Source organism: Rothia sp. P5766 (assembly GCF_048513555.1).
Taxonomy (GTDB): Bacteria; Actinomycetota; Actinomycetes; order Actinomycetales; family Micrococcaceae; genus Rothia.
The window spans coordinates 1-57,671 of the sequence record NZ_JBLXXS010000015.1; the positions used below are offsets into that span (position 1 = coordinate 1).

Consider the following 57,671-nt stretch of genomic DNA (forward strand, 5'->3'; position numbering starts at 1 on the left):
TGGGTGGGTTTTGGGCGGGTTGTCGTTGCCGAACTCTGCGGTGCTGGTCTTGCCCATAGCATCATCGGGGTTAGGTTCTTGAAGTCTTGCAGGTAGCTCTCTGTGACCAGGGCTCGCACACGGGTGCTTGGTTGCCTGCTGCTGCCGGGCTTTCACAGTAAACCCGGCAGCTCATCAGGCGCATTGTGATAGGAGGTAAAAATCCGTTCATCGAATATATACCCTGCAGATCGAGTATTACGCTAGCTTCCCTCTTGATCCCTCGCAATCTCTTCGCGCGCCCTCAGTACCCGGTGGAGGAAGTTCTGCACGGGTGCATCTACTCCGCTCGCTTCTGCGCGCCGGACGATCTCCCCCACCTGGTCATCCAGTTCGGAGGGTCGCCCCTCGGCCAAGTCGCGTTGCATGGACGATGTAGTGCCGGGAGCAAAAACATCGGTGTAAATCGCAAAAGTATCCTGCACGTCCTGTTCGGTGAAGGTAAGGCCGTGTGCACGGGCAACTCTCGCGGTTTCCTGGATAGCTTCGAGCACGAGGTTGCGGGTTGAGTCGTGGGAGCGAGTTTGGCCCACCGTCAGCTGCGATACGGCGCCGACACCGCCGTAGGAGGCAATCAGTGCCAGCTTCTTCCAGAGGGCACGGTGAATATCGCTGGTCGGAGTGATTTCAACCGGTGTCCTCTCAAACATGTCCTGTACACGGCTCAGGCCATCGGAGCTATTTCCGGCCTGGAACTCCCCCACCGTCAGTTGCGCCTCTCGGCCCAGTAGGTGAACGGTCTGCGGGCTTTTGCGCTCCACAATGACCACGCAGGTTGAAGCAAGCGTGGGGTTTTTCGGTAGAGTGCGGGCGCAGTGTTCCGGAGCGGTGATACCGTTTTGAACCGTCAACAGCAGGGCCGAGCTGGGAATTTTACCGTCAAGCTCCTCAACGGCTCCTGGCACTTGCCAGGCCTTAGTAGCAATCAGCACCGCATCAACATCAAACTGCTCAGTCACATCGGTGAATACGCTGGCAATACTGACCGACTCCTGACTACCGTCTGCCCGCTGGACGGTAATCTCTGGCTGGCTCCCCGTAGCAAGAGGCCAGGAGCTTCGTGCTTTCAGGTGGATATCGTGACCGGCTTGCGCCAAGGTTGCGGCGAAATAGAGCCCCATGGCTCCTGCACCGTAAATCATGATATTCATATTTACCTATAGTATTCTAAATCACCATGAAAACCCCTTTGCGTGAACCATCATTAACCGGCAATGAAAAAGAGCTTGTCCTGGGCTACCTCAGCTTTCAGCAACAAGTTTTTATACGTAAGTTACACAATGAGCACGGGGACCTACTGTCTGATGAAGTGCTTTCCAAGGCTCTTCCACCCAGCACTATGACCCTCAAAGGTATGATCGCCCACCTATGGTTTGTAGAAGACTACTGGCGTCAAGAAGTTCTCCTAGGCCAAAACCTACCCCAGCCCTGGCAATCAATGGACTGGGACGCTGACCCAGACGCAGACTGGCACATTAGACTCCCAACCCCTCAGTGTGTCACACACCTACAAGACTCTATGCAGGCAACCCACCGGCTCCTAGAAGCCAGCAACTGGGACCAACTAAGCACAGGTAAACTCAAGGACGGCACCCGCTTCTCCTACCGCTGGGTTGCCCTGAATCTGGTGGAAGAATGGGGCAGGCACCTGGGCCACGCTGATTTGCTCCGAGAAAACATTGACGGGACGGTGGGTGATTGAGAAACCAGCATTCTTGGGTTTCTCGCACCTCCATCGAGCAAGCTCTGCCCCTGGCGAGAGCTACCTGTCAGCATGGAGGCACCCCAAAAGTGCACCCCCACTTCCTTCTTGGTTTCTTCAAGCCTTTTGGGAGCTGCCTAGAGTGCTCAGCTAGGCTAGTAGCGCATTAAAAAGCTCAGAAGTTGAGGGGTGGGTGTAGATACCCTCTCCTAGAGCTTCAGCAGGAATCTTCTGGGTCATGGCCAGGGCTACCGTGTTAATCAGTTCTTGGGAGTCAATGCACCAGAGGGTAGCGCCAAGAATCTGATTGGTCGTCCGGTCTATTACAAACTGGGCGATACCCTCGGGCTGGCCCATTATTTTGGGGCGGGGAACAATCGCCAGGTCAGCGATTGCAGATTCACGCACCTCAATCTCATAGTCTCGGGCCGCTTCCTGGGCGGTAAGTCCTACTGTAGAGAGCGGTGGGTCAATGAAGGTAGTGGCCGGTAGTAGGCGGCCGGTGCGGGTACGGGAGCCATCGCCCCATCGGTGAGACAGCACGATGCGGTGATCATCATAGGAGGCGTAAGTGAACTGGGGTGCACCTGTGACGTCTCCGACCGCGTAAATTCCTTCTACGCTGGTGCGACAGTGCTGGTCGACCTTGATCCCCTTTTCGGTGTAGTCGACACCGGCTGCCTCAAGGTTAAGCCCGGCAACTGCGGGACGGCGTCCTGTGGCTACCAGAATAACCTCATCGCCCAGCTGTTCATTGGCCTGCTCTGCCGAAATACGCCGGTCAACAATGGCGATACCCTGAGCTTCTAGGTGCTCACGCACCGCCTGGGCAATGTTCCTGTCCAGGGCGGGTAGAAAGTCACCTTCACCCTTATAGATAGTCACCCTGCTACCGAAGCCAGAGAACATGGTGGCAAACTCAAGACCAATCGGTCCACCGCCAATAACAGCCAGGGTAGCCGGTGTATGCTCAAGCTGCTGGATGCTGGTGGAGTCGTGGAGTCGTCCACCCACCTCAACTCCAGAAGAAGCACCGGTGTTAATGATGATAGTGGATGCCCTGACCTGTACCTGCTCCCCCACCTGCACGGTTGAAGAATCAACGAACCGGGCCGGTCCATCGAGCAGGAGCACGCCCTTGCCCTCCACCATTTTCTGGTTAGCGGCCCTAAGACGGGCGATGAAGCTGTTACGGTCATCTCGTGCCGGCTTAAACTCCCTGCGCTTGTGAGACTGGTTCAGCAGGAACTTGGTCGGTACGCAACCAATATTGATGCAGGTACCGCCGTACATTGCGGGGTCTTCTTCCACCAGCGCTACCTTGTCCCCAGCAGCAGCTCGTTTCATGGCGATCGTTTTGCCGGCCTTGCCAAAGCCAAGTACCAGCACATCAACGGTTAACTCTTCCATCCTGCTCCTTACCTCATAGATTTTCTGTGGATTTTCCCTGCCCATCTTACTCCTCTTAACCTCCGCTCCGGTCACCCGGCTGAGGCTCCTAGAAGCCAGCGACTGGAGCCAACTAAGCACAGGTAGGCTCAAGGACGGAGCCCGCTTCTTCTGCCCCTGGATTGCTCTGCATCTGGTGGAAGAATGGGGCAGGCGCCTGGGCCAGGCTGATTTGCTCCGAGAAAAAATATTGATAGAGCATGGATGATTGGTTCACCTTTGGCAGTGTACAGTATGGTCAAATACAGTGCTTGAAAACACACTTCTAGCCGTCTAGCTATTGCTAGAGCCAGATCAGAAATAAGGTGCAACATGTCAAAAACAGAGTGGAATCTGGGACTTGCCCAACGCAAACCCCTGCCAGGCCTCAACAATCTTGAAGCCCTACGAGAGGACATTCGGGAAACCCTCCACAAGCACCCCCAGCTTGACTTGTTGGTCTACCCCGAAATGCACCTCCAAGATGTCTTTGCCTACCCACCAGATGAACACCGACAACACATGCTGAACTGGGCCACTCCTCTTGACGGGGATCTGGTCAGGGCGCTGGGGCAACTGGCTCATGAGTTCAGGATCTGGTTGATTCCCGGCAGTATCAACGAAAGCCACCAAGGAAAGCTCTACAACACTGAGCTCCTCATAGCACCCAGCGGTCACCTACAGGCGGCCTACCGTAAGATGTTCCCCTGGAGACCCCACGAACCTCATGACTACGGCAGGGAGTTTATTACCAGCACAATTATGCACCCCAGCCAAGTATCAGACTCGGTAGCAGCTGGACAAGATCAATCCAGCCTGACTCTAGGGCTCTCAAATTGCTATGACACCTGGTTCCCTGAGCACAGCAGACATCTAAGCTGGCTAGGGGCCCAGGCTATTATCAACATAGTCAAAACAACCAGTGATGACCGTCAACAAGAACTCATCCTTGCACAAGCCAACGCTATCAGTAACCAGATCTACTTCTTCAGCGTCAATTGCGCTGAGCCGCTAGGGCGAGGCGGTAGTATCGCCGTAGATCCAGAAGGAAAGATTCTAGCCCAGGCAGCAGGTGGAGAGGAAACGCTCCTTGTCCAATACTCGCAGGAGGTTTTAGACAGGGTAAGGCAAGAAGGCACCTGCGGAACCAACCGTATCTGGCATCAGTTCACCGCCCAAGACCCACCCATCGCACTACCCATGTACAGCGGACAAATTAACCCTGCAACCTGGGCACCTTCCGTACAAGGAGCGCACTCATGACAGAAAATAGCCAAGCACGGCTACCTCAAACCCTCAAATTACCCTCCCTAGTAATTTTTGGTTTGGCCTACCTTACCCCGCTCATCGTTCTCGGAATCTTTGGAGTTATCGCCTCCACTACCCAAGGGGCTAGCTCAGGGGCATACCTTATTGCTCTGCTAGCAATGCTCTTTACTGCCAACAGTTACAGTAGGTTAGCCGGTATCTACCCAGAAGCGGGCTCTGCCTACACCTACGTCCGTAAGATCTTAGGCAACCGCATAGGGTTTTTGGTCGGTTGGCTCACTCTCCTCGATTATCTTTTCCTGCCCATGGTGATCTGGCTAATTGGCGGGGCCTACCTCAACGCCCAATTCCCAGATATCCCAACCGCCCTGTGGATTGTCCTATTCGTCCTCATCACCACAGCTCTGAATATCATTGGGATTAAAGTAGCCGATAAGGTCAATCTAATTCTCATGGCCTTCCAGATCCTGGTGCTGGTCATATTCGTCGTGCTCACCTGCTTGACCCTGGCAGGGGCATCGCAGAACCTCTTAAGCCTGGCGCCTTTTACGGGTGGATCTAATTCAAACTTTGCGCTCATCACCGCAGGCGCCGCCATTGCAGCATATTCTTTCTTAGGCTTCGACGCGGTAACGACCCTAGCCGAAGAAACACATGAGGCTGAAAAAACCGTACCCAGAGCTATCTTCTTTGTTGCTCTAATTGGCGGTGCAATCTTTATCGTCGTTTCATACTTTGGCCAGCTGGTGCACCCCGGCGGTATCTTCGAAAATGTAGATTCTGCTGGGTTTGAAATTGCCAAGACCGTAGGAGGCAACCTCTTTGCCTCTATCTTCGTTGCGGCGCTCATTATTGCTCAGTTTACTTCAGGTATCGCAGCCCAGGCAGCAGGCAGCCGTCTGCTCTTCGCTATGGGGCGAGATAAAATGCTACCCTCCAAAATCTTTGGTTTTTTGAGCCGCCGCACACAGACCCCCGTCTACAGCATCATCACCATCGGCCTTGTCGGCGCTCTAGCCGTTTTCCTTGACCTTACTACCTCTACCTCTTTCATTAATTTCGGTGCCTTTGTCTCCTTCACCATGGTCAATATCTCCCTCATCCTTTTGTGGGCGCAGTCAAAGAAAAATGCAGGCCACCAAGGCAGGTTAGTCCGAGACCTGGTGGCACCTACCATCGGCGCCCTGGTTATCGTCTACCTGTTGCTACAGCTAGACGGCGCCGCTATCAGGCTGGGTCTTATCTGGTTGGGCTTAGGGCTCTTGCTCCTAGCCGTTAAGACTCGTTTCTTCACCCACAACCCACCGGAATTTTTAGCTGAATAGCCCACTAACCCCAGATACATGGAGCTACTTAGAGGAAAAGTCCCTTACCCCGCGCGCTCAGCGGGGTAAGGGACTTTTGGCTCAGAAAAGAAGCACAGCTGCTGGCAACAATTTAGATGTTGAAGCCCAGGGCTCTCATCTGGTCACGGCCGTCTTCGGTAATGCGCTCTGGGCCCCACGGGGGCATCCAGACCCAGTTAACATGCCACTCATCAATCATGGTTTCCAGGTTCTGAGCGACCTGTTCCTCGATGACGTCCTGTAGGGGGCAGGCTGCGGTGGTTAGGGTCATATCCAGCACCAGGGCGCCTTCATCGTTCCAGCGCATACCGTATAGTAAGCCCAAATCTACGATATTGATCCCTAGCTCGGGGTCAATCACGTTCATGAGGGCTTCCTCAATCTCTTCTTGGCTGGGGGCACCAGCGGGAGCCTCAGACATTGCAGTCACCTTTCGTAAGCGGTTTGGTGGGCTTACTTAGCGGCTAGGTAGCGCTCGTAGCCTTCTTCTTCCAGGCGGTCTGCCAGTTCGGAGCCGCCCTGGTCTACCATCTTGCCATCTACGAAAACGTGCACGAACTGCGGCTTGATGTAGCGCAAGATTCGGGTGTAGTGGGTAATGAGCATGACGCCCATATCGTTCTCGGCGTGAGCGCGGTTAACACCCTCAGAGACGACCTTGAGTGCATCAACATCCAGGCCGGAGTCGGTTTCGTCCAGGATGCCGAACTTGGGCTTGAGTAGTTCCAGTTGCAGAATCTCGTGGCGCTTCTTTTCGCCACCTGAGAAGCCTTCGTTGACGTTACGGCTAATGAAGTCCGGGTCAATGGAGAGGTTCTCCATAGCTGCCTTAACATCTTTGGTCCAGGTGCGCAGGGCAGGTGCTTCGCCGTCAACAGCGGTCTTAGCTGAGCGTAGGAAGTTGCTCATAGTGACACCGGGGATTTCAACGGGGTACTGCATAGCCAGGAAGAGGCCAGCACGTGCACGCTCATCGACCGACATTTCAGTGACGTCTTCGCCATCAAGCAGGATCTGACCGGAATCGATCTGGTATTTGGGGTGACCGGCGATAGTGGAAGCCAGGGTTGACTTGCCTGAGCCGTTGGGTCCCATAATGGCGTGGATTTCGCCAGAGTTGATGGTCAGGTTGACGCCCTTCAGGATGGGCTTGGTGTTGTCGTCATCGAGGATGACTGAAACGTGTAGGTCCTTGATTTCAAGGGTTGCCATGAGTTGTTTCTCCTAGAGAGGTAAAGCTTTAGTTATTGGATAGCGCGAGTTCGGCTTCAAGTGCCGCGAAGAGCTGTTCTTCGAGCTCGTCAATGCGAATCTGCTGGATAATCTCGTTGAGGAAGCCACGAACGACCAGGCGGCGGGCTTGATCTTCGGGGATACCTCGAGCCTGCAGGTACCAGAGGTGATCTTCATCGAGCTGGCCGGTGGTGGAAGCATGGCCGGCGCCCTCAATGAGGCCGGTTTCGATTTCCAGGTTGGGCACAGAGTCGGCGCGGGGGCCGTCTTCCAGAATCAGGTTTCGGTTGAGCTCGTAGGTGTCGGTGCCTTCGGCGTCCTTACCGATCAGAACGTCACCCACCCATACAGAGCGCGCGCCCTTGCCCTGCAGTGCACCCTTGTAGGTGACGCGGGACTTGCAGTTGGGCACGGTGTGCGCAACGAACAGGCGGTTTTCCATATGCTGGTTGGCATCGACAAAGTAGAGGCCGTACATCTCAGTTTCAGCGCCGGGGGCGGTGAACTTGGTGGAGGGGGTAACTCGGACCAGGTCGCCGCCCAGGCTGATGTTGATGTGCTTAAACTTGGCGTCGCGCCCCAGTGAAGCGTACTGGGCTGAGGCGTGGATTGCGTCCTTCTCCCACTGCTGGAGGGTGATGACGGTCAGGGAGGACGAGTCGCCTACCTTGAACTCCACGTTCTGTGAGAGCACAGCGCTACCGGTGTGGCGCAGAACCACAAGGGCCTTGGAGAAAGGCTTAGTTTCGATAAAGAGGTGCTGAGCGGACGGGTCCTTGTGGGTTCCCTCGATATTGACCTCGATGCGCTCGGTCAGCTCGGCTTCTGCGGGGACGGTAATAGCGGTTGCCTGGGCGAAAGCGCTCCACGCGTTTGCCGCTACACGGTCCTCGGGGATGCCGGCGGACCCGATACGGGCATCGGTGCGCTCGACGGTTTCTACCTGGACTTCGGCGGGAGCGGTGACCTGCGTAGCGGGTGCCTCACCGGTCAGCTGCTCGGTGTGCAGGCCCCCCAGCCGCTTAAGGGGGGTAAAACGCCAGTCTTCTTCACGGCCTGTTAGGGCGGGGAAGTCCTCTACCTTAAAGGAGGTCTTGCGCTCGGCGCGCGAAGCGTCGATTTCTACCTTGTCGGTGTTGTGCTGAGAGACGCGGATGGTGTCATCGGTGGCCAGCTCTGATGCCAGCTTTTCACCTTCCTGGTCCATACCGGGAATGAGGGGGTTGTTGTGCCCCTGGTTTGCTTCGTTAGCCATAATTTAGCCTACGGATCCTTCCATCTGGAGTTCGATCAGGCGGTTGAGTTCTAGGGCGTATTCCATGGGGAGCTCGCGGGCAATGGGCTCTACGAAGCCGCGAACAATCATAGCCATGGCTTCGTCCTCGGGCAGGCCACGCTGCTGGAGGTAGAAGAGCTGCTCTTCAGAAACACGGGAGACGGTCGCTTCGTGGCCCATGGTGACGTCGTCTTCGCGGATATCTACGTAAGGGTAGGTATCTGAGCGGGAGATGGTGTCCACCAGCAGGGCGTCACAGACCACGGAGCTCTTAGCTCGTGAGGCACCTTCACGGACCTGAACCAGGCCTCGGTAGGCCGCACGGCCGCCGTTACGAGCTACCGACTTGGAGACGATAGTTGATGAGGTATTGGGGGCGATGTGCACCATCTTGGAACCGGTGTCCTGGTGCTGGCCTTCACCGGCGAATGCGATGGATAGGGTCTCGCCTTTAGCCTGTTCACCGACCATGTATACGGCGGGGTACTTCTGGGTGACCTTTGAGCCGATATTGCCGTCAATCCATTCCATGGTTGCGCCCTCGTGAGCGATAGCGCGCTTGGTCACAAGGTTGTAGACGTTGTTGGACCAGTTCTGAATGGTGGTGTAACGAACGCGAGCGTTCTTCTTGACAACAATTTCAACCACAGCGGAGTGCAGTGAGTCGGTCTTGTAGATGGGGGCGGTGCAACCCTCAATGTAGTGAACGTAGGAGCCTTCATCGGCAATGATGAGGGTACGCTCGAACTGGCCCATGTTCTCGGTGTTAATACGGAAGTAGGCCTGCAGAGGGATTTCTACGTGGACTCCCGGGGGAACATAGACGAAGGAGCCACCGGACCATACAGCTGTGTTCAGCGCTGCGAACTTGTTATCGCCGGCGGGGATAACGGAGCCGAAGTATTCCTCGAAGAATTCGGGGTGCTCTTTGAGGGCGGTATCGGTATCCAAGAAGATGACGCCCTGGGCTTCAAGGTCTTCACGGATCTGGTGGTAGACAACCTCAGACTCGTACTGAGCGGCAACACCAGCGACGAGGCGGTTACGTTCTGCCTCGGGGATACCCAGCTTTTCGTAGGTGTTACGGATGTCTTCGGGCAGTTCTTCCCAGGTTTCTGCCTGTCGTTCGGTGGAGCGAACGAAGTACTTGATGTTGTCGAAGTCGATATCCGACAGATCAGCGCCCCAGCTGGGCATGGGTTTGCGGTCGAAGAACTTGAGAGCCTTTAGGCGGAGGTCAAGCATCCACTGGGGTTCGCTCTTCTTGCCTGAAATGTCGCGCACGACATCTTCGTCCAGACCACGCTTTGCAGCCTGGCCCGCTTCATCTGAGTCGGCCCAGCCGTACTCGTAGGTACCGATACCTTCGAGTTCGGGGTTTGCCTCCAGAATCTCTGAAATGACGGTGTTGTTGGCCTTGCGCTCAACCTGTTCAGTCATTACGGCCTTTCTTGGTGGGTTGGTTTTCGCTGGGTGGCCAGCGAAATCTTCTTCTCTCCGGGCTTGACCTCTTGTAGCGGGTAAGGCCCGGTGGGAAAGTCTATTGGTTTCTATCAGCGGTGGTAGCTCTTGCGTCTTGCTCGGTGAGCTGAGTGGCCGCTGCCCGCCCCAGCGGAATGTGGGTGGTGCAGACGTGGGCGCCATTGGCCATGGTTGAAAGCCTGCGCACGTCAACTCCCAGGAGGTCGGAAATAATCTCTGTTTCCTGGTCGCAGAAAACGCTGAAGTCCTCGGCGAGGTCCCTGACCGGGCAGTGCCCCTGGCAGAGCTGAATGGATGCAAGCAGGTGGTCGGGGAGCTTGGTGCGAGAGCCTGGGCGTGCCGGGCTCATCTCTTGGGCAGTGGCCACGAAGCCATCTCGAGTCATGGCTTCAGCCAGGGCTTCAGCTCGGGCTGATACATCGTCTCCCGCTGCTTCAACAACCGGGCGGTAGCGTTCTGCCATCTCGTGGGCCCGCGCGCTGGCGAATTGACGGAGCGCGCTCTCCCCTACGGCATCTTTGAGCATGGTGAGTGCATCGCGGGCAATGTCCAAGTAGTCGTTGCCCAGTTCGCTGTGGCCGCGGGGTGCTATGACATAGCGCCGGGCGGGACGGCCAGCGCCTGCCCCGTGTTGCCGGTGGCTGGCAACCTCAATGAGGTTATCTTTTTCAAGGACGTCAAGGTGACGGCGTACAGCTGCCGGGGTAAGGCTGAGTAGCTCACCCAGTTTGGCCGCAGAAACAGGGCCGTGAGTGAGAACTCCTTGCAGAACGCGATCGCGGGTGCGTTCCTCTGTTTCTGCAGGGCGCGTTGTCTTTACGGACACAGTGCTGCCTTTCTCTGCGGAATACACCAATAAAGTATGTCGTAATTGGCCGACATTAAGCTAGTAAGGTCACCCTATTTAACGGGGTACAGTTGGTCACATTTATTATGAGTTTCTCATATTAACCTCTTATTTGCCCGCTAAAGTAGGAGTCATCGACCGCGGGCGGTCAAAGTTAGCTGAGAAAGTTGTTTCAAACGCCCAGCTAGACCTCAACATCCTCTGGAAGCCACTAGAATGGACGGGTGATTACACACTCCCATAGCCCCGGCACCGCCTGCCCTCAAGAAAACCCAGCTCACCAGAGCTCACCTGCTCTCATGATTGACGGGCTGGTCAAGGACTTCTCCCCTTCAAAGACATACGCACGCCAACACCCAGATGCCCTCACTGACACTGGTCTTAAGCGCGCGGTCAATGGCCTTTCCCTAGAAATTCATAGGGGGCAGGTAACCGTCCTATTAGGTGCCAATGGTGCTGGCAAAACGACTACCCTTGCATGCGCCCAGGGCCTGCTCAATCCTGATGCTGGGACTATCTCCTTGCTGGGCCAGAACCCCTGGGGAGCTTCCCCCGACTTGCGTGCTAGGGTTGGCATCATGCTTCAGGACGGCGGCCTACCTCCGGCTGTTAGGCCTATCCCCCTTCTTAAGCATGTCGCCCGCATGTACTCCGACCCCTTGAACGTCGATGAAATAGCCAGACGATTGGGAATTGACGCTTTCAACGGAACCACTATTCGCAGATTATCCGGCGGCCAGAAACAAAGGGTTGCCCTGGCAGCAGCACTTATTGGACGTCCAGAGGTTCTTTTTCTCGATGAGCCAACCGCTGGCCTCGATCCGCAATCACGGGCCGTTGTCTTCGACATTATTCGTGAACAGCGCCAGGCCGGTGTCGCGGTTATCTTGACCACCCATCTGCTCGATGATGCCCAGCGAATTGCCGACTATGTGTACATGATTGAACGCGGTTCAGTGGTTCTCTCTGGGACTATGGACCGGGTGCTTATGGCTGGTAGCCAGGCAGAAAAGACCCTGACCTTCACTGCTCTGCCCGGCCTAACCAGCAGCCTTATCTTTACCCCGGCTCAGGCTCAGCAGATCACCCTACTTGAAGAATCGTCTGGCTTCTACCGGCTAGTCGGGGACATCACCCCCCAGCATCTGGCGGAGCTGACGGCTTACTGGGCTAAACACAAGATCATGCCCGGTGAATTTGAACTGGCTAACCGCTCCCTCGAAGACGTATTCCTTGAACTAGCAGGCAGAGAAATCCGATGAGCACTACAGCACCCAAAACCCAACAGGCCACAGCCGCTTCCTCCCCTGCGCGCATTCTTGCTCAGGGCCGTTTTGAAACCCTGGCTATGCTCAAAAATGGTGAACAGCTCATGCTCAATGTCGCTTTCCCAGTCATGGCGATTTTGGCCCTCAACTTCACTGGCTTCCTAGACCCCTGGGCACAGCGGTACGGGGTAGCCCGTATCGACGTTGCTATCCCCGGTGTGCTTGCCCTGTGTGTTCTCTCCACGGCGCTCTCAGGTCAGGGCATCGCCACAGGCTTCGACCGCCGCTACGGTGTTCTCCGATTTATTTCCACCACTCCGCTGGGGCGCGGCGGGCTGGTAGCCGGCAAGGTACTGGCCGTACTTTCGGTCCTCCTCATTCAGTACCTGCTGGTAGGCGCGCTCGGGCAGCTTCTTGGATGGACGGCAACTATCCCCGGTCTACTGCTCTCAGCCCCAACACTCCTACTGGGCGCGGCCTGCTTCACCTCCCTAGGACTCCTCATTGCTGGCACTGTCAGGGCTGAAGCCACCCTAGCAATTGTCAATATGGCCTGGGTCATCCTGGCAGGTGCAGGCGGCATCCTTATTCCCACCGACCGTTACCCGGCATGGCTCTCGCAGCTGATCGACCTCCTGCCCTCAGCGGCACTTGGTAATGCTCTACGCGGGGATTTTGTGGGCCACCAGTTCCTCCTGGTACCTCACATTATTTTGATTCTGAGCACCGTGCTCTTTGGCGCTCTGGCCGTCCGTTTCTTCAAATGGTCTGCCTAAGACCACCCTCCACCAGTGAAAGAAAAGTTCATGACTAGCAGGAACTCATCTAACCCCTCATCTGAGAGAGCTCAGCGGCTACCAGTAGCTAGCAAGGTCATACCCAGCAGCTATACCCCCTGGATTAAAAAAACAGCCTGGGCTTTAGCTATCGCCAATATCTTCTTGGTTATCTCCGGTGGCGTTGTTCGTCTCACGGGCTCAGGGCTGGGCTGTGACACCTGGCCTAAGTGCACCTCCGATGGATCCTGGACAACCACCCCCGAAATGGGCATCCACGGCTTGGTGGAGTTCGGCAACCGCCTCCTGACTTTTGTGCTGGTTATTATCACAATTGTCGCTTTTATCGCTATCCTGGGCATCGTTTTCCCTCAGCGGGTCAGCACCGGTTTCTTCGTCAAAAAGCTCATCTTTGGTGCCCGGGCCCACGAGTCCCGCTATGCGGACCTCTTCAATCTCACTTTGCTTCTGCTCTGGGGCATCCCCGTCCAAGCGGTTGTCGGTGGTATTTCTGTCTGGCAGAAACTCAACCCCTGGATGGTCACGGCCCATTACATCCTGTCGGCAATCATGATTGCACTTGCGGCTATCTATCTCAATCGTATTTACCGGTACTTTGGTGGTACTGCTCAGGCTGAGGGGTTGACGGCAGAGGCACCTCGTGAAGGCTCAGGCCTTATGCGGGTCCTCGGCTGGCTAGGCTTCGCTCTGGTTGCCGCACTCATCTTTATGGGTACCGTGACCACAGGTACCGGACCTCACGCTGGTGATGCTGAAACCCACCGCCATGCTTTTGACCCTGTGCTGATAACCCGACTCCACGGAACCCTAGTCTGGACCTACTGCGCCACGGTCTTGGCTTTCTTCGTATTGGTCCGTAAATACGCTCTAGCCCCGATCTTCACCAAGTCCCTTTTCTGGGTTCTGCTTGTTTTGGGCTACCAGGCAATTGTGGGCTACACCCAGTACTTCAACGGCCTACCTGCCTGGCTGGTTGAGTTCCACCTGATTGGGTCAGGTATCTTCTCTCTAGCCGCTGCGTCGCTTATTGAGCGTCAGCTGGTTCTATCCAGTGCAGCCTCCCGCAAGCGTGCACTGGAGCGTATCAGCTAGGCCACGACTGAATGCAAAAAATGGGGCCCAGCCTGCAGCGAGCAGGCCGGGCCCCAATTTTATTCTGTCTTGCGCTTATATTGACAGAACAGCTGAACCCACAAAAGGATCAATAGCCAGAGCAATGAAAAGTACAGTCAAGTAGGTAATGGAACCGTGGAAGACCACCATGGCAGTTCGGCTCGTAGCCTGTTCTTTGAGGGCCAGAGCGTGAAGCTTGTGGCAGTGGTAGAGAAACCAGGCACCAATCAGCAAGGCGGCAATCGTATACACCCAGCCTGCTCCCCCCAAGGGAATCAGCAGCAGGGAACAAATCACCATAGCCCATCCATAGAGAACGACTTGGACAGAGACACTCTTAGCAGAGTCTGTGGCTCCTAGCATGGGAATACCGGCGGCACGGTAGTCCTCGGCATATTTCATGGAGAGAGGCCAGTAGTGCGGGGGTGTCCAGAGGAAAATCACCATGAAGAGCACAAGAGCGGCCCAGGAAATGGTGTTTTCGACAGCGGCCCAGGCGATGAATACCGGCATGCACCCGGCAAGGCCGCCCCAAACGATATTTTGTTTGGTGCGTTTCTTGAGCCAGAGCGAGTAGAAGACGACATAGAGGAAAATTGCGACTAGGCCCAGAGCTGCGGCTAGCGGGTTCACCAAGAAGTAGAGGTAAATAATCGAAATAACCGATAGCACCCAAGCGAATACCAGGGCTTGGCGGTCAGTGAGCTCACCGGTGACCAAGGGGCGCTTCTCGGTACGCTTCATCAGTCGGTCGGCATCGCGGTCGATGTAGCAGTTAAAGGCACACGAGGCACCGGCAGCCAGGGATCCACCAATCATGGTGTTGAGAACGAGCCAGAGATTGGGGAAGCCCCCCGCAGCAAAGATCATGGTGGGTGCTGTTGTCACCAAAAGGAGTTCGATAATCTGAGGCTTAGTCAGATGAATGTACGCCTTCACCTTGCGCATCAGGGAAATCTGGCCGGGTACAACCGACTCAGGTGCTGTAGAACGCACCTTATCGCGGTCAATCACGGTGTTGATGCCATGGCCCTTCACGTATACTGACTTCCCTTACAGGTCGAGTGTCGTGCTCTTATAACTACCTACCGGTAGTGGTATTCACTATGTGAAATTCCCGGTGATTTCGTGGCGCATGCCCACTCAATCTTTTTATGGCCAGCTGTTACACCAAGTTACCCAGTTTTTAGTGTTTTGGGTCACTTATGAGGGGTGTAAAAATCGTTTGCAAGCAGGCCAAAAGAGCTTTTGTTCAAATTACATCGTATAACGACAGGGCAGGCTGTGCCTAATGTTGCCCGGGTGCCCTTTAGCACCTCCGTCCGCCCTCAGGCGAACCCGGCCAGTAGGTGCAGGTGTGAACTATCCTTAGAGAAGATACTTTTTGCCCATTTACCACGCACGGAAGACCAGTGCTGGCAGGGCAGATTGACAAATAATTGTCACTATATCTGGGCAACCAGAGCGAGAGAGGATGGCCTATGCCTAATCTGAACCAGAAACTTGAATGGACTGAAAAAGATCAGCGAGCTGTTGACACCGCCCGCGTACTTGCAGCGGATGCAGTTGAGAAGGTCGGTTCAGGCCACCCCGGTACCGCAATGAGCCTGGCCCCCGTTGCATACCTGCTCTTTCAGAAAGTAATGCGCCACGACCCTACCGATGATCGCTGGGCAGGCCGAGACCGTTTTATCCTCTCTCCTGGACACACCTCGCTGACTCTCTACAACCAGCTCTTCTTAGGCGGGTTTGGTCTGGAACTCGACGACATCAAGGCTTTGCGTACCGCTGGAGCCCTCACCCCCGGCCACCCCGAGTTCGGGCACACCAAGGGTGTAGAAATTACGACCGGCCCACTGGGCCAGGGCCTGGCCTCGGCAGTAGGTTTTGCCTATGCGCAGCGCCGCATGCGCGGTCTATTTGACCCCGAAGCAGCTCCCGGCACCTCGCCTTTTGACCACACCATCTTCACCATTGCTTCTGAAGGCGATGTTCAGGAAGGCGTTACCGCCGAAGCCAGCGCACTTGCCGGTCACCAGCAGCTCGGCAACCTGGTTGTCATCTACGACCGCAACCACATCTCAATTGAAGATGACACGGATGTTGCCTTCACCGAAGACGTAGCAGCCCGTTACGAGGCCTACGGCTGGGATGTCACCACAATCGATTGGACCGCAGGCGGAGAGTACCAGGAAGACGTTGAGGCGCTCTACGATGCTATCGTGGCGGCCACGAAGGTTACCGATAAGCCCTCCTTTATTGAACTGCGCACCATCATTGGCTACCCGGCACCTCATAAGCAGAACACCGGCGGCATTCACGGCTCCAAACTGGGTGCCGACGAGGTAGCCGCCACCAAGAAGATTCTAGGTTTTGACCCTGAACAGCACTTTGCTGTTGAGCCTGAGGTTCTTGAGCACACTCGCGGGCTGCTTGCTCGTAGTGCCGCTGAGCGCGCCGAATGGGACAAGAACTTTGAGACCTGGAAGCAGGCTCATCCCCAAGAAGCCGCCCTCTACGAGCGTCTTATTGCCGGTGAACTTCCCAAGGACCTAGACCAGGCTCTACCTGTCTTTGAGGCTGGTACCGCTGTGGCTACCCGTGCCGCCAGCGGTAAGGTCATCAACGCCCTGGCCCCCCACCTGCCAGAGCTGTGGGGTGGCTCCGCTGACCTGGCCGGTTCTAACAACACCACCATTGACACCGAGAAGAGCTTCAATCCTCAGGCCCGCTCCACCAAGGCTTGGACTGGCCACCCCTACGGTCGCGTTCTGCACTTCGGTATTCGTGAGCACGCAGCAGCGGCTATTACCAACGGTATCGCTCTGTCCTCACCAACCCGTCCCTTCTCCGGCACTTTCTTTGTCTTCACCGACTACCAGCGCCCTGCAGTTCGCTTGGCAGCACTCATGGGTGTACCCAACATCTTCGTATGGACCCACGACTCCATCGGGCTGGGTGAAGATGGCCCCACCCACCAGCCTGTAGAGCATCTGACAGCAATGCGCGCTATCCCCAACCTGGATGTCGTCCGCCCCGCAGACGGTAACGAAACCGCCGTTGCCTGGCGTAAGATTCTCGAGATCAAAGATCACCCGGCAGGCCTGGTGCTCTCACGCCAGAACCTGACCAACCTTGCTCGTGAAGACCTGCACCCCAAGGCTGAGGGTGAGAAGTTCGCTTCAGCCCAGGGCACCGCACGCGGTGGCTATGTGCTGGCTGATACCGAGGGAACCCCGGATGTCATTCTGATTGCTACCGGCTCCGAGGTTGAGCTTGCTCTGGCCGCGCGCACCCAGCTTGCAGAAGAAGGCATTGCGGCTCGTGTTGTCTCCATGCCTTGCCGCGAGTGGTTTGCCGCTGAGAGTGCGGAGTACCGCGAGTCGGTTATCCCTGCCGCTGTCAAGGCACGAGTTACTGTCGAAGCCGGCTTGGCTATGTCTTGGCAGGACCTCTTGGGCCATGCTGGTCGCGCTGTCTCTCTGGAACACTACGGTGCATCTGCCTCAGCCGAAGAGCTCTTCGCTGATTTCGGTTTCACCGCAGAGAAAGTAGCTGCAGCAGCACGCGAGTCCATCCAGGCCGCCCAATAACCACAGGGTTCCGTGCGCGGTACCCGTACAGAGAGCGGCGGCTGGCCTGCTTTCTGCTCTTGACCTATATGAGCCCTAGCCGGAGCGCATCAGCCCGGCTAGGGCAAGCAACTACAGAGGAAATATACCAATGACTACACCTACCCAGAAGCTTTCCGACGCCGGCGTCTCCATCTGGCTCGATGACCTTTCCCGTGAACGCCTGTCCAGCGGTAACCTGCAGACCCTGATTGATACCAAAAACGTTGTTGGCGTGACCACCAACCCCAGTATTTTTGCCGCAGCACTGAGCAACGGCGCGGCCTACGCTGAGCAGATGAAAAAACTCGCAGAGCAGGGCACAGAGGCAGAAGCCGCGGGCTTCGCCGCCATGATTGATGATGTACGCGATGCCTGCGACGTTTTTGCTCCCATTTACGAGGCAAGCCAGGGCTTTGACGGTCGCGTCTCCATTGAGGTCAGCCCCCTGCTGGCTCGCCAATCTGATGCAACTTTTGCTCAGGCAAAGCAGCTCTACACCGCTGTTGGCCGTGAAAACGTCATGATTAAGATTCCCGCCACCGAAGAGGGTCTTGCCCCCATTGCGCAGACCCTGGCCGAGGGTATCTCGGTCAACGTCACTCTGATCTTCTCGCTGGAGCGCTACCGCGCAGTCATCAACGCTTACATGCTGGGCCTAGAGAAAGCACTGGAGAACGGTAAGGATCTGTCAAAGATTCACTCCGTAGCTAGCTTCTTTGTCTCCCGTGTCGACACCGAAATTGATGCCCGTCTCGATGCCATTGCTACCGAGGAGGCCCTGGCCCTGCGTGGCAAGGCCGGTCTTGCTAACGCCCGTCTGGCTTTTGAGGTCTACGAGCAGGCATTCGAGTCAGAGCGCTGGGCACGCCTTGAAGCCGCTGGGGCTAACCGCCAGCGCCCGCTCTGGGCCTCAACAGGTGTCAAAAACCCCGCCTACCCCGACACCCTCTATGTCACCGAGATTGCCGCCCCCGGCACCGTGAACACCATGCCTGAGGCAACCCTCATGGCGACCTTTGACCATGCAGAGGTCACCGGTAATGCGATTGCAGGCACCTACGAAGAATCAAGCCAGGTACTCAACCAACTTGAAGCAGTAGGTATCTCCTACAAGGAGATAGTTGAGAAGCTGGAAACCGAAGGTCTAGATAAGTTCGAGATTTCTTGGAAGGAACTACTCGATACCGTTCAGGCAGCACTCAGCTCTGAGGCATAAGGACCCCAATAGATCGGGTTTTGACCTGGCCGGTACCCTTCTCGGTACCCGGCCAGGTAAGCCCGGTAAACTAATGCATAGACAGGGTAGCGCGTATCCCCCTGGCCTTTAAGCCAGCTACAGCTACCGCCCATAGCAACCTGTGAAGGATTCATGGCAGTGGCCAACACTCACGAATCAAACCCTCTGCGCGATCCACGCGATCGCCGTCTGACCCGCGTCGCTGGCCCCAGTTCTCTGGTTTTCTTCGGCGTCACCGGTGACCTAGCACGCAAGAAACTGCTTCCAGCAGTGTATGACTTGGTCAACCGTGGCTTGTTACCGCCAAGCTTCGGTTTGGTGGGTTTTGGGCGTCGCGAATGGAGCCACGAGGATTTCCGTGATGAGGTTCGGAACCACGTCCAGGCTCATTCTCGTACGCCCTTCCGTGAGGATGTCTGGAACCAGTTTGCTGCCGGTATTCGTTTTGTGACCGGTACTTTTGACTCCGACGAGTCTTTTGAGAAGCTCAAGGCAACCCTTGCCGAGCTTGATAAAACCCGTGGTACTGGTGGTAACCATGCCTTCTACCTATCTATTCCGCCCAAGGATTTTGACCAGGTTCTCCAAAAATTGGCTGACCATGATTTAGCCAACCACAATCAGCATGAGGGCTGGCGAAGGGTCGTTATCGAGAAGCCCTTTGGCCACAATCTACAGAGCGCTCGTGAGCTCAACGCTATTGTCGAGCGCGTATTCCCAGCAAACTCTGTCTTCCGCATTGACCACTACCTAGGCAAGGAAACCGTTCAGAACATTCTGGCCATGCGCTTTGCTAACCAAATGTTTGAGCCCCTGTGGAACGCCAACAATGTGGATCATGTGCAGATCACAATGGCCGAGGATATCGGCATTGGAACCCGTGCTGGCTACTACGATGGTGTGGGCGCGGCCCGCGATGTAATCCAGAACCATCTGCTCCAGCTTCTGGCGCTGACCGCTATGGAAGAACCCGTCAGCTTTAACGCTGAGCACCTGCGGGCAGAGAAAGCTAAGGTTCTTGAGGCCGTTCAGGTGCCCCGGGATATCGAGCAGGCTTTTGCTATTGGCCAGTATGCCGCCGGCAACCAGGGTGGTGAAGAGGTCAACGGCTTCTTTGATGAGAATGATATCCCCGCGGATTCGCGTACCGAAACTTTTGCGGCCCTCAAACTCTTCATTAATACCCGCCGCTGGGCCGGTGTTCCTTTCTACCTGCGTGCGGGCAAGCGTCTGGGCCGCCGCGTCACCGAGATTGCGGTGGTCTTCAAAAAGTCCCCCAACCAGCTCTTTGGAGGTAGCTCCCACCTGGCAGGTCAGAACGCTATCGTGATTCGCGTCCAGCCTGATGAGGGTATGACCCTACGTTTCTCATCTAAGGTACCCGGCACCCAGATGGAGATTCGTGATGTGAACATGGACTTTGGGTATTCCCACTCCTTTACCGAAGAATCACCAGAGGCTTACGAGCGCCTGATTCTGGATGTACTACTCGGTGAGCCACCGCTCTTCCCCCGTCACGAGGAAGTTGAGCTGTCGTGGAAGATTCTTGACCCCTTTGAAGAGTACTGGGAAGAGCACCAGGTTAAGCCTGAACCTTACGCCCCCGGTTCTTGGGGACCGGCTTCTGCCCACAGCATGCTTGAACGTGACGGTCGCACTTGGAGACGCCCATAATGAGAAAACTTAATGACACCACCGTTGGCGAAATCGCCAAGGAACTTGCCCGTCTGCGCAACGAAGAGGGCGCTACCACATCCTCTCGTGTACTGACCCTGGTGATTCTGGCTGAAAAGGGGCATTCGAAGACCGCTGTTGAGGCGGCACTCAAGGCTTCCTATGAGCATCCCTCCCGCATTATTGTTCATATTGACTACGGTCAGGATGCCCCTGATCAGCTCAATGCAAGCATCTACGTTGGTGGCGATGCCGGTGCCTCAGAGCTGATCATTCTACGCGGTTACGGTAGTGCGGCTGTGGCTACTGAATCTCTCATTTCCGGACTTCTACTGCCTGACTCCCCCATTGTTGCCTGGTGGCCGCATTCGGTTCCGGAGAACCCAGCGGAGCACTCTATCGGCCGGATTGCTCAACGTCGTATCACCGATTCGGCTCGTGCTTACGACCCGCTAGGCGTGCTTGAAAAACTGGCCGACAGTTACAAGGACGGAGATACCGACCTGGCCTGGATTCGTCTAACGCTGTGGCGCATCCAAATTGCTGCTGTACTTGATCAGCTCGGCCCCGCGCCCGTCAGCAAGGTGACCGTTTCAGGCTCATCCCTGTCACCCTCGGTCGTTCTGCTGGGTGCATGGTTGGGCACCCGACTGGGTGCGACCGTTCATCTGCGCACCACCGATGTTCAGCGTGGCCTCTACCGGGTACAGCTTGAACGTGAAGATGGAAGGGTAACCATCCACCGCCCCGGCAGGAACATTGCCACAGTCTCTTCCCCCGGTACACCTGACCAGCAGATCTCTCTGCCGGTCCGGTCCCTGGCAGATTGCTTAGCTGAAGAACTGCGTCGCCTGGACCCCGATGAAGTTTACGGGGAGGTCTTGCAATCGGTTGTCGATGGTTGCAACATCGTGGTTGATATTAATGCGGAAGATACCGCAACCGAAGGCGCTGACTACACGGAGGTCTACGATGCCTAAACCCATTCTTGTTGCCCACACCGATAAGGCTCAGCTCCAGCTAGCTGGGGCAATCCGCATCATCAATGTTGCGGCGACCGCTGTGGCGGCTCAGGGCGTGGCCCATATTTCGCTCACAGGCGGTACTATGGGTATCGCTGTTCTCGCTGGTATCGCTGAGCACCCGCTAAGTTCTACCGTGGACTGGTCTAAGGTTCATTTCTGGTGGTCTGATGAGCGCTTTGTTGCCACCGGTCATGCTGACCGCAACGAGCAGCAGGCAGGCCATGCCCTGCTCACCTCTTTGGGCCTACCCACGGAGAACCTGCATATCATGGGGGCTTCTGACACCTTTGATTCGCCTGAGGCAGCGGCCCTTGCCTACACCGAAGAGTTGGCACGGTTTGCACCCGCTGGTGAGAGCTCCCCTCTCTTTAACCTCACCCTACTGGGTATGGGGCCTGATGGGCATATTGCTTCGCTCTTCCCTGACCGAACCGAGATCCTGGACGCTGAGGGAGTTGCTATCGCGGTTCATAACTCCCCTAAGCCGCCACCCACGCGTGTGAGCCTGACCCTGCCGGTCATTAACTACTCAGAGCGTATCTGGTTCCTTATTGCTGGTAGCGATAAGGCAGATGCAACGGCTCGGCTGAGGGCTGCTAGCCAGCTAGCAGAAAGCGAGCTCACCGCCAAGATTCTCACAGCGACTCCCGCCGCAGGTGCCCGAGGTCTGCTTGAAACACTGATTCTGGTAACAGAAGATGCGCTGGCATCAAACGCCAATTGAGCTTGATGAACAGCGGCCGCTGCTTTACCCCCTGGCCGCTGTTCTTTAGCTGTAATAGGCAGAGAGCATGAAAAAGCCCGATAGTTCTGTGAACTATCGGGCATTTTATATAAGTCTTTTTAGATAACCGCCACGGTCTCAAAACGGAGTACTAGGGCGTAGCCGATAATGGCAAATACCCAGAGGAGGATAACGGTTACCGTAAGTCGGATAAGGTTTTTAGAGGCCATACCCGAGGAGTTCAGGGAGGTTGTCATACCGCCACCGAACATATCTGAAAGGCCACCGCCCTTGCCGCGGTTGAGCAAAACCAGGAGCACGGTGAGGACGCTGGTTATAGCAATAACCACCATCAGGGCAATCTTTAGGGTTTCCACGCAGAACCTTTCACATGAACAGAGAAGGTGGCGTTCTCAAGCCACCCCAAAAACTATACGCTCTTTAGGCTGTAAAAGCACGGCTAACACCGCTGAGCTTCATGCTCTATGCCCCTAGCCCGGCAGACCGATTCATAGCTGAACCGGCTACCGGGCTACAGGAACCCTTAGGTTTAGGAGTTGAAGCGAGCAATGTTAGCGAACTCGGTAGCGTCCAGTGAGGCACCGCCTACCAGTACGCCGTCCACATCTGCTTCTGCCATGATTTCAGGTGCGCTAGCAGCCTTGACCGAGCCACCGTAGAGCACACGCACCTTGTCTGCAATCTCAGCTGAGTAGAGCTTAGTTAGCTCAGCGCGGATAGCGGCACTCATTTCCTGAGCGTCAGCTGCGGTTGCAACCTTGCCGGTGCCAATTGCCCAGACAGGCTCGTAGGCAACGACCAGGGTTTCAGCCTGTTCTGCGGTCAGGCCTTCGATGGAGCCACGGAGCTGTTCCAGCGTAAATTCGACGTGCTCGCCGGCTTCGCGCTTGTCCAGGCCTTCGCCTACGCACAATACGGGAACCAGGTCGTTGCGGTATGCTGCCTGAATCTTAGCGGCACACACAGCATCGCTTTCACCGTGAATAGTGCGACGCTCTGAGTGGCCCACCAGAACGTAGCTTGCACCCAACTTGTTCAGGAATACGCCGGAGATATCGCCGGTGTAGGCGCCGGAATCCTGGTCGGAGAGATCCTGTGCACCGTAGACAATCTCTAGCTTGTCACCGTCAACCAGGGTCTGTACTGAACGGATATCAGTGAAGGGAGGGAAAACAGCAACTTCAGCCTGAGCATAATCAAAGTTGGTGTCATCCAGGGTCCATGCCAGTTTCTGGAGCAGGGTCACGCCTTCGGTGTGATCCATGTTCATCTTCCAGTTGCCAGCGATAAGAGGCTTACGAGTCATGTGGCTCGTCCTTTCGTCAAAAATTAGTGTGCTTAGGCATCGAGTGCTTAGGCGCCGAGTGCTTCGAGGCCGGGCAGGGTCTTACCTTCGATGTATTCGAGGGAAGCGCCACCACCGGTGGAGATGTGGCCAAACTGGTCGTCAGAGAAGCCCAGGTTACGTACAGCCGATGCGGAGTCGCCGCCACCGATGATGGAGAAAGCATCAGATTCAACCAGGGCCTCTGCAAGGGCCTTAGTACCGGCTGCGAAAGCTTCAATTTCGAAGACACCTACGGGGCCGTTCCAGAAGACTAGCTTGGCATCCTTGATCTTCTGCGCAAAGAGTTCACGGGTGGCGGGGCCAATGTCCAGGCCTTCTGCCTGGGCACCCAGCTTGCCACCTGTCAGATCTTCGATGGGGCGGATTTCAGAATTCGCATCGTTGGAGAAATCGTCTGCCCATACAATGTCGGAGGCGATAATGAGCTCGGTGCCCTTTTCGGGTGCTTCTTTCAGATAGCGCTTGCAGTTCTCAATCTGGTCCTCTTCAAGAAGTGACTGGCCTACTTCGTAGCCCAGTGCCTTGGCGAAGGTATAGCCCATGCCACCACCGATGAGCAGAGCATCAGCCTTACCGATCAGATTATCAATCACAGCGAGCTTGTCGGACACCTTAGCGCCGCCCATAACAACGACAAAGGGACGATCAGGGTTCTTGATGACCTTCTGCAGAACGTCAACTTCGGTTTTGACCAGGTCGCCCAGGTAAGCCGGAAGTACCTTAGCAATGTCGTAGACAGAGGCATGCTTGCGATGAACTGCCCCGAATGCGTCGTTGACGTAGGCACCATTTTCACCGGTCAGAGCTGCAAGTTCAGCAGCAAACTCGGCGCGCTCAGCGTCGTCCTTGGAGGTTTCGCGCGCATCATAGCGGACGTTTTCGAGAACCAGCAGTTCGCCGTCCTTGAGAGCTTCAGCCTTGGCCTTGGCGTCCTCACCGACCAGATCAGTAGCAATTACAACGGGAAAGTCTGCGAGCTCAGCAAGACGCTCAGCGGCGGGCTTGATGGAGTACTGGGGGTCAACCTGACCCTTGGGGCGACCGAGGTGAGCGGTCACAATAACGCGGGCACCAGCATCGGTCAGCTTCTTCAGGACGGGCAAGGAAGCGCGGACGCGGCCGTCATCGGTGACCACACCGTCCTTGAGGGGAACATTCAGGTCTGAACGGACCAGGACGCGGCGACCAGCAAGGCCGCTTTCGATAAGCTCTGCAAGAGTTTTTGCCATGGGACTTCTCATCTCCATACGGTGAGGTTGATATAGGTAGGCTCCCCCGGTTGAGGAACCCAGATATGAGGACGGGTTAGCCAACTGCGCTTTATGCGTGCGCCAGTTCGCTAACCCTGTCTCTCATTGGTGTCTCATATAAGACGGTGGTCTATCAGCTTAGAGGGCTGCTACAACCTTGTTGGTGAACATGACCAGACGTGACACGTAGCCGTATTCGTTATCGTACCAGGCGATAACCTTGACCTGGTTGCCAATAACCTTGGTCAGGGGGGCATCGAATACGGTCGAAACGGGCTCGCCCTCGATGTCCTTGGAAACGATGGGCTCTTCGTTGTACTTGATGATGCCCTTGAGGTCGCCCTCAGCTGCTTCCTTGACGGCTGCGTTAACTTCTTCAACGGTTACTTCGCGTGAAGCGGTGAAGGTCAGGTCGGTGATGGAGCCGGTGGGGGTGGGAACGCGAACAGCGAAGCCGTCCAGCTTGCCCTTGAGTTCAGGAAGAACCAGGCCAACGGCTGCAGCGGCACCGGTGGAGGTGGGAACCATGTTCAGGGCTGCGGCGCGTGCACGGCGCAGGTCTTTGTGAGGAGCATCCTGCAGGCGCTGGTCAGCGGTGTATGCGTGGATGGTGGTCATGAGGCCCTTTTCGATACCGAACTTATCGTTCAGTACCTTGGCCATGGGAGCCAGGCAGTTGGTGGTGCAAGATGCGTTTGAAACGATGTTCATGGTGGCTGAATCGTACTGGTCGTCGTTGACGCCCATGACGAAGGTGCCGTCAATGTTTTTGCCGGGTGCAGAGAGGATAACCTTCTTTGCACCAGCTTCCAGGTGAGCCTTAGCCTTCTCGCCATCGGTAAAGAAACCGGTGGACTCAAGAACAACGTCTACGCCGAGGTCGCTCCAGGGAAGATCAGCAGGGTTACGCTCTGCCAGAACCTTGATTTCGGTGCCATTGACGACCAGGCCGTTTTCGGAGACAGCTACTTCACCGTCGAAACGACCCATGATTGAGTCGTACTTGAGAAGGTGAGCAAGGGTATTTATGTCGGTCAGATCGTTGATAGCAACGATCTCAAAGCCCTCGCCATGCTGCTGGGCAGCGCGGAAGAAGGTGCGGCCGATGCGGCCAAAGCCGTTAATTGCTACGCGTACAGTCACTGAAATCAAACTCCTAGATACAGTTAGTGACAAGGTGGACGAGACTCCCTCTGAAGGGCGTATCGTTGCCGAACTCGGGAACTTTAGTTCCTGTCAGCTCGGCAGCCGAGCTCTCGTCCGGTTCGTTTTCTATCATACCCTGTTTATGTGAGTTTTGGTGTGTTTCTGTCGTATTTAAAGGTGGATTTAAGTGTGTTTCACTCATTGTTCACTCAGTTTTCCCCACCGAATGTGGCTCCCACCCCTTAAATTCATGATAAATACCACCCAGTAAAGGGCAAACCAACAAAAACCCACATCGATTATCTGAAGACAAGCTGGGTTCTTGATTGGCCAAGGTTAGAAGTTACTATCTGCACGTTGAGCATATGACCAGCAGTGAACCGCTCAAGACGCAGAAGAGCCGTCCTCACCCGCAAGTAAGGACGGCTCACCACACTCAAAAAAGTAAGAAACTACTGGTGCTGACCGTGTGCCCCCACCCCGGCTTCAGTACCGGGGATACCGCGTTCAGCAGCTCGCTTATCGGCCATGGCAATGAGACGACGGATTCGACCTGCGATAGCGTCCTTAGTCATAGGTGGGTCAGCCAGACGACCCAGCTCATCCAGTGAGGCCTGCTTATGCGCTACACGTAACTCACCTGCATAGCGTAGATGGTCAGGAACTTTATCGCCCAAAATTTCAAGAGCACGTTCAACCCTGGCCCCGGCGGCAACAGCAGCCTGAGCTGAACGACGCAGGTTAGCGTCGTCAAAGTTAGCCAGACGGTTGGCAGTGGCACGCACTTCTTTACGGGCGCGACGCTCCCGCCAGTTATCCAGAGCATCAACAGCCCCCATACGCTCAAGGAGCAAGCTAATGGTCTCCCCATCACGCACTACAACGCGATCAACACCGCGCACTTCGCGGGCCTTAGCGATAACATCCAGACGACGAGCCGCCCCCACCAAGGCCAGCGCGGCCTCAGGACCGGGGCAGGTAAATTCAAGAGCTGACGAGCGGCCCGGCTCAGTCAACGAACCGTGCGCTAAGAAGGCCCCGCGCATCACAGCCTCGGCGTCAGCCAAGGAACCGTTTACAACAGCCGGAGGTAGGCCCCTAACCGGGCGACCTCGCCCGTCAAGCAGACCGGTCTGACGAGCCAGAGCTTCGCCGCCTTGATCAACGCGAACCACGTAGCGACCACCGCGGCGCAGGCCGCCACCAGAGATAGAGGTAATAGATGCTTCATGCCCATACATCTCTGCGATGTTGTATCTGAGCCGCTCAGCAGTAGACTCCAAATCGACCTCGGCCTCAACCACAATTTTGCCCTGAACCAGGTGCAAGCCGTTGGTAAAACGCAAGATAGTGGCTACCTCAGCTTTACGCACAGATGAGCGGTTCGCTTCAAACTGTGCCAGCTCTTCCTTGACCGATGCCGTTAGGGCCATGCTGGTCTTCCTCCAAAAGTTTAACTGCTCAAGTCAGTAGGGTGTGCCGGGAGATCCCGACCTCAGTATTTGAAAACCTGCTTATAGGCCGCAGCCAATTTGAGGGGGTCGTGGACCCCCGGCTGATCGGTTTCCGCCACCTCGACCCAAAGGACCTCGGCACCGAGCTGGCTAGCAACATTTTCAAAGATTTCTCGCTCCCCAGTGGCGGCAGGGTCAGCGATAACTGTATTAACCCTAATTTCTGGAACGTAATCACGCAAAACGAGAAGGTGGTCGGCGGCACTCATACCCTGCGTTTCTTTACCGTCCAGCTCCAAATTCATCACCAGGCAAATCTTGGCACTGGTATTGAGAATTGCTTCACGTAAACCGGGCAGTAAGAGGTGAGGCAGAAGGGAGGTAAAGAATGAACCAGGACCCAGAACTACCCAGTCAGCCTCGTGAACCGCGCTGACTGCTTCGGGGCAGGGCTCAGCTTCCGCAGGAAGAAGACGAACTTTATCTACTCTACCGGCCTTAGCCAAAGTCGCCTGGCCCTGCACGGTATCGCGAAATTCCACGCCGTGCTCATTGGTGCTTACAATATCGCCCTCAATAACCAGAGGTGTCAGCGACATCGGCAGGACCCGCCCTCGTGCGTTGAGCAGGGCACCTGCCCAATCAAGACCGGCAACGCAGTCACCCAGCAGATCCCACAGAGCCACAATCAGCAGGTTACCCAAGGCATGGTTCTCCAGGGCAGTCGGCCGGGCATCGGTCCGTTGCGTGAAACGGTGCTGCATAACATCACGCCAGGTACGTCCCCAGTCAGTGTCATCGCACAGGGCAGACAGCGCCATACGCAGATCACCGGGAGGTAAAACATCAAGTTCATGGCGTAGCTTGCCGGAGGAACCCCCATCATCGGCAACCGTTACCACTGCGGTCAGAGCACTGGTAATCAATTTAAGGGCAGACAAGGATCCATAGAGGCCGTGCCCCCCGCCCAGAGCTGTCACTCTGACCGGAAGAGGGTGCCCCTGATGAATGATTGGCAGGAGTCCCGTCTCGGGGAAACGGGGTGCGCGAAAAGTCTCAGGCATTATTCTCTACCCATGTCACGGTGATGAATCGAAATGTTTACATCGTCCATTTGGCGCAGTCGGCGGGCAACTTCTTCAGTTACAGCAACTGAGCGGTGCTTACCGCCGGTGCACCCAATAGCAAAGGTTGCGTACAGTTTACCTTCCTTTCGGTAACCCGCAATGACCGGCTGAAGCGCTTGAATGTAATGCGAGATAAATTCTTCGGTACCCTCATGAGAAAAGACGTAATCTCGGACCCCAGCGTCCTGACCGGTCTGGGCTCGCAACTCAGGAACCCAGTGAGGATTCGGAATGAACCGCATGTCAGCCATGTAGTGGACATCGGAGGGGGTGCCGTATTTAAAGCCAAAACTCATCACGGTAATGTTCACAATGCGCTCCTTACCTGGAGCATAGGTTTCACGCACTTTCTTAGCCAGCTGGTGAACATTCATCCCCGTGGTGTCAATGATGTAATCCGCGCTCTCTTTGAGTTCAGCAAAAAGCTTGCGTTCTTCGGAAATCGCTTCTGCCACCAAACCGCCCTTCTGAAGGGGGTGCGGGCGCCGCTGAGCCTCATAGCGGGCGATAATATCCTTATCCGCTGCGTCCATGAAAAGCATGGAGAAATCAACGTCAAGGCCCCTTAGGTTATTGATAGCCTCAGGCAAATCTTGCAAAAGACGACGCGCACGAACATCAATCCCAACCGCCACTTTAGGCATGGTTGCAGGAGAGTCTTTAACAAGTTGAGCAAGGTTGCTGAACATCTGAGGTGGAATGTTATCCACCACGTACCATCCCTCATCTTCGAGGGTGTTGGCTGCGGTGCTGCGGCCTGCACCAGAAATACCGGTGATGACCAAGATTTGCGGTTTGACGCCAGATACAAGGGGGTCAGATGACATGTGAGGGGTCTCTCGCTTCTCCAAATTGAACCAATGTTAGTTATAGCCTAGCGCACATACACCCCATAAAAGCCCGCAAAATGCAGGCAATATGCCCAAGATATGTCCCCCAAAAAGTATTTATGGCCGGGTGTCCTCAGACAAGAAATGACGGTGGATTTTTTGGGCCATAGAGGGGCCAATTCCGGGGACTTTCTGCAGTTCTTCAATATCCGCAGCTGAGAGCTGTTTGAGAGAACCAAAATGCTTGATTAAGGCCTCCCGCTTAGCTGGCCCCAGCCCATCAATAGTGTCCAAGGCAGATTTGACCATTTCACGGCCGCGCTTGGTTCGGTGGAAAGTAATGGCAAACCGGTGGGCTTCATCGCGGATCCGCTGAATCAGGTAGAGCGCGTCGGAAGTTCTCGGCAAGATAAGGGGGAAATGATCGCCCGGTAGCCACAGCTCTTCCAAGCGTTTAGCAATACCCACCACAAAGATATCGGAAATTCCAAGGTCTTCTAGCGCGCGAGATGCAGCAGCAACCTGAGGTTGGCCACCGTCTACGACCACAAGGTTGGGCGGATATGCAAAAGCGGCAGGTTGCTTCTCACCTCTGTCTCTTATCTCACCGGACACCGGAGAACGAACACCGGCAGCCTCATCAGAGAGGTAACGGCGAAAACGGCGGTAAATGACATCATACATACTGGCCGTATCGTCCCGCGCAGCATCACCGGTGACCGAGAACTTGCGGTAGTCGCTTTTCTTGGGCAATCCGTCCTCAAAAACCACCATGGATGCCACCACGTTGGTGCCCTGGGTATGCGAAATGTCGTAGCACTCAATCCGCATGAGAGGTTCGGGGAGTTCCAGGGTCTCCTGGAGCTCAACCAGTGATGCTGACCGGGTAGTAATGTCCCCGGCTCGTCTGGTCTTATGGAGCGCTAAAGCCTGCCGGGCGTTCTCCCTCACCGTATCCATGAGCTCTACCCGGTCACCGCGCTGAGGAACACTGATAGAAACTTTGGCACCCCGAACACCGCTAAGCCACTCTTCGAGCCGCTCCTGATTCTCAGGAAGCACAGGAACATTAATCTGGCGGGGTATCTCGTTAAGGTTATGGTTAATCTCCTCTTCGGTGGTGCCTGCCGCCAGACTTGCTGCTGACTCACCGTAGACCTGCACGAGAAGCTGATCCATGAGCGCCTGCGGGCTTGAGTCTTCCACCTTTTCGACGATCCAGCCGCGTTGGCCTCGGATGCGGCCACTGCGTACATAAAAGACCTGAATGGCAGCTTCAAGATCATCTTCTACAAAGTTAAAGATATCGGCGTTGACCGAATCGGGCAGAACCACCGCATTAGGTTCAAAAGCCTTAGTGAGAGCTTGGATATCATCCCGTAGCAGAGCAGCCTTTTCAAAATCAAAGTCGGCTGCTGCCTGCTTCATCTGGGCTGTCAGCTCAGCTATATATTTTTCAGCACCACCGGCCATAAAGGAACAGAGCTGTTCAGCCAGGGCGGCGTGGTCTTCCCTGCTGATTTTTCCTACGCAGGGTGCAGAGCACTTGTCAATATAGCCCAGCAGACAGGGGCGATTTGATGCCTGAGCCCGGTTGAAAACTCCAGTGCTACAGGTCCGCACGGGGAATACACGCAAGAGAGCATCGAGAGTCTGACGGATAGCCCAGGCCTGTGAGTAGGGCCCGAAGTAGCGGACACCCTTCTTTTTCTCACCGCGCATCACCTGGGCCCGCGGGTAGCGGTCTTTGAGAGTAACTGCCAGGTAGGGATAGCTCTTATCATCGCGGAAGGCAATGTTGAACCGAGGCTTGAACTCTTTAATCCAGGTGTACTCAAGCTGGAGAGATTCAAGCTCACTACCTACAACCGTCCATTCCACTGACGCGGCGGTATGAACCATGGCATAGGTTTTAGGGCTCAGCGAATCGACCTTCGCGAAGTATGAATTCAGTCGGTTACGCAGGTTTTTGGCTTTACCCACATAGATAATGCGGCCGTACTCGTCCCTGAACCTGTAGACACCGGGTTGGGTAGGGATTTCTCCCGGTGCTGGACGGTAAGAGGCAGGACTAGCCAAGAAAAACTTCTTTCTACTGGTTACAGACTGCCGGAATCTCGTTCGGCAGACGGTGAGACGTTGTACTCGTTTTTGCGGGCCTGACCAGAGAGCTGGGCGATAGCGTCCATGATGGTATCGGTCGTTTCACGGCGCTGGCGGCCACTCATCTTCTCCCCCAGCTTCTCAAAAATGAGTGGTTCACCCACACGAACCGTAAAACGGTGGGGGTAGACCATGTTAGAGCCAGGTTTCTGAATCTTATCGGTACCGATTAATCCCACAGGAACTACCCTTGCACCGGTCATGTGAGCCAGCCAGGCCACACCAATTTTTCCCTTGTAGAGGTAGCCATCTCGCGATCGAGTGCCTTCAGGGTAAATCCCAAAGACCTTGCCCTCTTCGAGCCTTTCGAGCGCTGTCTCAAGAGCCTTCATCGATTCTTTTTTGTCGGTGCGGTTGACCGGGATGATATCGATAACCTGGAAAAGTGTTTTCATGGCTCTGCCCTTAAAGCCGGGCGAGTTAACGTACTCAGCTTTAGCTAAGAAAGCTACACGCCTGGGCATCAGGGCAGAGATAATCACTGAATCCAAGAAAGCAAGATGGTTGGATGCAAGGATGACCGGCCCTTGAGCAGGGAAGTTCTCCAGTCCAGTAACTCGGGCCCGAAAGACCGTACGCAGAATAGCCTCGATACTTTTCTGGGTTGCCTTGTACTTCAATGACATGGTGGCTCCTACAGCCTCATTTCCAGGGAAAATACGGCTTATTTGATTTTTCTGACCGGTTTTACCCTATTTAGCATACCCTCCGCGGTCTAGCTCAAAAGCATTTCTGCTAGGAAACGGCCCGTATGTGACTCAGGGATGGCAGCGACCTGCTCAGGTGTGCCTGTTGCCAGGACAGTACCGCCACCATCGCCGCCTTCGGGGCCCATATCAATAATCCAGTCAGCACTCTTAATGACATCCAGATTGTGCTCAATAGTGATAACTGTGTTGCCCTTATCGACCAGCCCCTGCACAACACCTAACAGCTTGCGGATATCCTCAAAGTGTAGGCCAGTTGTGGGTTCGTCCAAAACATAGATTGACCGACCATTAGAGCGCTTTTGGAGCTCGGTAGCTAGTTTGACGCGCTGGGCCTCACCACCGGAGAGGGTGGTAGCAGACTGCCCCAAACGTACATAACCCAGCCCCACATCGACCAGGGTGTTGAGGTAGCGAGAAATCTTACTGAAGGCCGAGAAGAAGTCGGCGGCTTCGGCAACCGGCATCTCTAAGACATCTGCAATAGTCTTACCCTTGTAATGAACCTCAAGAGTTTCACGGTTGTAGCGTTTACCCTTACAGACCTCGCAGGGTACGTAGACATCGGGCAGGAAGTTCATTTCAATTTTGAGAGTACCGTCACCGGAACAAGCTTCGCAGCGGCCTCCCTTGACGTTGAAGGAGAAACGGCCGGGCTGGTAGCCACGGATTTTTGCCTCGGTGGTTTCCGCGAAGAGTTTACGGATATGGTCAAAAACGCCGGTATAAGTTGCCGGGTTAGAACGCGGAGTACGACCAATGGGTGACTGATCCACATGGATGATTTTGTCCAGCTGGTCCACACCCTTGATGGTCTTGTGGCGACCGGGCACCTGCTTGGCACCGTTGAGCTGGTTTGCCAGAGCGGTGTAGAGAATGTCGTTGACCAGGGTAGATTTGCCCGAACCAGATACACCTGTAACGGCGGTCAGGACTCCCAGCGGGAACTCTACATCCACCTTCTTAAGGTTGTTCTCACGTGCTCCAATAACCTTAATAGTGCGTTTGGGGTCCACGGCACGGCGGGTTGTGGGAACCTCGATGGTGCGGCGGCCAGCCATGTAGTCACCGGTCACGGACTCTTTATTGTCAAGGAGCTCTGCGAACGTACCCGAGTGAACAATCTGACCACCGTGTTCACCGGCCCCCGGGCCAACGTCCACGATCCAGTCCGCTTCTTTCATAGTGTCTTCATCGTGTTCTACCACAATCAGAGTGTTGCCCATATCGCGGAGCTTTGTCAGGGTTTCAATCAGACGGCGGTTATCGCGCTGGTGCAGACCAATCGAGGGCTCATCAAGTACGTAGAGAACACCCACCAGACCAGAGCCAATCTGGGTTGCCAGGCGGATACGCTGAGCCTCACCGCCAGAAAGAGTGCCGGCTGAACGGGCCAGATTCAGGTAATCAAGCCCAACATCAAGCAGGAACTGGAGGCGCGCGTCGATTTCTTTAAGAACCAGCTCAGCGATCTGTGCTTCTCGGGCATTCAGCTTCAGGGATCGCATAAACTCTAGAGCCTCACGCATGGGCAACTGCGTGACCTCTGCGATGGACTTGCCCCCCACGGTGACCGCCAGGATGGTCGGGTTGAGACGGGCACCCTGGCAGGCGGTACAAGCCACATTGCGCATGTACTGCTCGTAGCGGTCCTTGGACCAGTCAGATTCAGTTTCTTCGTGCTTGCGCTTAATGTAACCGACGACGCCCTCAAACCCTGAGGTGTAGCGGCGCTCCCGCCCGAAGCGGTTCTTGTAGGCTACCGTTACCTGGTAATCCTTGCCCTTGAGGATCGCCTTCCTAGCCTTTGCTGGCAGATCCTTCCAGGGAGTAGCCAGATCAAAATTGAGCTCTTGGCCCAAGCCCGCAAGCAGGCGGAGCCAATACTCAGTGGTTGATTTGCCCTGCGACCAGGGTGCAATTGCTCCCTCAGCCAGTGAGAGCTCCGGGTTGGGGATAAGCAGGTCTTCATCGACTTGGAGCTTGGAGCCGATACCGTCACAGCCCTGACAGGCACCAAAGGGTGAGTTGAAAGAGAAAGCGCGGGGCTCCACCTCAGTCACAGAAAGAGCATGCCCGTTAGGGCAGGCCAGGTTCTCACTAAAAGACCGGGTACGGCTTACTGAGTCTTCATCCTCATCCACAAAATCGATCAGGACTTTCCCATCAGCCAAACCAAGCGCAGTTTCAATGGAATCCGTGAGACGCTGGTGGACGCTCTCCTTGATAGCTATGCGGTCTACAACCACCTCAATAGTGTGTTTGTACTGTTTTTCAAGCTGAGGAGGGTCTTGCAGTTGAATAGTTAGCCCATCCACTCGGGCACGAGCGTAACCGGCGTTGGATAGCTCTTTGAAAAGATCGACGAATTCACCCTTGCGCGCTGAGACAACAGGAGCCAAAACCTGTAGACGGGTCTTCTCGGGGTAGCCCATCAGCACATCCACAATCTGCTGGGGTGACTGCTTGGAGATTTCTTCGCCGCAGTCAGGGCAGTGCGGGTGGCCCACGCGTGCCCACAGCAGACGCATGTAGTCGTAGATCTCAGTGATAGTACCCACCGTTGAGCGAGGGTTCTTAGAGGTAGATTTCTGGTCAATAGACACAGCTGGCGAAAGACCCTCAATAAAGTCAACATCCGGTTTATCCACCTGCCCCAGGAACATGCGGGCGTAAGAGGAGAGTGACTCAACGTAGCGACGCTGACCCTCAGCAAAGATGGTGTCAAAAGCCAGAGATGATTTACCCGAACCCGAGAGGCCGGTAAACACCACCATGGCATCGCGGGGAATATCTAGGTCAACGTTTTTAAGGTTGTTTTCACGGGCACCCTGCACGCGGATGTGCGTGAGGTCGCTGGCCATGGGGCGAGAGGCTAAGCCTGCCATACGATTACCTATCTTCAGGAAAGTCTTTTCGAAGATATATTCTAAACTATGCAGTAAAGTTTTGGGCAGACCGCGCCCAGGGTGCTTGGATGTTAGGCTACCGGCTGAAAGTGGTTAGCTAGCGTGACGGTCTAAAGGTTCTTGTCTGGAATCAGCTCATCTGCACGGTCAAAGACCGCCGTGATACCGGGGTAGCTGAGGTGCCCGGAATGAGCCGCAAAAGAGCCTATGCCTGATGACCCTCGGATCAGCTCCACCTTGCGCAATATTTCAAGCTCCACAACCACTTCACGAGCGAGGGGGCGGGCCCTAGAATCACTAGTATGACAGAAACCGGAACTCTCCATGCCTCTACCCCACTGATAACCATCCGTAGCATAGCTGTCTCTGAGATGAGCAACAAGGTCTACCTGCTCACCCATAAGCAAAGCGGGGCCCAGATTCTCATTGATGCCGCAGATGATTTTCCCGCTATCCAAAAGTTCACTGAGGCCGCACTCGCCACTGACTCCCCCGCCCAAGTCGGTCAGCCCGGCTCCGGAGTCCTTGCACTAATTACCACACATTCCCACTGGGACCATATCCGGGCTTTGCCTGATGCAGTTGCCGGGTGGTCACCCGCCACCTACTGCGGTTCGGCCGATGCCGATGCTATTGCGGAACAGGAAGGTACACGTATTGAGCATCTGCTCAACGGCGGGGAAAACCTCAATCTAGCAGGTATTGAGCTTGAAGTCATAAGCCTGCGCGGGCATACTCCCGGGTCGATTGCTCTTGCCTATCGGGACCCCAGCGAAGAGCACCCCGTCCTCCTATTCACCGGTGACTCCCTCTTCCCCGGTGGGGTAGGCAAGACCCGGGCTCCGGAAGATTTCGCCCAGCTCTTGGGCGATGTTTCAGCGCGTATCTTCTCCCAATATGACGATGCCACGGTCGTTCTGCCCGGCCACGGGGACACCACCACCCTGGGTGCTGAGCGGCCTCATCTGCCCGAATGGAAAGAAAGAGGCTGGTAAGCGCAGGGCTAGCTGAAATCTTAAAACAACTGAACACCAGAGCCCTAAATTTTTATTGTGTTCGGCTTCACCAGCTGTTAGCATAAAACCGATATTTGGTTTGGGGTGCCGCTGGCAGCAGAAGCGGCTGAGATTAGACCCACAGAACCTGCTCTAGTTAGAACTAGCGAAGGGAAACCCATGCGCCGTCCTCTGCCTGCGCCTCTTGCTCATAGCACTTCCGCTCTCGAAACGTCAGTACCCAACGTGCTCTCTATCGCGGGGACGGACCCCAGCGGAGGGGCCGGCGCGCAGGCTGACCTCAAATCAATTGCGGCAGCAGGCGGTTACGGCATGAACGCGGTCACGGCCCTTGTCGCCCAAAACACTCAGGGCGTCAGCGCTGTCGAGGTTCCGCCCGCTGACTTTCTGCGAGCGCAACTCGATGCCGTCAGCGAGGACGTTCGCATTGATGCAGTCAAAATTGGCATGCTAGGCTCTGCTGACATCATCGACACTGTAGCCGCATGGCTCGATAGCAACCCACAGCAGCTTGTTGTGCTTGACCCTGTCATGGTCGCAACCAGCGGGGACCGTCTGCTGGAAACCGAGGCGGAGGATGCCCTACGCCGATTCCTAAAGTACGCCACGGTTATCACCCCCAATATCCCAGAGCTAGCCATTCTGGCCGAAGACTCAGAGCCAGATACCTGGGACTCTGCCTGTGCTCTCGCCCAGGTAGTCGCCGAACGCTACCAGGTCGCAGTTATCGTTAAGAGTGGGCACCTACCGGGTGACCAAGCGGGCAACGCAGTGGTCACTACCCAAGGAACCACAGCCGTCTTCAGACAAAAGAAAATAGATACCTCCAATACCCACGGCACCGGGTGCAGCCTTTCTGCTGCGCTCGCTACACGACTGGCAACAGGAGCAAGCCTTGAAGCAGCCCTGGAATGGACTTCAACCTGGCTTCATGGAGCAATCTCAACCAGTCACCACCTCAGCGTGGGGCAAGGGCACGGACCGATCAACCACTTCTGGCGGCTCTGGGAACAATCACGGGTAGCGGATGCGACGCCGGTAAAACTCGGAGACTTCGAAGCGACCACTAGGCCGCCTCAGATATCAGCGGCGGGCCCGCAGACCAAACGGCTCTGGGAACTCACCGGCCAGATTTGGGACTCAATCTGTGAACTCCCCTTTATCCAGCAGCTTGCATCCGGCACGCTGGCCACTGCAGACTTCACCTTCTACCAGGACCAGGACGCACTCTATCTTTCGAGCTACTCCCGGGCACTTGCTACCCTAAGTGCTAAGGCTCCCTCATCTGCTGAACAGGTCTTCTGGGCGCGAGGGGCGGCGGAGTGCATTGAGGTCGAATCCAGTCTTCACGCTGACTGGCTGGGGCCAGACTATATCAGTGCAGGCCCCTCCCATATCACCAGGGCCTATACAGACTTCTTGACCTCATCCGCTTCTCTCAACGATTACGCAATCGGGGTGGCGGCGGTTCTTCCCTGCTACTGGCTCTACGCAGAAATAGGTGAAATTCTTGCTCAGGTCAATACTCCCGGTCACCCCTACTCGGCCTGGTTGAGCATGTACGGTTCACCAGAGTTCCGCCAGGCAACTGAGCAGGCTATTGCCTATGCAGAGCAGGTGCTCTCGCAGGCCCCGGGCCAGACCCTGGAAGCGGCTCAGAAGGCCTACCAGCAGGCCGCCCTCCACGAGTTGCGTTTCTTCGCTCAGGCCCAACTACGCAACTAGCTAACTAACAAAGCGCCCACGCCACCCGGACTGCCTTCACAGCCTGTTCCTGGTGGTGCGGGCGCTATTTACCGGTGATTACAGTCTTTAGAACAGGCCCACCATAGTGCCGTTCTCATCGAACCCAATGCGCTCAGCAGCGGGTGATTTAGCTAGCCCGGGCATGGTACGCATGGTGCCGCAGAGAGCGTACACGTAGCCAGCGCCTGCCGCCAGGCGTACTTCGCGCACGGGCAAAGTCCAGCCGGTCGGGGCGCCTTTGAGCGAGGGATCCGATGAAATGGAGAGGTGGGTTTTGGCGATCACCACGGGTAGGTTGCCGTAGCCCAGTTCCTCGTAGCGTGCCAGCTGCTTTGCAGCTGCTGGTGCCAGCTCAATGCCATCCGCACCGTAAACCTGAGTAGCCACCTTCTCAATCTTGGTGGCCAGGGGATCGGAGTCCTCGTAGGTGTAGGTCAATTCGCTCATGTCGTCGCAGGCCTCGGCCACAGCATCGGCAAGCTCTCTTGCGCCCTTCCCGCCCTCGGCCACACCACGGTGAATGGCAACGCGGGCACCGGCCTCCTCAGCGATCCGGCGAATAGTCTCGTGTTCAGACTCGAAATCTGTGGGGAAAGCATTGATAGCAACTACCGGTTGCACACCAAAGCCGCGGACAATCTCAAGGTGCTTAAGCAGGTTAGCCGCCCCGGCTTCAACATCGGCTGTGTTCTCCTCAAGCAGGCCTTCAGGCAGTGGCTTACCAGGTGTAATAGTGTAACGGCCCGAGTGCGATTTGAGCGAACGAACGGTCACTACTAGGACGGCGGCGTCGGGTTTGAGCCCCGATACACGGCACTTGACGTTGAAGAACCGTTCAGCCCCCATATCGGCACCAAAACCGGCCTCAGTAATCACATAGTCTGCGTGTTCGAGCCCCACATAGTCTGCAAGAACCGATGAATTGCCGGTGGCGATGTTGCCAAAAGGACCGGCATGAATCAGGGCCGGGGTTTTTTCAAGGGTCTGGAGCAGGTTGGGGTGGATAGCATCGGCAAGGAGAACTGCCATAGCGCCATCTGCTTTGAGGTCTGCGGCGGTCACGGGGTTGCCCTCTACGTTGAGGCCAACGACAACTTTGGCTAGTCGTGCTTGGAGGTCTTCAAAGCTGGTGGACAGTGACAGAATCACCATAATCTCCGAAGCGCTGGTGATGTCAAAGCCACTTTCGCGGGGCACTCCGTCCATGCGGTCGCCCAGGCCTATGACGACGTTGCGGAGGGCACGATCGTTCATGTCAATCACTCGCCGCCAGGTGATAGAGCGGGTATCCAGACGCAGTTCGTTGCCGTGGTGCAGATGGTTATCAATCATAGCGGCAAGCAGGTTGTGAGCCGCTGTGACGGCATGGAAGTCGCCGGTCAGGTGCAAGTTCAGTTTCTCCATAGGGACGATTTGGGAGTAGCCGCCCCCGGCTGCACCGCCCTTAATGCCGAAAGTTGGGCCCATGGAGGGCTGGCGCAGGGTCAGCATAGCCTTACGCCCGGTAGCGGCCATGCCCTGAGCAAGTGAGACTGAGGTAGCGGTCTTACCTTCCCCCAGCGGTGTCGGGGTTACCGCCGTGACAACGATATATTTAGCGCCTTTTGCCAGCGCTCTCTCGGCCTTGGTGTCAGCCGTGAGTTTTACTTTGGCAAGGTACTTTCCGTAGGGTTCTAAACGGTCAAGGTCAATGCCAGAGGCTGTTGCGATCTCAGTAATCGGTTGCAGGGTCGCTGCTTGAGCGATTTCAAGATCGGTGGGAAAAGGCTTACTCATAGGGGTGTCCTTGGTTTTTGTGGTTATTGCCACTCATATTTTAGTGCGGGGTACCCTGTTATCCGGGGTTCAGGCTACCAGCACACCGAGTTTTTGCGGAATGTTGAGGCTTTCTTCTAAGGGGTGGAGTACCACTCTAGGTTTTCCAAGCACCCAGTCAATGCGCCTCTAGCGGTTAGGTGCGGGCAAAAATATGGTCCGGGGTTCCCTCGGCAACAAGCCTGCCCTCTTCTAGGAGAACGGCACGGTCAGCCAGTGATGCAATACGCGAATCATGCGAAATGATAATCACCGAACGGCCTTTCATGACCGCTGCCAGTGACTGGCTGGCATCTGCCAATTCAAGCTGGGTCGTTGACTCGTCAAGAATCACCACATGCGGGTTAGCTGCTACGATACGGGCAAGGGCAAGCTGTTGCACCTGGTCTCTGGTCAGTTCGTAGGACCCGTCTCCAAGCTGGGTATCCAAGCTATCCGGTAATCGGCTAACCCAGTTTGCCCCGACGGCAAGGAGCGCATCAAGCATCTGCTCCCTATTAGCCTGAGGTGCCGCTACAGCAAGGTTCTCAGCTAGGGTGCCCACAAAGACGTGGGCCTCCTGGGTGCAAATCAGCAGAGCCGGGCGGTGGTCAGCTAGAGGCTCCGTCGGGTAGAGGCCGTTCCCGACTATCTGACCCATGACCTGCACCCTTCCGCTATGGGCTGTGAGCGATCCTGCTATCAGTCGAGCCAACGTCGTTTTACCGGACCCTGAACGCCCCACCAGGGCCAGGCTCTCCCCCTGTGCAACCGTGAGGTCTATGCCCTCAATAACAGGGCTCTGGGGATTGTACCCGTAGGTCACTCCTTGGAGCTTTACAGCCGCAGGGGGCCATGCTTGGACGGAGACAGTCTTACTCTGTTGACCGCTGGCTTCTCCCCGGTATTGTTCAGATTCCCGGCGGGCCTGCTGGGTATCTGACAGGTCAATGACACCAAAAACCCTGCCCATAGTCACGGTCATCTCGCGCAGACGATCCAGCCAGAAGGTGAAGATATCCGAGTCTACCCGCATGGAAAAGAGCATGATAGAGGCTGTTGAGACATCGCCCCAGGTGGCCCAACCCCGCCAAACACAGTAGGAGCCCCAGACCATAGCTAGCAGCAGAGGAAGGTAGGCGTTGAAAGCATCGACCGCCCAGAAGGTTGAACGGAGTACCACCATACGGTCGGAGATCCTGAATACCTCCCAAATTTTTTCCTCTTGGACACCGGAACGGGCCTGTTGGACCCCCAATTCTTGGATCGTTGCCGCACCACGAACGTTCTCTGTGGCCACAACGGTAAGCTCACTCATTGCCTGAGTTTTCCGCCGGGTTGTTGCGGCTATCCGGGGTAGGAAAATTGCCAGGGCAAGGGCCATGAGCACGAACATGGGAACGGTAACCAGACCGATTACCGGGCTCACCGTAAAAATTGTCACCGAAGTAATTACCATATATACGGAAATATGGATAAACTCCGGCAGACCGGTTGCCAGCACCAGTCGGACGCTATCAAGGTCATCGGTCAGGCGAGCAAGCAGATCACCGGAGCCCGCGTCCTCAATGGTTTGGGCATCGAGCTGGAGGGAAGCCTCCACCAGGTCAATACCCAGGTCACGGTTCAGGCGGACCCCCAATTTTTGCCCCTGAAAAGTCCAGGCTCTTGTCAGAAGCGACCCCAAAAGTACAGCACCCAATATGGTCAGCAGTATCTCCCAGGGGTAGCCGGTGAGCTGGCCGGTGGTGACCGCATCAACGAGCCGGCCCACCATAATGGGAGTAGCGAGGGCAGTAACCGAACTGGCAACAAAAAGTAGCATCAGCAGAGCCAACTGCCACGGCGTCTTGAGGACAGAGCGCCCAAGCAACCGCCAGGTTGTCTTGCCATCCGTAATGGGCAAAAGATTAGCCATCGAGCTCACCTGCTTTCAGCCGTCGTTCGACCTCCATGGTCGTACTCACGATGTAGATTCGTTCAATGTGGGCCAGAACCCCAGGTTGCCCAGCGCGCTCTTCTAACTGGTTGAGAATGAACTTCTGGCTGGGTTCATCCACCGAGTTGAGAGGCTCAGTCAGGACCAGGGTATCTGCTCTTTGTGCCAGTGCCCTGGCAAGGGCGAGACGCTGGCGTTGGCCGCCCGAAAGATTGGTACCTTCGGAGGACAGTGCGCTTTTCACATAGCTTTCTGGGTCTCGTCCGCCCAGCCGAATAGCAATTTCTTCGGAGTCAGTGATTTTGAGTAAATCAACCATCTCGTCACGAGTTAGGGTGCCACGCCCTAGTGTCAGATGCTCAGAGAGAGTCCCGGCAAAGATGATGGGGTTAGGTTCCGAGAGCAAGACCTGGTGGTTATCTCCCTGCGAACCATCGCGGAGTTTCTGCACCAGGGTTTCAGCATACTCTTGGGCAGATATGCCGGCGCAGCGAGGGTTGATATAGTGAACGGCCCCTGTGCCAGAAGGCACCAAAACACGAGCGGTGTGGGCGCCTTGTGGGGCAGGCGGGGAAGCTGCAGAAGAGGCATCTGCAATCTCTCGTTTCAGCCGCACAACACGTTTGTAGGCAACACGAGCATTCCGCCAGGACATGAGCAGCATCTCCACTGACCAGATAGGGCCGGTCAGGGTACCGATAAGCCCCACGATAGTGACTAGTTGCCCTGCGGGTATGTCAGTAATCCAGGTACCCTCTGGTGCAGCCCCGCGCAGCGCTAAGACCACCGCTAGCCAGGTCACTGTACCCACGAGCAGGTTGCGGGTGGCATAGGACCAGGTTTGAACACTCTCAAGGCGAATCTGGGAGGAGTAGACATCCTGAGCGGCCTGCCCGTAATGCACCATCATGCGCTTCTGTGCCCCCAGGCCCAAGATTGTGCGGATAGAAGAAGCGATATCGGATGCCCGGGATGTGCTTACGCTAACCGTTTCACGGAATGCATCTGAGTGCTTTTCGATGAGCTTTGATACCCAGGTCAAGGTAATCATGGTCACGATAAGGCCCGTAAGAGCTACTAGAGCTATCAGCGGGCTAATCGTCCACAGCTGCCAGGTACCCAGCGATGTGACACCAACCGCCGAAAAAGCCAGAATCATCGGTTGCCACATCTGCGAGAGCGCCCGGGCGTCCTTATTCAAAATAGCGATGAGAGCACCGGGGTCACGGTGAGGTGCCCGGTCTATGAGATGGCTGATGTAGAGCCTCCAGTCACGTTCAATACGTGCAACCACCCGGAAGGTGAGGCCCCAACCCAGAAACTCGACCAGGCACAGATAGGCGATAACACCCGCCAGAATCATGATGGCATGATAGGCCTGGGTGCTCAGCCCTGAGCTGTGCAGGTCGATGATACGCCCCACAAGAACGGGCATAAATACTGTTGCCAGTGAAGCAAAGAAATCTAAGACAAAGGGGAGAAAATAGAGTGTTCTCCAACGGAAGCCCGGAGGGGCAATGCGGAACTTCTCAGTATTTTGTGTATTTTTGTGCTCGGATTGTTCGGTCCGATTCTTAGCCACGAAATTCTCTTTTCAATCACAAGATGTGCAAGGGGTAAATCTACCGGGCATAAAAATACCTACCGGTGTGAACGCCTCCCGGTAGGTTGATCTTGGTTGATCAGCTAGCTGAGTGCGCTAGCGGTGAGAAACCCAGGGGGAAGCAGAAGGCGCCTGAAAGCGATGTGTGTTCATTTGTATGCTCCCCCTTTCGTGAGTTCGATATGCGGATATTTCCTTTGAATATCGTAGCCCCACCTCAGCTTATTTGACAAGCATCACATTTATATATTTTTTGTCTAATTTTCATGTGCTACCACCACGAGATGAAACGGAATGGGAGCAGTGCATTTACGCGGCTTGCCTCAGGGGCCTGCACTAAACTGGTTAACATCATGAAGATTCTTCAGTACCTTTCCCCATCCCTGGCAGATTCCACCAAGCACTACTACCGTGGAGATTTTGCAACCAACCCCCTCACCGGTGACGAAGCCTATGAGGCCTTTACCGAATGGATCGCAGCCCGGGGTATGGAGCTTTACCCGGCACAAGACGAAGCTGTCCTAGAGCTAGCCGCTGGCAATAACGTCATTCTGGCAACCCCCACCGGCTCCGGTAAATCCACTGTTGCTGTGGCCGCTCACTTTATAGGTATGGCCGCTGGTCAGCGCTCCTACTACACCGCCCCTCTTAAGGCGCTGGTCTCTGAAAAGTTCTTTGACCTGTGCGAGATTTTTGGTGCCGAGAACGTGGGTATGGTCACCGGCGATTCCTCTATCAATGCCGATGCGCCCATCGTCTGCTGCACCGCCGAGATTCTGGCGAATATCGTTCTTCGTGAGGGTGCTGGAGCCGACGTCACCCAGGTCATTATGGACGAGTTCCATTTCTACTCTGACCCCCAACGCGGCTGGGCCTGGCAGGCTCCCCTGCTTGACCTGCCCCAGGCGCAATTCCTGCTCATGAGCGCTACCCTCGGGGACACCAGCCGGTTTGAGCGGGAACTAACCGAGCTCACCGGGCGCGGTACCGCCCTGGTCACCAGCCAAACCCGCCCCATTCCTCTCAACTACTCCTACTCCCGCCAACCGCTGGTCGAGAAAGTTGACGAGTTGGTTTCCACCCACCAGGCACCGGTCTACATCGTTCATTTCTCTCAGCTCCAGGCTATCGACACGGCGGCTTCTCTAATGTCCCTGTCGATTGCGACCAAGCAAGAGAAAGAGAAAATCAATGAGCTCACTGCGGGATTCCGTTATTCTGCGGGTTTCGGCAAGGTGCTCCAAAAGTATATTAAGAACGGTATCGGCATCCACCATGCGGGTATGCTCCCCAAGTACCGCCGCCTGGTGGAGCAGCTAGCGCAGGCTGGCCTGCTCAAGGTTATTTGCGGCACCGACACCCTGGGTGTGGGCATCAACGTCCCCATTCGCTCCGTGCTGATTACTGCTCTCTCAAAGTTTGACGGTCAGCGCACCCGCCGGCTCAAGTCCCGCGAATTCCACCAGATTGCAGGACGAGCTGGACGAGCTGGCTTTGATACCGCCGGCTACGTGGTTGTTCAGGCCCCCGAGCACGACATTGAAAATGAACGGCTCGAAGCAAAGGCTCGCGAAAAATTTAGTGGCGACGAGAAGAAAATAGCCCAGTCCCTTAGGGGTAAAAAGAAGAAACCACCGCAGGGCTTTGTGGCCTGGAGCGAGAAAACCTTTGAGCAGATCATTGAGGCTGAGCCAGAGCAGCTAAGTTCGTCCTTCCAGATCACTCACTCCATGATGCTCAATATGCTTCAGCGTGAGGCTGACCCCTTTGAGACCGTCATGCTCTTTTTGACCGCCAACCATGAGCCCCCTATCAAGCAGAGATCCCTCAAACGCAAGGCGATTGGTATCTACCGTGAACTGCTCAACGGCGGGGTCGTGGAGCGCCTGGCTGAACCCGATGAGTTTGGTCGCACCGTCCGGCTTACCGTCTCCCTGCAAGAGAACTTTGCTCTGAACCAGCCGCTCTCCCCCTTTGCTATGGCTTCCCTCAGCCTGCTCGATTCTGAGAGCGATTCCTACGCCCTCGATGCGGTCTCTATCATCGAAGCGACCCTTGAGCGCCCCCGCCAGGTTCTTGTGGGTCAGGAGAAGAAAGCCAAGAGCCAAGCCCTAGCCGAGATGAAGGCCGAGGGCATGGACTACAACGAACGTATGGCTGAGCTGGATAAGATTACCTACCCCCAGCCCCTAGCGGAACTCCTTGAAGCCGCTTTTGAAACGTACTCGTCCGGTGCTCCTTTTATGAAAGAGTTCCAACTAGAGCCCAAGAGCGTAGTCCGGGACATGTATGAGCGGGCCATGGGCTTTGGCGACTATATCCAGTACTACGGGCTGGAACGTTCAGAGGGTATTCTGTTGCGTTACCTCTCCGATGCCTATAAGGCACTGCGCCAGACCGTTCCCCTCTCTGCCCTGACCGATGAGCTCACCGACCTGATTGAGTGGCTAGGCGAGGTGATCCGCCAGACAGACTCCTCCCTGGTTGATGAGTGGGAGCGTATGGCCTCCGGTGACCAAGGCCTACCCGTCCAGGACTCTCTGGAGGAACTGGTGGCAGAAAGCGCACCCGCTCTTACCGCTAACCCGCGTGCCTTTAAGGTCATGGTGCGTAACGCCCTCTTCCGCAGGGTGGAGCTGTTTGCCGATGAGCGCGACAAGATTCTGGGCCAGTTAGACGGCGAGCGCTCTGGCTGGGACTCTGACCGTTGGGCCGACGCTATGGACGATTACTTTGAGGAGTACGAGGATATCTACACCGATGCCGATGCTCGCTCCCCCCGTCTGCTGACAATTGACGATGATACTGCTGAGCACCCAGGGTTTTGGTTGGTCAGGCAGACCTTCTCGGACCCGGATGAGAACCATGACTTCGGTATTGTTGCCAGGGTTGATTTGGCGGCCTCCGATGCGGAAGGCGCTCCCGTGGTGCTGATTGAGAGCGTAGGGGCTTTCTAGCGCAGCACTTACCGCAGGTTCACGGCGATCAGGACGCAGCCTGCTGCCCAGAGCAGGGAGACGAAAGTCCCCACGATGAACTTTTCGGCGGTCAGGTGCCCGGCTTTGATATCCGGGTACCTGGCTAGTCCTTTGATTGCAACGATGACAGCTAGAGCGCTTGTTTGTGCGGTGATGAGGCAGAGCGCTACTGCGAGCCGTTCGAAGATGCCGATGAGGCGGCCTCCGCCTTCGGCTTCGATACGTTCGTCGGACTGGGTGATGTCTGCACGTAGGTTTAGGATCCCCAGGGTGCCGGTGATGTGCTGGCCCTTGGGCTTTTCTTCTGTTTGTTTCTGTTTAATCTTCCCCACGAAGTAGATTGCTGGAGTTGACCCGCCCAAACAGCTCACCAGCACTCGAGCGTTGTGGTCAGCTCACGGACCGGGGCTTCAAGGGGCTGTGCCAGGGTAGACAGCACAAGGGCCCCGCCGAGTAGGGTCATGAGAGTCCAGGTTTTGGGGGCGCTGGCGTTCTGGGTTTTTAGCCACAGCAGTGACAGGGTAAAAAGCGCTACCAGCAGGATGCAAATTACCAGGTTCATACATTCTCCTCAGCGAGTAGGGTTTTGAGCTCCTGTACCATGCGGCGGGTTTCCTGCCATCGCCCCTGTCTGAGGGCACGGCTGACCGCTGACTGGTAGGTTTGCAGGTGCGTGGCAATTTCTATCTGGGTCATGCCCTGCTCGTAGAGTTCTCCGATGGCCTGCCAGGAGTCGTTCCGGTCTTCTTCAAGCCCCATGACAAGTTGCAGGCTGGCTTCAATCAGTTCGGAAAATCTACCTGTTCCTTCAAAGGCTATGTGTCCGGCTGAGCGTTTGGCGCGCTCCACTGCGGTTCGCGCCTTCCTGTAGGCTTGGCCGTTCCCTTCGCGGGCATTGGCCGGTAGCGGCTCATTGACGGCACCGACCCCAATCCCGATATGCCAGGTTCCCTGGCGGGCCAGCACTAGGGCGGTTTCGAGCAGACCGTTTGGGTCATCGAAGACCGCTTGGACTTCGTCGCCTGCGGTGCGTTGGAAGGGCCTTAGCGGTGAGGCAATATTGCTGTTTCCGGCTAGGTCACTGTGCAGTTGGGGTACCAGGTCTTGGCCGGTTGAAGAGTTACGCTGGTCTACGGTCATGACAAACATATATAACAATATACTGTTATATCTTGGAATATAACAGTATATTGTTATATATAACGAGAGCTTAAAAGTCTTTTCCGTCCCTACTAGGAGGTCACCGTGGCCCTCTCTGCCCTACCAACACCCAGCCATCGTGTTGGGGCTAGACATACCATCGGCTCACTCAAATTCATCGATCACTGGTTCACCGTCCCCGCGACCCACGGCCTAATCTTTGGCAAGAGTGAGTCAGCGGCACTAGAGTCCCGTTTTGCCCAGCAGAGCATGACCGTTTTTGCCCGTGAAGTAGTTGATACCTCCGAGGCTTTGACTCTTCCTGCAGATGAGCGCCCCTACATGGTCTACCTCCAGGGTGGGCCTGGTGGCAAAAGCCCCCGTCCGGCAACAGAGGGCGGCTGGGTGCAGGAGCTAGCACAGACCCACCGACTGGTGCTCTTAGATCAGCGCGGAACCGGCAACTCCACCCCGCTCTCTGCCAAGGCACTCGCCCAACTAGGGTCAGCAGAAGTTCAGGCAGAATACTGTGAGCTCTTCCGGGCCGACTCCATCATTGCCGATGCCGAGGTCGTCCGTAGCTTCCTTCTAGCTGACCGCAAAGATCAGCGCTGGTCCACAATGGGCCAGAGCTTCGGCGGCTTTTTGACCCTCAGCTACCTATCCTTCGCCCCTGAATCCATCAAAGATGCCCGCATGACGGCCGGGCTTGCCCCCATCCGCTCTCACCTTGATGAGGTCTACCGCTCAACCCTGGACCGTATGCAGGAACGGAGCGAGGAATACTACAGCTGGTACCCCCAGGACCGCGAGCTGGCGGCCCGTATCGCGCAGCACCTTGCTACCCATCAGGAAGTCTTACCCACCGGTGAACGGCTGACACCCCATCGCCTGCAGATGCTGGGTCACCTTCTGGGCGGCAACGGGCGGGCACGCAACCTGCACTATATTCTGGAGTCTGCTTTTGCCGAGTCAAAAAACTGGCTGTCCGACCAGTTCTTGACTGCGGTGAGCGCACAGGTTAGTTTCGCATCAGCTCCCCTTTATGGGCTTCTCCACGAGAGTATCTACGCAGACGGGGCGCCAGGCTCCCCCTCCCCCGCACCGACTCGCTGGTCAGCAGCCCGTATGCACGCCGAGCGCCCAGAATTTGCAGAAGATGCAGAAAACCTGCTCTGGCTGGGCGAGCATATCTTCCCCTGGTACTTTGAGGAGGACCCGGCTCTAGGCCCGCTGGCCGAGGTTGCCCACCTGCTGGCTGAAAAGCAGGACTGGGGCAGGCTCTATGACCACGAACAGCTGGCTCAGAACCGGGTGCCTCTAGCGGCGGCAGCCTATGTGCCCGATGTCTTTGTCGATTACACCCACTCTATGAAGACCGCCGATTTTGTGGGAAACACCCGCGTGTGGACCTCGCAGACTCACCACCATGACGGCCTAGGAGTCGATGGCCCGGCCATCCTGGGCCATCTAAAGAACCTGCTAGCGGATATGCGCTAGATCTACGAAAGCAAAAGCCAGGTGCTCGCCCCTGATCAGGGTCAGCGCCTGGCTTTTTTGCCTGAGCTATCGAATAATCATCTAGGTAAGTCAGCTATAGCTTTCGGCTCTGGCGCTCTAACCACTCTTGATGAGCAGTATGAGCCGCAGTCTTAACAGAAGTAGCTGAAAGTACAAGTAATACAGCACCCGTCAGGAGCAAGGCGCCTATACCGCAAGGAATAGCGAAAGGTGATTGCAGAAACCAGCCCAAAACAAAGGTAAGGCCAGCGCCCACAGCCTGCACCAATGCCAGGATCCGCAGGGCGGGGACGGCAGCGCGGTGTCCAGCTTCCCAAGCGGCATCAGATTGCAGAGTCGATGCTGTACGAAACCCAATAACCCCATTGGGAGGCAGGCGGCCATGTGCTCCCATCTGAGCTGTCACCACAAATACTATGCTTGCCCCTACTAAAGAAATAACAAGCGGTAGATAGTCTATGAGCGACACAGTCGGACCCCCTCTTGTTGACTGAGCTGAGACTGCCTTTAATATATCTCTCATTCTAGGCGCATAGCAGCGGTGATAAAGCAAAACAAAACCGCCAGCACCTCCCCGCAAAGGGAAGATACTGGCGGCATCGGCCAAGAAGGTCAGCAAATCCCAGGGACCAGCCTCGAACCTCTTCCCTTAGGCAGTGTGCTCCGCATGGGCCGTGCGAGCACGATGCACCAGATCCTGGTACTCCGCCTCGGACTCAATCAGCTCATCCCGGTATTTCTGAGGAATTTTACGTGACTTAGCGGCCGCAGCATCCAACTTGCTCTGAAGCTCAGCACGCTGTGCGGCAGGAGCATGAGCAGGTAGGTTCAGGTATTCATCAGAGAGATTCTGAACCTTCTGGATGGTAGCAAGTGCCCTACCCTTAGGGGAATACAGTGAAGCAAGAACTGTCATGACTAGGACACTGATAATGACTGCCAAGGACAGCTCAATACCAACCTCTATCACCTGAACGGGTTGCCCATCGTTGAGGAAAAACAGAGTATTCTCGTGCAAAGCGTGGAGCAAAAGCTTGACCCCGATGAAGGCCAAGACAATAGACAGGCCCCAGGAGAGGTAAATCAGGCGGTCCAGCAGGCCGTCAATCAGGAAGTAAAGCTGACGCAAGCCCATCAGTGAGAAGGCTGTTGCGGTAAAGACAATGTAGGCCTCCTGGGTCAGGCCAAAGATTGCGGGAATTGAGTCCAGCGCAAAGAGAATATCGGTGCCGCCGATAGCTACCATAACGAGCAGCATGGGGGTCATGACCTTCTTGCCGTTTTCAAGGGTGAAGAGCTTATCGCCATCGTAGTAGTCAACGGTGTGTAAGACTCTCTTTGCCAGACGGATAACGATGTTATTGGCTTCGTCTTCTTCCTCTTTATCGGTAATTTCACCCGTGATCAAATTGCCCGCAGTGTAAATAAGTACCAGACCAAAGAGGTAGAAGATCCAGCTAAAGGTATTAATCAAAGCGACACCGGCAAGGATGAAAACAGTGCGAGCTATCAGAGCAAAGACAATGCCAAAGAGAAGCACCTTCTGCTGGTCAGCGCGCGGCACCTTAAAGCTGGCCATAATGATGAGGAAGACAAAAAGGTTATCAACGCTCAGGGCCTTCTCGGTGATGTAGCCGCCGTAGTATTCGGCGGCGAACCGGGTGCCGTCCCAGAAAAGGATGACCAGGCCAAAAGCTAGTGCCAAACCAATGTAGAGAGCCGACCAGATAGCGGCCTCTTTAATGGTGGGCTCGTGAGCCTTCCGCACATGGAAGAAAAAATCGTACGCTAAAAGCAGGAGGATAACCGCGATAGTTACCGCCCACTGTAAACCACTGATATGCATGAGAGCCTTTCTTGTGGTTGAGGGTTAACCAAATCCACAAGTCTCTCCCAACCACCTTAGCTTATGTGGTTTCCTGCCCCGGTTGGGCGCCATCGATCAACGTGCTGACGAAACAGGAATTAGCGGGATACTCCCTTGCTCGAACCTCAACTATAACCTACGCGGGCACCGTTTGAACAGCGACTACTCAGGAACGGGCGTCTCGTAAGCCCATTCCAAGAGCACAGAGAGCTAGGATAAGTGCCGCTACCACCCAGGCAGTTGCAAAATTGGTGGACTGTTCAAGAGCCCCAATGGCAAGGGCCCCCAGTCCGGTACCAATATCAAAATGTGAGTTCCAAGCAACCGATGCTCGCTGGGTGGCATCGGCTCCCCCGGCATCGCTCAGGGCTCGCACCATAGTCACCGATTGCAGGAAGCCGTAGCCAAAGCCCATGATGGATGCGCCCAGGAGAAAGAAGAGCACAGAAAGAGAGCTCGCCCCATCCATCAGGGCAAGCAGAACCAGCCCCAGAGCGACGAATCCCAGTACCGGTGTCATCAGCAGACGGGTCCCAAAGCGGTCGGTAAGTGAACCGCCGTAGAGACGGGTGGGGGTAGCTAGGAGGCAGAGCAGGAGCAAGCCGCCTGTAGCCAGTGTTGCGGTGGGCGCTATTTCAGTGGAAAAAGTCATGAAGGCACCGCCCACTGAGGTCACCAGGGTGAGCGTCAGTAGGGCGGGCCAGATACGTTTGATAATCGTAGTGGTCGAGGTCTTAGGGGTAGCAGATATTGTTGGCTTGCCCTCTTGGTCTTGTGCCAGATAGCGATCAACGGAGCGTCCCAGCTGAAAAGCAAAGGGTGCGGCGAGCGCAGCAATCGCGCCCACAGCAATGACGGGCCGGTGCCCAAAGACTTCGATAGCCCAGGGGGCAACCGGGGTGAAGAACATTTGTGAGCCAGCTGCGGCTAGTCCGTAGAGCCCCACCGCCCGGCCTCGGTATTCCAGGGGAACCAGGTAGGACATAGCCGAAGAACAGCAGACCGTGACAATGCCAAAGCCGACCCCTCGCAGGGCTGAGGTCAGCAGGATATTGGTCAGGGCAGGGCTGAGGAGCTGAATGAGGGAGGGTAGACCTAAGAGGATTGTGCCAAGGGGCAGTACATGTGCCCAGGAAAAATGGCGGGTAAGGGTGGGCACCGAGAACTGCGTGGCCACGGTGACAGCCATGAGTACAGCGTTGGTTGCGCCTGCCCCGAAGGAGCCAGCACCGCCGGCTACAGCCCAGGCGGGTGAGGCCGGGAGCAGAACGGCAAGGCTGCTAATGCTCAGACCAAAGGTGATGAGAATTTGAGGCATACCGGGCATGCGGGCAACACTCTGCTTCACGGTGGCTCCTAGAAAAGGTAAGGACACAAACCGCACAATTCTACCACCCTTCCGGGTTTAGGCGTGCCCCGCTGCCTGCATCTGCCGTAGTTCCTTCTTCAGGTCGGCTATCTCATCTCGTAGGCGGCCTGCCAGCTCGAATTTGAGTTCTTCAGCGGCCTGCATCATCTGTGCGTGCATGTCTTCAATCAGGCTCATCAGGTCCTCGGCGGGAGCGGCGGCAAGTCCGTCGGCACGTACCTTGGCTTCGGCCTTTTTCAGAAGTTCCTCGGCTTCCGGTGAGGTAGCCGCGTACTTGGTGCCCTTTTTGGATACAGTCTTTGCATTACCCTTGCGCGAGGCAAGGAGCTCAGCGGTGTCCTCTGATTCGCGGGCCAGCTTGTCAGTGATATCGGCTATCTTCTTCCGCAGAGGCTGCGGATCAATGCCGTGTTCCTTGTTGTAGGCCTGCTGTATCTGGCGGCGGCGGTTGGTCTCGTCAATGGCCACCCGCATAGAGTCGGTGATTTTGTCGGCGTACATGTGTACTTGTCCGCCCACGTTACGGGCGGCACGCCCGATGGTCTGAATCAGCGAGGTAGTGGAGCGCAAGAAACCTTGCTTATCGGCATCGAGGATAGCGACCAGTGAGACTTCGGGCAGGTCCAAGCCCTCACGGAGCAAGTTGATGCCCACCAGAACATCAAAAACGCCCTGGCGCAGTTCGCTCAATAGTTCCACACGGCGTAGGGTATCCACATCGGAGTGCAGGTACTGGACCTTGACCCCGTGTTCAAGCAGATAGTCGGTCAAATCCTCTGCCATACGCTTGGTCAGGGTGGTCACCAGTATGCGCTCATCCCCCTGGACCCGCACACGGATTTCTTCAAGCAAGTCATCAATCTGCCCCTGGGTGGGCTTAACGACAATTTCAGGGTCAACCAGACCCGTGGGGCGAATAATCTGCTCCACGACCCCATCGGCCTGAGCCAGTTCGTACCTACCGGGGGTTGCTGAAAGGTAGACGGTCTGGCCGATACGGTCCAGGAACTCCTCCCATTTCAGGGGGCGGTTATCCATGGCTGAGGGCAGGCGGAAACCGTGCTCCACCAGGGTTCGTTTACGGCTCATATCGCCCTCAAACATGGCACCAATCTGAGGGATCGTGACGTGGGATTCATCCACAATCAGCAGGAAGTCATCGGGAAAATAGTCCAGTAGGCAGTGAGGCGCAGTTCCCCGGGCGCGACCGTCGATATGGCTGGAATAGTTCTCGATGCCGTTGCAGAATCCCATCTGCTCCATCATTTCCAGGTCATACTGGGTGCGCATCCGCAAGCGCTGGGCTTCAACCAGCTTATTCTGAGACTCTAGTTCTTGGAGCCGTTCCCGCAGTTCATCCTCAATAGAGCTAATGGCCCTTGCCATGCGCTCAGCACCGGCAACATAGTGCGAGGCAGGGAAGACATACATTTCCTCTTCCTCACGGATGACCTCACCGGTAAGTGGGTGCAGGGTGTAGATAGCCTCAATTTCATCCCCGAAGAATTCCACGCGAATAGCGTTTTCCTCATACATGGGGATAATTTCTACGGTATCGCCGCGCACCCGGAAGGTTCCGCGGTGGAAGTCCATATCGTTGCGTGCGTACTGCATGCCCACAAAACGACGGAGTAGCTCGTCCCTGTCTAGTTCTTGGCCCCGCCGCAGAGTAACCATCTGGGCCACATACTCTTCGGGGGTACCCAGCCCATAGATACAGGAGACGGTTGCCACCACCACCACATCGCGGCGAGTCAGCAGGGAGTTGGTGGCAGAGTGACGCAGTCTCTCTACTTCCTCATTGATAGACGAGTCCTTCTCAATGAAGGTATCGGTCTGCGGCACATAGGCTTCGGGCTGGTAGTAGTCGTAATAGCTGACAAAATACTCCACCGCGTTATGAGGCAGTAGTTCACGCAGTTCGTTGGCCAACTGGGCGGCCAGGGTCTTGTTCTGGACCATGACCAGAGTAGGCCTCTGGACAGCTTCAATGAGCCAGGCGGAGGTTGCCGACTTACCGGTACCGGTCGCGCCCATCAGAACAATATCTTTTTCACCGTTCTGCACTCGTTCGGTGAGCTCAGCAATAGCTTTGGGCTGGTCGCCCGCTGGCTGATATTCGGAGACGACTTCAAAGGGGGCAACAATCCGGTTGATTTCCTGGGCAAGACTCATGCCCCTACCCTACCGAAAAACCAGGGCAAAAACTAGAACACCAGTACGAATATAGCCTCTAGAGCTTACAGGCAGAAGGTTACTGGTTCTCACCCCACTACCCTCCCCAGGCAAAAACTGCTGGCTTACTCCCCATCTTCTAGGCAGTAAGCCAGCAGTATATCTTGCTGAACAGGAATAGCTCCATCCCCTCAGGCAGACCTGAGATACCCTAAACCTGCTTGTCTTGCTGGGCCTTCTCAGTGGCCTCCAAGGCCACAGCTTCAGCAGTCACTACAGGAATCTGTCCCGTATTGGGAACCAGGCCCTCATACTCCGGCTCTGAACCTACCTCATACTCGGGGCGAATGGTGACTTCACCAATGGACGAGAAGTCTTCCTGGGCTCGGCGGTGGTATTCCTCCACGGGGAGAACCTGTTTCCACTGGCGGGTCTTCATGGGTGGCAGTTCGCCAGCGTCCTCTCGTAGGGCCCGCACCAGCATCCATATCTGCATAAACCCAATGAGCCAGACGGGGAAGCCGATGACCACAATGACGTTCTGCAGGGCTACGAGCCCATTATCGCCTGCTGCCACAAGAATTGAGGCTGACACAAGACCGATGGAGGCAGCCCAGAAGACCCCCTGCCGTTTGGGTGCCGGGTCTTCGTGCCCGTTAGCGATTGCATCCATGACCAGGGCGGCTGAGTCGATCGAGGTGATAAAGAAAATGGTAATCACCAGAAGAGTAACCACCGCAACCACGGGGAAGAGGGGGAAATGGCTCAAGAACTCAAAGAGCGCGGCGGGAATATCGCCCTGCTCAACAACGGTCTGCACCAGAGTGCCGTTCTCCTTGCGCTCAATGTTAAAGGCGCTTAGCCCAAAAACACCGACCCACATCAAGGTAAAAGCAGTAGGGGCAGACAGTACCCCCACCACGAACTGGCGGATAGTGCGCCCCTGGGAAATCTTAGCGATAAAGAGGCCGACAAAAGGTGCCCAGGTCACAGTCCATGCCCAGTAGAAGACCGTCCAGCTGCCGATCCAACCAGTATCGGCAAAGGCGTCGTTAAAGAGCATCATGACGGGGAGCTTCTGCAGGAAGTAGCCGGCAGATTCAACGGTTCCCAGGGTGACGAAACGGGTAGCTCCCGTCATGAGGATAAAAATCATCAGAGCAATAGCCAAGAGGATATTAATGTAGGACAGTCGCTTAACACCCTTATCCATACCCATGAGCACAGAGGTGATACCTGCGGCCGTAATGATGGCCACGATGCCTGCCTGGATAATACCGCCCAGGGGAAGTCCGTACATGATCCCCATGCCTGAATTAAGCTGGAGGGCACCCATACCTACAGAGACTGCGATACCAAAAACGGTAGAAATAATGGCTACCGAGTCGATGAGTTTACCGATGGGTCCGTGGATTCGTTCACCCAGCAGGGGCTGGAAGATCGAGGAAACGCGCGGGGGTAGCTTGCGTTTATAGGTGAAGTAGCCAAAAGCCAAAGCAGGTACCGTCAGAATAATCCACACGCCCAGACCAATATGCCAGTTAGCAATCGCTAGAGCATCGAGTGCCGCGTGATCAGACTGTGGTGCTACGCCATCGTAGGGTGGCTTGGCGTAATGAGAAATGGGCTCAGCAGCACCCCAGAAGAGCAAGACAGCACCCACACCTGCTGCAAAGAGCATACCGAACCAGGCCAATCCTGAGTATGCGGGTTCAGCATCGTCGTCACCAATTTTGATACGCCCGAAACGGCTCATGGCCATGTAGACCAAGAAAAAGAAGAAAATGGCAATACCCAGGGTGTAAACCCAGCCCAGGTATTTAATGATGAAGCCGGAAACCGCGCCGATACCGTCTGACATCGTGGTGGGAAAAGCCGCCATCAAGGCCGTGAAAAGCACGATAAAGAAGGCCGAGGAAAAGAAAATTGCAGGGCTGGTTCTCAGCCCTAAGAGGTTGTGTAGCTTAGTCAGCACGGTCAATCCCGGTGGAAAATGCGATTCCCTCTGCCCGGCTTTCTTGCATCCACCAGCCGCAGAGGTGCCACCCAATATCTAGGCAGCGCCTTTAATTCTAAGTCAGCTTTATATTGTATTTCCACTGCATACCCAGGCCACTTGATTTTTAGACACAGGCCCGTTCTCGCCCGTCAATACTAGTCAGAACAGATCTTTCTCACAGTTTCACCCCATCGACTGACTGCCTAAATAACTCTATGAGAACTCTCTCCCCGTGATTTTTCCATACACCCTGCCTACTTGTTCCTCCGTTTCTGCAAGCGAACCGGAGTTATCAATGACCCAGGTAGAAAGAGCGCGGCGTTCCTGATCGGTAGCCTGCGCATTCATGCGTGCAAGGGCATCAGCCTCTGACATACCTCGGAGTTCAACCAGCCGTCTGAGCCGCTCCGCTGGGTCAGCCTCAACCACAATCACACCGTCAAAACGGTTAGCTTGCCCCGTCTCAACCAGCAGGGGAATATCTTCAACAATGACCCCGCTCTGCCCCAGCTTTTCTGCGGCCCTATCCCTCTGTCGCTGGGCCTGAACCCGAATCGCCGGATGAACAATGGAGTTTAGTTTCTCCCTCTTGCTCTCATCAGCAAAGACCAGTGAGGCCAGGGCAGCACGGTCAAGGCTACCGTTCTTAGCCAGCACACCCTGCCCAAATACACGCACAACCTCAGCAAACACAGGCTGACCAGGTTGCATCAAGTCACGACCGATAGCATCGGCATCAATCAGGGTAGCACCCAGCTTGACCAAGATCTGAGCCACCGTTGATTTACCGGAACCGATTCCCCCGGTCAGACCGATATGAATAACCATTGTCTTCTCTTCCTCTTACCTATGTGCTGTGCCAGTTCCGTTTCCTAGCCTAACGGCTTTCCCGGGCCACTTTAGAATGGACACATGAGTGATAAAACCCGCGCCAACCGCTATACCGTACTTGCAAGCAAGGAGCCGGTCCGTCATCTCCTTGAGATCAAACGAAGCGAGTTTATCTGCTACCTACTCCGAGTTGAGTCTGAGGCCCAGGCGCGCGCCTATATCGAATCTAAACGCAAGCAGTACCACGATGCTCGGCATGTATGTTCCGCCTTTGTCATAGGGGCAGACCGTGACCTCCAGCGCTCTAGTGATGACGGTGAACCCGCTGGTACAGCCGGGGTGCCCATGATGCAGGCCTTGCTGGCCCGCAGGGCCCAAGGCCGAGAGGGGCAAACAGCTGACCTCTCAGATATTTGTGCTGTGGTAGTACGCTACTTTGGTGGTATCAAGTTGGGGGCAGGTGGGCTGGTCAGAGCTTACACAGAGGCTGTCGCCGCTGCCCTCGATACCGCCCGGCTCACCCCCCGAGAACGTCTCCGACTGGGTCTTATCAGCGTCCCCCATTCCGAGGCTGGACGATTAGAGAACGATTTACGAGCGCAGGGCTACGCTGTGCTGGGAACAGACTACAGCGCCTCCCATGCCGAAATTACGGTGGCTGTCT

Annotated in this window: 47 protein-coding genes and 1 riboswitch (1 of these 48 running past the window's edge); of the genes, 16 read left to right on the plus strand and 31 right to left on the minus strand. The window is 55.8% G+C overall.

What is annotated here, in order from left to right; genetic code table 11:
- Nucleotides 1-242 precede the first annotated feature (242 nt).
- Nucleotides 243-1,190: a ketopantoate reductase family protein gene (locus ACN08V_RS08600; protein ID WP_419105260.1), complete on the minus strand. Its 948-nt coding sequence runs from the start codon at nucleotides 1,188-1,190 to the stop codon at nucleotides 243-245.
- 26 nt (nucleotides 1,191-1,216) lie between these two features.
- Between ACN08V_RS08600 and ACN08V_RS08605 the strand changes: the two genes are divergently transcribed.
- On the plus strand, nucleotides 1,217-1,741 hold the full coding sequence (locus tag ACN08V_RS08605; protein WP_419105261.1) for a DUF664 domain-containing protein: 525 nt from the start codon (nucleotides 1,217-1,219) through the stop codon (nucleotides 1,739-1,741).
- Nucleotides 1,742-1,891: 150 nt separating this feature from the next.
- Here the strand turns inward: ACN08V_RS08605 and ACN08V_RS08610 are convergent, their stop codons facing one another.
- Nucleotides 1,892-3,151, minus strand: a complete 1,260-nt coding sequence (locus tag ACN08V_RS08610; RefSeq protein ID WP_419105262.1) for an FAD-dependent oxidoreductase — start codon at nucleotides 3,149-3,151, stop codon at nucleotides 1,892-1,894.
- 351 nt (nucleotides 3,152-3,502) lie between these two features.
- On the opposite strand from ACN08V_RS08610, the gene ACN08V_RS08615 reads away from it, so the two are divergent.
- Nucleotides 3,503-4,432: a carbon-nitrogen hydrolase family protein gene (locus ACN08V_RS08615; protein ID WP_419105263.1), complete on the plus strand. Its 930-nt coding sequence runs from the start codon at nucleotides 3,503-3,505 to the stop codon at nucleotides 4,430-4,432.
- Complete coding sequence (locus tag ACN08V_RS08620) at nucleotides 4,429-5,763, plus strand: APC family permease (RefSeq protein ID WP_419105264.1); 1,335 nt, start codon at nucleotides 4,429-4,431, stop codon at nucleotides 5,761-5,763. Before ACN08V_RS08615 ends, ACN08V_RS08620 begins: the two co-directional genes overlap by 4 nt.
- 112 nt (nucleotides 5,764-5,875) lie before the next feature.
- Here ACN08V_RS08620 and ACN08V_RS08625 read toward each other — a convergent pair whose 3' ends face one another.
- Genes ACN08V_RS08625 through ACN08V_RS08645 form a run of 5 tightly spaced genes read right to left on the minus strand, consistent with a single transcriptional unit; the run spans nucleotide 5,876 to nucleotide 10,601 of the window.
- Nucleotides 5,876-6,205 carry a metal-sulfur cluster assembly factor gene (locus ACN08V_RS08625; protein ID WP_419099760.1) on the minus strand — a complete coding sequence of 110 codons (330 nt, stop codon included), beginning with the start codon at nucleotides 6,203-6,205 and terminating at the stop codon, nucleotides 5,876-5,878.
- Between the two features lie 32 nt (nucleotides 6,206-6,237).
- Nucleotides 6,238-6,996 (minus strand): Fe-S cluster assembly ATPase SufC, encoded by a 759-nt coding sequence (sufC, locus tag ACN08V_RS08630; RefSeq protein ID WP_419099761.1) that lies wholly within the window; start codon nucleotides 6,994-6,996, stop codon nucleotides 6,238-6,240.
- Nucleotides 6,997-7,024: 28 nt separating this feature from the next.
- The gene (sufD, locus tag ACN08V_RS08635; RefSeq protein WP_419099762.1) at nucleotides 7,025-8,272 is read right to left on the minus strand and encodes a Fe-S cluster assembly protein SufD; all 1,248 of its coding nucleotides are present in this window, start codon (nucleotides 8,270-8,272) and stop codon (nucleotides 7,025-7,027) included.
- Between the two features lie 3 nt (nucleotides 8,273-8,275).
- Nucleotides 8,276-9,937: a Fe-S cluster assembly protein SufB gene (gene sufB / locus ACN08V_RS08640; RefSeq protein ID WP_419105265.1), complete on the minus strand. Its 1,662-nt coding sequence runs from the start codon at nucleotides 9,935-9,937 to the stop codon at nucleotides 8,276-8,278.
- Nucleotides 9,834-10,601 (minus strand): helix-turn-helix transcriptional regulator, encoded by a 768-nt coding sequence (locus ACN08V_RS08645; RefSeq protein ID WP_419099764.1) that lies wholly within the window; start codon nucleotides 10,599-10,601, stop codon nucleotides 9,834-9,836. The genes sufB and ACN08V_RS08645 overlap by 104 nt, the downstream gene beginning before the upstream one ends.
- Nucleotides 10,602-10,921: 320 nt before the next feature.
- Between ACN08V_RS08645 and ACN08V_RS08650 the strand changes: the two genes are divergently transcribed.
- Genes ACN08V_RS08650 through ACN08V_RS08660 form a run of 3 tightly spaced genes read left to right on the plus strand, consistent with a single transcriptional unit; the run spans nucleotide 10,922 to nucleotide 13,779 of the window.
- Complete coding sequence (locus ACN08V_RS08650) at nucleotides 10,922-11,884, plus strand: ABC transporter ATP-binding protein (RefSeq protein ID WP_419105289.1); 963 nt, start codon at nucleotides 10,922-10,924, stop codon at nucleotides 11,882-11,884.
- Nucleotides 11,881-12,666: an ABC transporter permease gene (locus ACN08V_RS08655; protein WP_419099765.1), complete on the plus strand. Its 786-nt coding sequence runs from the start codon at nucleotides 11,881-11,883 to the stop codon at nucleotides 12,664-12,666. The genes ACN08V_RS08650 and ACN08V_RS08655 overlap by 4 nt, the downstream gene beginning before the upstream one ends.
- 30 nt (nucleotides 12,667-12,696) lie before the next feature.
- Nucleotides 12,697-13,779: a COX15/CtaA family protein gene (locus ACN08V_RS08660; protein WP_419105266.1), complete on the plus strand. Its 1,083-nt coding sequence runs from the start codon at nucleotides 12,697-12,699 to the stop codon at nucleotides 13,777-13,779.
- A 75-nt stretch (nucleotides 13,780-13,854) separates the two neighbouring features.
- Here ACN08V_RS08660 and ACN08V_RS08665 read toward each other — a convergent pair whose 3' ends face one another.
- Nucleotides 13,855-14,796, minus strand: coding sequence for a heme o synthase (locus tag ACN08V_RS08665; RefSeq protein WP_419099810.1), 942 nt, complete (start codon nucleotides 14,794-14,796; stop codon nucleotides 13,855-13,857).
- A gap of 485 nt (nucleotides 14,797-15,281) precedes the next feature.
- Between ACN08V_RS08665 and tkt the strand changes: the two genes are divergently transcribed.
- The 5 genes from tkt (at nucleotide 15,282) to pgl (ending at nucleotide 22,074) form a co-directional block, all read left to right on the plus strand.
- On the plus strand, nucleotides 15,282-17,393 hold the full coding sequence (tkt, locus tag ACN08V_RS08670; protein ID WP_419099767.1) for a transketolase: 2,112 nt from the start codon (nucleotides 15,282-15,284) through the stop codon (nucleotides 17,391-17,393).
- Between the two features lie 130 nt (nucleotides 17,394-17,523).
- The gene (gene tal, locus ACN08V_RS08675) at nucleotides 17,524-18,630 is read left to right on the plus strand and encodes a transaldolase (protein ID WP_419099768.1); all 1,107 of its coding nucleotides are present in this window, start codon (nucleotides 17,524-17,526) and stop codon (nucleotides 18,628-18,630) included.
- 153 nt (nucleotides 18,631-18,783) lie between these two features.
- The gene (zwf, locus tag ACN08V_RS08680; RefSeq protein WP_419105267.1) at nucleotides 18,784-20,325 is read left to right on the plus strand and encodes a glucose-6-phosphate dehydrogenase; all 1,542 of its coding nucleotides are present in this window, start codon (nucleotides 18,784-18,786) and stop codon (nucleotides 20,323-20,325) included.
- Nucleotides 20,322-21,305: a glucose-6-phosphate dehydrogenase assembly protein OpcA gene (locus ACN08V_RS08685; RefSeq protein ID WP_419099811.1), complete on the plus strand. Its 984-nt coding sequence runs from the start codon at nucleotides 20,322-20,324 to the stop codon at nucleotides 21,303-21,305. Before zwf ends, ACN08V_RS08685 begins: the two co-directional genes overlap by 4 nt.
- A complete protein-coding gene (gene pgl / locus ACN08V_RS08690; protein WP_419105268.1) occupies nucleotides 21,298-22,074 on the plus strand; it encodes a 6-phosphogluconolactonase in 777 nt (258 codons plus the stop codon). The genes ACN08V_RS08685 and pgl overlap by 8 nt, the downstream gene beginning before the upstream one ends.
- A gap of 119 nt (nucleotides 22,075-22,193) precedes the next feature.
- On the opposite strand, the gene secG is transcribed toward pgl, so the two are convergent.
- The 11 genes from secG to ACN08V_RS08745 form a co-directional block, all read right to left on the minus strand.
- The gene (gene secG / locus ACN08V_RS08695; RefSeq protein ID WP_419099771.1) at nucleotides 22,194-22,451 is read right to left on the minus strand and encodes a preprotein translocase subunit SecG; all 258 of its coding nucleotides are present in this window, start codon (nucleotides 22,449-22,451) and stop codon (nucleotides 22,194-22,196) included.
- Between the two features lie 173 nt (nucleotides 22,452-22,624).
- Nucleotides 22,625-23,401: a triose-phosphate isomerase gene (gene tpiA / locus ACN08V_RS08700; protein ID WP_419105269.1), complete on the minus strand. Its 777-nt coding sequence runs from the start codon at nucleotides 23,399-23,401 to the stop codon at nucleotides 22,625-22,627.
- A 47-nt stretch (nucleotides 23,402-23,448) separates the two neighbouring features.
- Nucleotides 23,449-24,672, minus strand: coding sequence for a phosphoglycerate kinase (locus ACN08V_RS08705; RefSeq protein ID WP_419099773.1), 1,224 nt, complete (start codon nucleotides 24,670-24,672; stop codon nucleotides 23,449-23,451).
- 159 nt (nucleotides 24,673-24,831) lie between these two features.
- Nucleotides 24,832-25,836, minus strand: coding sequence for a type I glyceraldehyde-3-phosphate dehydrogenase (gap, locus tag ACN08V_RS08710; protein WP_419099774.1), 1,005 nt, complete (start codon nucleotides 25,834-25,836; stop codon nucleotides 24,832-24,834).
- A gap of 455 nt (nucleotides 25,837-26,291) precedes the next feature.
- Entirely contained in the window at nucleotides 26,292-27,272 is a 981-nt protein-coding gene (gene whiA / locus ACN08V_RS08715) for a DNA-binding protein WhiA (RefSeq protein ID WP_419099775.1), read from the minus strand.
- A gap of 62 nt (nucleotides 27,273-27,334) precedes the next feature.
- Nucleotides 27,335-28,357 carry a gluconeogenesis factor YvcK family protein gene (locus ACN08V_RS08720; protein WP_419099776.1) on the minus strand — a complete coding sequence of 341 codons (1,023 nt, stop codon included), beginning with the start codon at nucleotides 28,355-28,357 and terminating at the stop codon, nucleotides 27,335-27,337.
- Nucleotides 28,357-29,247 carry an RNase adapter RapZ gene (rapZ, locus tag ACN08V_RS08725; protein ID WP_419099777.1) on the minus strand — a complete coding sequence of 297 codons (891 nt, stop codon included), beginning with the start codon at nucleotides 29,245-29,247 and terminating at the stop codon, nucleotides 28,357-28,359. The genes ACN08V_RS08720 and rapZ overlap by 1 nt, the downstream gene beginning before the upstream one ends.
- 120 nt (nucleotides 29,248-29,367) lie before the next feature.
- Entirely contained in the window at nucleotides 29,368-31,329 is a 1,962-nt protein-coding gene (uvrC, locus tag ACN08V_RS08730; protein ID WP_419105270.1) for an excinuclease ABC subunit UvrC, read from the minus strand.
- Nucleotides 31,330-31,349: 20 nt separating this feature from the next.
- The gene (locus tag ACN08V_RS08735; protein WP_419099779.1) at nucleotides 31,350-32,039 is read right to left on the minus strand and encodes a lysophospholipid acyltransferase family protein; all 690 of its coding nucleotides are present in this window, start codon (nucleotides 32,037-32,039) and stop codon (nucleotides 31,350-31,352) included.
- 89 nt (nucleotides 32,040-32,128) lie between these two features.
- Nucleotides 32,129-35,008, minus strand: a complete 2,880-nt coding sequence (gene uvrA, locus ACN08V_RS08740; protein WP_419105271.1) for an excinuclease ABC subunit UvrA — start codon at nucleotides 35,006-35,008, stop codon at nucleotides 32,129-32,131.
- A 131-nt stretch (nucleotides 35,009-35,139) separates the two neighbouring features.
- Nucleotides 35,140-35,289, minus strand: a complete 150-nt coding sequence (locus ACN08V_RS08745; protein ID WP_419105272.1) for a hypothetical protein — start codon at nucleotides 35,287-35,289, stop codon at nucleotides 35,140-35,142.
- Between the two features lie 42 nt (nucleotides 35,290-35,331).
- Between ACN08V_RS08745 and ACN08V_RS08750 the strand changes: the two genes are divergently transcribed.
- Together ACN08V_RS08750 and ACN08V_RS08755 are read left to right on the plus strand one after the other, a co-directional pair.
- Nucleotides 35,332-36,024 carry an MBL fold metallo-hydrolase gene (locus tag ACN08V_RS08750; RefSeq protein ID WP_419105273.1) on the plus strand — a complete coding sequence of 231 codons (693 nt, stop codon included), beginning with the start codon at nucleotides 35,332-35,334 and terminating at the stop codon, nucleotides 36,022-36,024.
- Nucleotides 36,025-36,115: 91 nt separating this feature from the next.
- Nucleotides 36,116-36,216, plus strand: a riboswitch (TPP riboswitch).
- A complete protein-coding gene (locus tag ACN08V_RS08755) occupies nucleotides 36,205-37,770 on the plus strand; it encodes a bifunctional hydroxymethylpyrimidine kinase/phosphomethylpyrimidine kinase (protein WP_419105274.1) in 1,566 nt (521 codons plus the stop codon). (Overlaps the previous riboswitch by 12 nt.)
- A gap of 87 nt (nucleotides 37,771-37,857) precedes the next feature.
- Here the strand turns inward: ACN08V_RS08755 and ACN08V_RS08760 are convergent, their stop codons facing one another.
- The 3 genes from ACN08V_RS08760 to ACN08V_RS08770 all read right to left on the minus strand — a co-directional run bounded on the left by ACN08V_RS08760 (nucleotide 37,858) and on the right by ACN08V_RS08770 (nucleotide 43,106).
- Entirely contained in the window at nucleotides 37,858-39,567 is a 1,710-nt protein-coding gene (locus tag ACN08V_RS08760; protein WP_419105275.1) for a formate--tetrahydrofolate ligase, read from the minus strand.
- A 175-nt stretch (nucleotides 39,568-39,742) separates the two neighbouring features.
- Nucleotides 39,743-41,503 carry an ABC transporter ATP-binding protein gene (locus ACN08V_RS08765; protein WP_419105276.1) on the minus strand — a complete coding sequence of 587 codons (1,761 nt, stop codon included), beginning with the start codon at nucleotides 41,501-41,503 and terminating at the stop codon, nucleotides 39,743-39,745.
- Entirely contained in the window at nucleotides 41,496-43,106 is a 1,611-nt protein-coding gene (locus ACN08V_RS08770; RefSeq protein ID WP_419105277.1) for an ABC transporter transmembrane domain-containing protein, read from the minus strand. Before ACN08V_RS08770 ends, ACN08V_RS08765 begins: the two co-directional genes overlap by 8 nt.
- Before the next feature lie 374 nt (nucleotides 43,107-43,480).
- Here ACN08V_RS08770 and ACN08V_RS08775 point away from each other — a divergent pair, with 374 nt between their 5' ends.
- Nucleotides 43,481-46,084 carry a DEAD/DEAH box helicase gene (locus ACN08V_RS08775; protein WP_419105278.1) on the plus strand — a complete coding sequence of 868 codons (2,604 nt, stop codon included), beginning with the start codon at nucleotides 43,481-43,483 and terminating at the stop codon, nucleotides 46,082-46,084.
- Between the two features lie 8 nt (nucleotides 46,085-46,092).
- Here the strand turns inward: ACN08V_RS08775 and ACN08V_RS08780 are convergent, their stop codons facing one another.
- Genes ACN08V_RS08780 through ACN08V_RS08790 form a run of 3 tightly spaced genes read right to left on the minus strand, consistent with a single transcriptional unit; the run spans nucleotide 46,093 to nucleotide 47,245 of the window.
- A complete protein-coding gene (locus ACN08V_RS08780; protein WP_419105279.1) occupies nucleotides 46,093-46,437 on the minus strand; it encodes a hypothetical protein in 345 nt (114 codons plus the stop codon).
- Between the two features lie 35 nt (nucleotides 46,438-46,472).
- Nucleotides 46,473-46,667: a hypothetical protein gene (locus ACN08V_RS08785; protein WP_419105280.1), complete on the minus strand. Its 195-nt coding sequence runs from the start codon at nucleotides 46,665-46,667 to the stop codon at nucleotides 46,473-46,475.
- Nucleotides 46,664-47,245 carry a hypothetical protein gene (locus ACN08V_RS08790; protein ID WP_419099789.1) on the minus strand — a complete coding sequence of 194 codons (582 nt, stop codon included), beginning with the start codon at nucleotides 47,243-47,245 and terminating at the stop codon, nucleotides 46,664-46,666. The genes ACN08V_RS08785 and ACN08V_RS08790 overlap by 4 nt, the downstream gene beginning before the upstream one ends.
- Before the next feature lie 105 nt (nucleotides 47,246-47,350).
- Between ACN08V_RS08790 and ACN08V_RS08795 the strand changes: the two genes are divergently transcribed.
- Nucleotides 47,351-48,745 carry an alpha/beta fold hydrolase gene (locus tag ACN08V_RS08795; protein WP_419105281.1) on the plus strand — a complete coding sequence of 465 codons (1,395 nt, stop codon included), beginning with the start codon at nucleotides 47,351-47,353 and terminating at the stop codon, nucleotides 48,743-48,745.
- 94 nt (nucleotides 48,746-48,839) lie between these two features.
- Here the strand turns inward: ACN08V_RS08795 and ACN08V_RS08800 are convergent, their stop codons facing one another.
- The 6 genes from ACN08V_RS08800 to coaE form a co-directional block, all read right to left on the minus strand.
- The gene (locus ACN08V_RS08800) at nucleotides 48,840-49,172 is read right to left on the minus strand and encodes an SdpI family protein (RefSeq protein WP_419105282.1); all 333 of its coding nucleotides are present in this window, start codon (nucleotides 49,170-49,172) and stop codon (nucleotides 48,840-48,842) included.
- Between the two features lie 243 nt (nucleotides 49,173-49,415).
- Nucleotides 49,416-50,612: a TerC family protein gene (locus ACN08V_RS08805; RefSeq protein WP_419105283.1), complete on the minus strand. Its 1,197-nt coding sequence runs from the start codon at nucleotides 50,610-50,612 to the stop codon at nucleotides 49,416-49,418.
- A 187-nt stretch (nucleotides 50,613-50,799) separates the two neighbouring features.
- Nucleotides 50,800-51,981, minus strand: coding sequence for an MFS transporter (locus ACN08V_RS08810; RefSeq protein ID WP_419099792.1), 1,182 nt, complete (start codon nucleotides 51,979-51,981; stop codon nucleotides 50,800-50,802).
- A 57-nt stretch (nucleotides 51,982-52,038) separates the two neighbouring features.
- Complete coding sequence (uvrB, locus tag ACN08V_RS08815) at nucleotides 52,039-54,177, minus strand: excinuclease ABC subunit UvrB (RefSeq protein WP_419105284.1); 2,139 nt, start codon at nucleotides 54,175-54,177, stop codon at nucleotides 52,039-52,041.
- Between the two features lie 211 nt (nucleotides 54,178-54,388).
- Nucleotides 54,389-56,152, minus strand: coding sequence for a BCCT family transporter (locus ACN08V_RS08820; RefSeq protein ID WP_419105285.1), 1,764 nt, complete (start codon nucleotides 56,150-56,152; stop codon nucleotides 54,389-54,391).
- A gap of 237 nt (nucleotides 56,153-56,389) precedes the next feature.
- Entirely contained in the window at nucleotides 56,390-57,004 is a 615-nt protein-coding gene (gene coaE, locus ACN08V_RS08825; protein ID WP_419105286.1) for a dephospho-CoA kinase, read from the minus strand.
- 84 nt (nucleotides 57,005-57,088) lie between these two features.
- On the opposite strand from coaE, the gene ACN08V_RS08830 reads away from it, so the two are divergent.
- Nucleotides 57,089-57,671, plus strand: the 5' portion of a protein-coding gene (locus ACN08V_RS08830; protein ID WP_419105287.1) for an IMPACT family protein. It continues 107 nt past the right edge of the window; the window shows 583 of its 690 coding nt (coding positions 1-583); it begins with the start codon at nucleotides 57,089-57,091; its stop codon lies off the right edge, out of view.

Coding starts and splice junctions, on each gene's coding strand:
- sufD (WP_419099762.1), bottom strand. CDS start 8,272: ATGGCTAACGAAGCAAACCAGGGGCACAACAACCCCCTCATTCCCGGT.
- uvrB (WP_419105284.1), bottom strand. CDS start 54,177: ATGAGTCTTGCCCAGGAAATCAACCGGATTGTTGCCCCCTTTGAAGTC.
- ACN08V_RS08790 (WP_419099789.1), bottom strand. CDS start 47,245: ATGACCGTAGACCAGCGTAACTCTTCAACCGGCCAAGACCTGGTACCC.
- ACN08V_RS08720 (WP_419099776.1), bottom strand. CDS start 28,357: ATGCCTGAGACTTTTCGCGCACCCCGTTTCCCCGAGACGGGACTCCTG.
- ACN08V_RS08600 (WP_419105260.1), bottom strand. CDS start 1,190: ATGAATATCATGATTTACGGTGCAGGAGCCATGGGGCTCTATTTCGCC.
- ACN08V_RS08605 (WP_419105261.1), top strand. CDS start 1,217: ATGAAAACCCCTTTGCGTGAACCATCATTAACCGGCAATGAAAAAGAG.
- ACN08V_RS08750 (WP_419105273.1), top strand. CDS start 35,332: ATGACAGAAACCGGAACTCTCCATGCCTCTACCCCACTGATAACCATC.
- ACN08V_RS08610 (WP_419105262.1), bottom strand. CDS start 3,151: ATGGAAGAGTTAACCGTTGATGTGCTGGTACTTGGCTTTGGCAAGGCC.
- whiA (WP_419099775.1), bottom strand. CDS start 27,272: ATGGCCCTAACGGCATCGGTCAAGGAAGAGCTGGCACAGTTTGAAGCG.
- zwf (WP_419105267.1), top strand. CDS start 18,784: ATGGCAGTGGCCAACACTCACGAATCAAACCCTCTGCGCGATCCACGC.
- ACN08V_RS08760 (WP_419105275.1), bottom strand. CDS start 39,567: ATGAGTAAGCCTTTTCCCACCGATCTTGAAATCGCTCAAGCAGCGACC.
- tkt (WP_419099767.1), top strand. CDS start 15,282: ATGCCTAATCTGAACCAGAAACTTGAATGGACTGAAAAAGATCAGCGA.
- ACN08V_RS08735 (WP_419099779.1), bottom strand. CDS start 32,039: ATGTCATTGAAGTACAAGGCAACCCAGAAAAGTATCGAGGCTATTCTG.
- ACN08V_RS08805 (WP_419105283.1), bottom strand. CDS start 50,612: ATGCATATCAGTGGTTTACAGTGGGCGGTAACTATCGCGGTTATCCTC.
- sufB (WP_419105265.1), bottom strand. CDS start 9,937: ATGGCGCCCACGTCTGCACCACCCACATTCCGCTGGGGCGGGCAGCGG.
- ACN08V_RS08650 (WP_419105289.1), top strand. CDS start 10,922: ATGATTGACGGGCTGGTCAAGGACTTCTCCCCTTCAAAGACATACGCA.
- ACN08V_RS08625 (WP_419099760.1), bottom strand. CDS start 6,205: ATGTCTGAGGCTCCCGCTGGTGCCCCCAGCCAAGAAGAGATTGAGGAA.
- coaE (WP_419105286.1), bottom strand. CDS start 57,004: ATGGTTATTCATATCGGTCTGACCGGGGGAATCGGTTCCGGTAAATCA.
- ACN08V_RS08705 (WP_419099773.1), bottom strand. CDS start 24,672: ATGGCAAAAACTCTTGCAGAGCTTATCGAAAGCGGCCTTGCTGGTCGC.
- pgl (WP_419105268.1), top strand. CDS start 21,298: ATGCCTAAACCCATTCTTGTTGCCCACACCGATAAGGCTCAGCTCCAG.
- ACN08V_RS08655 (WP_419099765.1), top strand. CDS start 11,881: ATGAGCACTACAGCACCCAAAACCCAACAGGCCACAGCCGCTTCCTCC.
- tpiA (WP_419105269.1), bottom strand. CDS start 23,401: ATGACTCGTAAGCCTCTTATCGCTGGCAACTGGAAGATGAACATGGAT.
- tal (WP_419099768.1), top strand. CDS start 17,524: ATGACTACACCTACCCAGAAGCTTTCCGACGCCGGCGTCTCCATCTGG.
- ACN08V_RS08785 (WP_419105280.1), bottom strand. CDS start 46,667: ATGAACCTGGTAATTTGCATCCTGCTGGTAGCGCTTTTTACCCTGTCA.
- ACN08V_RS08755 (WP_419105274.1), top strand. CDS start 36,205: ATGCGCCGTCCTCTGCCTGCGCCTCTTGCTCATAGCACTTCCGCTCTC.
- ACN08V_RS08615 (WP_419105263.1), top strand. CDS start 3,503: ATGTCAAAAACAGAGTGGAATCTGGGACTTGCCCAACGCAAACCCCTG.
- ACN08V_RS08765 (WP_419105276.1), bottom strand. CDS start 41,503: ATGGCTAATCTTTTGCCCATTACGGATGGCAAGACAACCTGGCGGTTG.
- sufC (WP_419099761.1), bottom strand. CDS start 6,996: ATGGCAACCCTTGAAATCAAGGACCTACACGTTTCAGTCATCCTCGAT.
- ACN08V_RS08620 (WP_419105264.1), top strand. CDS start 4,429: ATGACAGAAAATAGCCAAGCACGGCTACCTCAAACCCTCAAATTACCC.
- uvrA (WP_419105271.1), bottom strand. CDS start 35,008: ATGGCAGGCTTAGCCTCTCGCCCCATGGCCAGCGACCTCACGCACATC.
- ACN08V_RS08775 (WP_419105278.1), top strand. CDS start 43,481: ATGAAGATTCTTCAGTACCTTTCCCCATCCCTGGCAGATTCCACCAAG.
- rapZ (WP_419099777.1), bottom strand. CDS start 29,247: ATGTCATCTGACCCCCTTGTATCTGGCGTCAAACCGCAAATCTTGGTC.
- ACN08V_RS08660 (WP_419105266.1), top strand. CDS start 12,697: ATGACTAGCAGGAACTCATCTAACCCCTCATCTGAGAGAGCTCAGCGG.